Here is a 57,671-nt window from a genome sequence, read left to right on the forward strand (position 1 = left end):
ATTATCGGATTAGATACACCGCCACCTGCTACCTTTTTTGTCAAAGAAGCCAAGCAACAGGAAGGGATCGACTTTTATCATAAAGCTACATGGTTACGTGTGAAAAGTAACGATTCGATCGCGGTTCAAGTGGAAATCGACCGTATTCTAGCACAGATGGATCGCTTTGCTCCATCCCGGCAATCTGTCAGTGAGAAATGGGTGTTTACGACAGTCGAAGAGTGGATACTGGTAAGCAGTTATGATCTGCCTTCTCCTGAAGATTACCAGGGGGCGCAACAATTGGAACAACTATTACAATTATTAAGCAGTAGATTTGGCGAAGTTCATTATTTTGCTCATTATCAGACCGTTCATTATTACGCATGGGCCAAAGCAATCAACGGGCATTTAATTCGTGCATACGCATACATAAGTACAAAAGAAGATCCTCTCTGGGAAGAAGGTAGATTAACTCCTGAAGAAATACAGTTAGATTTGGATTTTCGAGATACAGGACGAATGGTGGAGTGGGAAGATAATATAGAGGAAGAACAATACCATACACCTGATGAACATTCGGTAAAATTGATCGCTGCTGCATGGCGAGCTACAAGTGAAAAGTCTGCTTTTGAGCCGAAAGGTTGATAGTTATAGATTAAAAAGCACAACTGCGCTACATATGGCAGTTGTGCTTTTTGAATAAGACATTACTTTTTATATCCGTACACAAAATGAATAGCACCGGAGTAATCTACATATACATCGTGTACATTCGACTTTTGCAGAAAATACGTATTAAAATAATAAAGAGGGATAGCAACCATCTGATCGGTAAGCATTTTTTCAGCGGCACGATATTCTTTCATACGAGCTTTGGCATCGGTTAAGCTGTATGCTTTTGTAATATGAGCATCATACGTAGAATTTTTCCAACCAGATGTATTTTCACTGTTCCAGGAAGTAAATAATTCTAGAAACGCAGCAGGATCGTTATAATCGGCTGACCATCCACTGCGTGCAATCTGATAGTTTTTCTTTTGCTTATCTTGTAATAATGTATAGAAATTTTCAACTTTTACTTTGATCGTCACACCCAGATTTCTTTTCCACATATCTGTAATCTGATTAGCGACATATTGATTGCCTTCACCATTAGTAATTAACGTGATCGATGGCAGAGAAGTAATATGTTCTTCTTTCATCCCTTTTTTCAATAATTGACGGGCGATTTTAGCGCTAGTCTCAAAGTTCGTTACTGGATATTCTTTACGGAATGTAGAAGTAGCTCCTTTGATTACAGGTGGTACAAATCCATAAGCAGATTTGGGACTAATTAATGAAGAACGTTTGATCGACATCGCAAACGCTTTACGGATATTGATATTGTTAAACGGCTTTTTATTCACATTAAAAGTATAATAGTAGAGCGATGCTGTGTTTGGATAAACCGTTTCTTTTCTCATGGTGTTAGTCATTTTATAGGTTGGAATATTGCTTTCTGTGATGCCTGACCAATCAATGGCTCCTGATCGGTACATATTATTTTCTTTATCAGGATCATTGATAAAACGGATAAATACTTGATCAAAATGAACTTTTTCCGCTTGAGCATATTGAGGATTACGAGCTAATGTGATGGAGCGTCCTTTGGTCCAATTGTTAACGACAAAAGGGCCGTTACTTACAATAGATGATGCTTGGCTCCCCCAATGGGTAGAGGCTGTCATACTTGTAGCATGTACAGGGAAAAAGGCAGGAGACGATAATGTTTCGAGAAAGTAAGGCAACGGTTGTTGCAGAACGATTTGCAATGTATGATCGTCTAACGCTTGAAATCCTAATTGGCTAGCATCGGTAAGTGTACCTTTATAATAGTCTTGAGCATGAGCAATCGGAAATAACATAGAAGCTAATGGAGAACGGGTAGCAGGTGACAGTACTCGTTGCCATGCGTCGATAAATTCAGAAGCAACAAGTGGCTCACCGTTACTCCAGCGAGCATCGGCACGTAATGTAAATATGTATGTTTTACCATCCGGTGAAATGGTCCACGATTCCGCAACCCCTGGTTCTATTGCTCCATTTGGTTGGGTACGTACAAGCCCTTCGAAAATAGCTTCTACAATTGTACTGGTTGTGCTATCGCTGGACAATGCAGGATCAAGAGTAACCGGTTCCAAATACAGATTAAAACGAAACGTTTTGGCTGTAGTAGTAGCCGCTTGAGTGATGCTGGATGTACTTGTACCAAATAACAATACACAGGTAAATAAAATCAAAAAACGGGTTATGTAGGTACTTCTCATAAATAAATATATCCTCCTTAACAATAAGTACGTTCCTTCTAGTTATAGCATACTATTGTGTCAGATAGCGTATCAATTCTATAATGTCCAACGATACGTTTACGCATATTTATCTATAAATATTCAAAAAAATTATAATTCATGAACTATTGAAGTCGGGTAATATAATAATGTAAAGAAGTAAGAGTAAGGAGAGGCTAATAGTTATGAATAAGGTAGAAGTCATACAATCTGCACAGAGTGAATGGACATGGTATCGAATGAAAGATGTGAAGCGTCTTATGGAGCATCCAGATTTTGATGAACATTTGCAGAAATGGGCGCAGGAAAGCCTGATGTGTACGCACAATCGAATAGCTTCTATTTATTATAAAGAAAAAGACCAAAATTATATCAGTGGAACATTAGCGATTAATATGAATCCAGATCACTGGGAAGATATCAATATATTGCATTACTATATTGATGCGAATCGAATGATCACTATCGGCGATAATACATGGTTGTTACATGATATGAGTAATGAAGAGTGGGATCAATATATTTTGGGCTGTGATTATCCAGTCGATGGATTTATGTTTGTCGTGAATGCGATTATTCGTGCATTTTTCGGGCGAATGGATGAGATTGAGATGCAATTGAAAGAGATCGAATTTAAAATGAAAGAAAATAACGGCGGGAAATTATTGCGGGAAATTGTAGATTTGCGTAATCAGATGACACGCTGGAACGTGCAGACAGTAGCGCTGAAAGAAATCCGTTTTGCGATCGAAGAAGTATTCCCTGATCTTGTCAAAGACGCACAGACATTCCATACGTTAAAAGTAAGATTATCCCGTATTCAAATGCTTCAAACAGCCTACGAACATGAAATAGATACATTACTCAAAATCGATGATAACGTAGCAAATTACCGTTCTAATAATATTATGAAAACATTAACAGTCTTTACGGTATTACTAACACCGATGACCGCATTAGGTGCGATCTGGGGAATGAACTTTAAAAACATGCCGGAATTAGAATGGAAATGGGGTTATTTAGCTTCATTGATTTTGATCTTCGGACTTACTGGCTTAACGTACTGGTGGCTCAAACGTAAAGGGCTGACCGGAGATATTTTGGATATGAATTTAGAACATCAATCCAAAAGTAAGCGTAAAAAGAATATTCCTCACAGCAAATAGATCACAAGATAACATCTCTTATATAGAAGGGAAGGTTGCTTATGTATCCAAAAATATTGTTGGCGGTAGATGGCTCAGAACACTCATTACGAGCAACAACAGAAGCGATCAAGTTGGTATCATTACAACAGTCAGGTGAGATTGAAGTGGTATTTGTAGCGGATTTCGGCAAAAGTCGTGATGAAGTACTACGCTATGGAGATATTGATGAATTAGAACTGTCCAGACGACAAAAATTATTTCCAATCGAAGAACTTCTGCAACAGCAACAAGCCGCATATGCGATAAAAATATTGCATGGAGAACCCGGACAAAGCCTAATCAGGCACGCTAACGATCATTCTTTTGATCTAGTCGTAATGGGAAGCAGAGGGCTGGGCTCTTTGAAAGAAATGGTACTCGGGAGCGTCAGCCACAAAGTAGCCCGTGGTGTCAAATGTCCTGTACTGATCGTGAAATAAAATACAAAAACACGTATACAAAATACTCCCATTTTGTATACGTGTTTTTGTGTTGTTTCTCAAGTTATATGAAGTGCTTTGCATCTTATCATCCTACATATATCTCTGAATTGTCATTTCTATCGTATGACACTACCTATTATTACTTAGGAACAGACACAGGAACATATTTAGCAACATCTACAGCAACCTGTTCCAGCTTCGCTTTACCCAATAAATGATAAGGTGAAGAAATCGTTACATAACGATCATCTAGTTTGAATGTTAACATATCTACTTTATCCGGTTTGTACCATTTGGCTTTGACTTGATTAGAATTAGGAAGAATTACTGTAGTACCTTTGTAATCATAAGAATAATCACGTGGGGATACTGAAACGGTCATATATTTGAACAAAAAAGTTACTCCATCACCCACACCACTGACTTTGCGAAAAGCATCGCCTTTGATCATACGAGTAGGTACATAAGGAGTCTCAAATCCATCAAAACCGGCAAAAGCTTGAGTGATTTTTTTCAATTGAGCGGTAGAGTAATCCACATTTGTGACAGGATATTGCTTGTTAGTCGTCGTAGAGTTAGCAGTAGTTGCTTTGGCTTCAACGTTATCTGAATGAGTTGTAGCAGCGTGCGTGGTAGTTGCTCCTGTCAGAAGTACTCCTGCGATAACCGAAGTTGCGATCCATTTGTGAATATTCATTATTGTACATCTCCTCGATAGTGTAATTGTCTTGCCTTTTATATTACACATCAAATGTATCTAACTTAAATACCAATTGTATCCAACTTGTAAATAATCACAGCTACTGAAGCAATCATTAAAAAACTGTTGCTAATTTATGACGAATCTTTGGTTGTTACTTTGAGGTAACGATGTTAACTTACATATAGTCGATAGATGGGCGCCTGAGAATCAATCGATCATCAGCAAAAGATTCCAAATAAATAAACAAGTATGGAAACTTTTCAGCTATGGTGTTCGTCTAATAGACAGGGAATAAAGGACAAGCTTGGCAGATAGCGTTTGGCACTATTTCGGGGGAACGAGGATGAATACAAATGAAAAAGAAGATTTGTTCAGCAGTATTAGTAACAGCATTGACGGTAAGCGGAGGTCTACATACACCATCCGTCAGCGCAGCAACACCGATTAAAATTACGATCGATGGAGTTCAGCTAACAACAGACCAGGCACCTGTAATGTCAGCTAACCGTACGATGGTTCCATTAAGAGGTGTTTTTGAAGCGCTAGACGCAAAAGTACTCTGGAAACAAAGCACCAAAACAGTAACAGCTACCAAAGATGGTACAACGATTGTGTTACCACTTGGTTCTAGAACAGCAACAATCAATGGCAAATCTGTTGTATTAGACGTACCTGCAAAGTCGATTAAAGGACGAACAGTTGTCCCTTTACGCTTTGTCAGCGAAGCTTTAGGTGAAAAAGTAGGTTGGAACTCATCGACCAAGACAGTTAGCATTACAACCACTAGCTCCAAACCAACAACGCCTACCACACCAACGACTCCATCGACTTCGATCTCACCGGTACCTTATGTGAATACCAAAGTAGTCGGGCAACAAGGAAATGGTAATGATCTAGAAATAAGCTTTCCAGCTTCTGCAAGCACAAAAGGAATCAGTCAGTACCGTATTCTAGTAGTCAAAGCCAATAGTAATACATTTAATATCAATACCGCACAAAATGTACCGGCAGCGAATTATACAGCTATTCCGCAAGGCAGTAGCAATTATACAATCACATTAATGCCTCAAGCTCGTGATACAGACGGACAATTGATCCAGAAAAATGTGAATTACCGTGTCTATGTACTGGCAGTAGGGGCGACTGGATATAACAATGCTTTATCTGTAAGTTCACCGATTGTTTCTCTAGGTGTAGTCGCTACAGCTTCTGCTATAGCAACCGATGTCAAAGCAAGTGATGTCTCTGACAATGGCGATGGACGAGACTTCTCAGTGACATTTACCAAAGCAAGCGATGAAAGTAAATTAAGCAATTACCGTGTGTTCGTTGTAAAAACGACAAGTGCAGGTAGCTTTAGTTCAACAGAAGCAGCAAAAGTTAGCAGTTCTAACTATACAACGATTAACAAAACAGGTTCCAATCCAACAACACGCTTAACGAATACCACGCGTGATACATCGGGTGAATTGATTACAACAGGAACAGCATATACCGTATTTGTAGTGTCAATCACAAGCAGTGGCGACAATATTGGTATATCTGCTGGTTCTAATTCATTAACATTAGGACGTACAGTTGAAGCTCCTTCGATCACTAAAGTAGAAGATGTGAGTAACTACGCAGATGGACGGGATATTCAAGTGACGTTTACCAAGTCTTCTGAAGAATCCAAAATTAGCGGGTATCGTGTATTCGTAGTGCGTAGCAAAGCATCAGGTGACTTTGATATTGCAACAGCTAACGGATTAGCATCAAGCCGTTATATCGATGTATCCAAAACAGGTAGCGATCGCACAGTTACGCTATCGACATCACTGAAAGACAGTGGCGGAGAAGCGATTGCCAATGATGTGCCTTATCGTATCTATGTGATGGCACTTGGTTCAGGTTCGTATGCAAATAGCTTGTCTTCTGCTTCTTCTACACTTACACTTCAGACAGGTACACAATCGACAGGAAATGTGAGTGGAATAGCTGTTAGTGATATTAGCGACTACGGCGATGGACGCGATCTCCAAGTGACATTTAACAAAGCGAGTGATGAAGGATTAGTGAATAACTATCGTGTTATGGTTGTCAAATCAATCAATGCGAGCAAATTCAACCTTTCTACAGCTAACAGTGTATCCAGTTCGAATTATTTACAAATTAGCAAAAATGGTTCCAATCGTACAGTAACGTTCAGTGCAGGTTCCAAAGATGTAAATGGTGATCTGATCAAAAATGGTACTAATTATCAAGTATTTGTTTTGACGACAGGTACAGGAAATGCTTCGGGCAACAATTCATTATCAGGCGCTTCGTCTGTTATTACATTAGCTGCCAATGGTGCGACATCAGCTGTTAATACCGTAGCAACAACGAATAGCAATTCAACAAGTACAGCATCGGATATTACGTTTAGTTTTGTACCAGCTAACGATACCGGTATTTCTGAATATCGTGTCTATGTGGTACGTGCTGATCAAGCAGGTTCATTTAACGTCAATACAGCAAATAATGTAGCTGCGGCAAATTATACACGCATTGCCAAAACAGCAACCAAAGTAACGCAAGCTTTAACAACGAGCACCAAAGATTATAACGGTAATGCGATTGTCAAAGATGTAGCTTATCGTGTGTATGTGTTAAGTGTAGCGGATGGTTCGGTTCGCTCGGTAAATACATTATCTGGAGCATCAAATGACTTTACGATCAAGACATCAACGGTAGCGCCGGTTACTAACCTGAATGCGACGGCAACCAATGGGGGAATCAAAGTAACTTTCTCCAAACCATCCGGTGAAACAGGTATTGCAAGCTATGCTGTGATGCTGGTACCGTCTGCAAGCTCAAACAATTTCTCATTGGCAGATGCGAATCGTGTGAGTGAACGCAATTATGAGACAGTCACCAAAGGCGTATATAGCGAGTGGACATTTACAACAACAGATGTTGATATTAATGGCGCTGCTATCCGCTCAGGTGTTGCCTATAAAGCATTTGTATTATCTATTGCTGATGGACGTGTAGCGACTGTTAATGCTCTCTCTGTAGCTTCGAGAGAAGCTCAAATCATCGCTCAGTAATACTAAGCGTTATCTATAAGTTCTTTTCTCAAGCAAGCTCTTATCGGTCTTTACCGGTAGAGCTTGCTTTTTGATTGCTCCATATGTACTGGTGATTCGGGCAAGAACATTTAGATTATTGACTCATTATGTCTATTTTTGGTTATGATAAGGAAGGAAGTATTGATTTTTTTTATGAATCATATCTACTTGCCTCCGGGCGGAAAAGAGGGACATTAATGCAATATGTAAAATTAGGTCGTACCGGTCTCGATGTATCGCGAATTTGTTTGGGATGTATGAGTTATGGAATACCTGATCGTGGAGCACATCCATGGACATTAGATGAGCAGAGCAGTCGTCCTTTTATTAAGCAAGCTTTGGAAGCAGGTATTAACTTTTTTGATACAGCCAATGTCTATTCAGATGGAACCAGTGAAGAGATTGTAGGAAAAGCGCTCAAAGAGTATGCGAATCGTGATGAGATCGTTATCGCTACCAAAGTACATGGCAAAATGCATCAAGGTGCAAATGGTGGTGGGCTTTCACGCAAAGCGATTATGGCAGAGATCGATCATAGCCTACAGCGTCTAGGAACTGATTATGTAGATTTGTACCAGATTCATCGCTGGGACCCGCATACACCGATAGAAGAAACATTAGAAGCTCTTCATGATGTAGTGAAAGCAGGTAAAGCTAGATATATCGGTGCTTCTTCGATGGCATCTTGGCAATTTATGAAAGCTTTAGATATCAGTAAGCAAAATGGATGGACACGCTTTGTATCTATGCAGAACTATGTCAATTTACTTTATCGGGAAGAAGAACGTGAGATGCTTCCTCTTTGTAAAGAAGAAGGAATTGGCGTAATTCCATGGAGCCCATTAGCACGCGGTCGATTAACTCGTGACTGGGAAGAAGAAACGTCACGTTCTGAAAGTGATAGCTTTGGTCAAAGTCTATATGCAGCTAGCGCTGAAGCAGATCGTAAAGTGGTAGAACGGGTAGCAGAGATTGCCTCTGAGCGTAATATTCCACGTGCACAGGTGGCACTGGCATGGGTATTGCAAAAAGAACCGGTCACAGCACCAATCGTAGGAGCAACCAAGCTACATCATTTGCAAGATGCAGTTGCGGCTGTAGATCTTGTTCTAACTGAAAATGAAATCAAGCGTCTAGAAGAGCCATATATTCCGCATCCTGTAACAGGATTCTAAATACGATATAAGCAAAACTCCAATCCTTAATATGTATAGGATTGGAGTTTTTGTTATTGTACTATACGTTATCGTAATAGAATTATCCTACATTACAAGCAGTCACCGTTTTGTTTTTACCTGTGCGTTTGGCTTGATAAAGATAATGATCGACCTGTTCAAATAACTGCTCTTTGGTCTGTTCAGAGCCATAGCTTTGCAGACCGATACTGACTGTAACAGACTTGCCATTCATTTCAGGATGTTGTAATTCAGCAACGCCATTACGTATACTTTCTACCAGAGCATAAGCTTCTTCAAATGTCTGATCAAATAAAAGCAACGCGAACTCTTCTCCACCATAACGGGCGGCAATATCGCTAGAAGACATATGTTGTTGAATCACTTGAGACACTTTCCCGAGAATAGTATCTCCTGCTTGATGACCATACGTATCATTAATAGCTTTGAAATCATCAATATCCAATAAAGCCAGATGAAGCTCAGCACCCTTACTGGCATAATCAAAAGCAGTATCATAATAATCGTGAAAAGAAATTTGATTATATAGATTCGTCAGACCATCTGTTTTGGACAGTTTACTCATGATAGCATTTTTGACAATTAGATCTTGCTTCGCTAACATCGTGACCTGTAAATCGGTTAAAATTTCTATACCGCAAGCAACAATAATATGAGCAATACAGGTACTTACAATAATAAAAGCAATCACGGCAATCACATCAAAGGAAGATAGATAATTGCGGAAGTGTGAATCTGTCAGATACAATGAAGTAAATGCGATAAGTTGTAAGACTGAAGGAAGCCATAATAAACGACGTTTGAAAAATACGACAGCTGAAAGAATCGGCAACAAACATAGTGCGGTAATAATACGAATATCATAATTTAGATAAATAATCGTCCATGTGATCAGTGTACTTGCACTAAATAACACGTAAAAAGATAAATGATTCCAACGGACATACATCCATTTTGTGATCAAAGTAACGATGCTCATCCAAAGAGTAGGTAGAATTAGAATATAAATATAGAAATGAGAAGCACTATCGTCATAATCCAAAAATACAAAAGAACCCCACTGAGCAAAAAAGTGGACACTAATGACAATCCAGTATACTCTGAAAAATTGATGTATCCATTTGGACTGCTTATTCATAACATCACCATACAGCCTCAAGATTTAAAATGCGTAATCTTACACATTCATGTAAAGACAAGTATAAATCATTATAGGATCATAAGAAAAGACAAGCTTTACCAAAACAAAAAATATACGTATAGCAGGAGGTAGAATACGATGATCGATCCAAGCTGGTACACACAATTAACATTAGAAGATGATGCTTATGATGTGACTGAAGAAGTAACATTCGAAGGAGACTATATATTTCAACTGATGGGGCAACAGGTTGTGATGCAAGTAGAATTTATTCAGGCGATTGACAATGAAGAAGAGATTGAACATCTGACGGCTCCTTCTATAGAACAACAACAGATCTGGGAGCATTATATCGAGCATAGCGAATATATTCAGCAGCATGTGCTACAGATCGTTTTTGAACATTATCAAAAGATTGAAGAGCGTTATCGTCAAGCATGGCAAATTGATCCGCAAGATCCTGCTACGATTCAAGAACGAGATCAATCAATTCCGTATATTACACAGCCGGAGCAATTAAAAGCGTATATAACGTTACAAGGATTTCTGATCAAAGAAACTTCGGCGGAAGCGACGTACTATCTTAATTTTCACTGTACATGGGATACAGAACATGGATTAGGAGTCAAAGTAGTTGATCACCAACCTGTTCATGTGAGTACTTTTTATACAGCATACGATATCGATTAAACGGTAATTAACTAATAAAGTATACGCTTACATTTATTGTTTGAAAGCGATTCAGTTCTGTATGCTCTGGTATAAGTATAAAGTGAGCCTTATGACCTTAGCGATTGCTGACGAAAAATGTCACCACCTAAGATGAAAGATGCGGTTTAGCGAAATTACAAAAATTACCTGATAAAGACATTGTATTTATTCGTGTAATCGGTTATAATAAGAGTAACGAAAACGTGACTGGTACTCACATATTGTAGAGGGTTGTTATGTTAGAAGGCGAAGAGCCTTGTACAATATGTGATTATTCTATTTTATCGGATGTTAATCTTCTGAATAAAGAAGGTCATGTAAATTTAATTTCTTTGGAGGTACTACAATGCAAACAGGTACAGTAAAATGGTTTAACGCAGAAAAAGGATTTGGTTTTATCGAAGTTGAAGGCGGAAGCGACGTATTCGTTCACTTTTCTGCTATCACTGGCGACGGTTTCAAAACTTTGGACGAAGGTCAACGCGTAGAATTCAACGTTGTTGAAGGAAACCGTGGTCCACAAGCTGAGAACGTTGTAAAACTGTAATTCAGTTTATAAGACGCCCTTAACGTTAGTTAAGGGTGTTTTTTTATTCAAATATTTGTAACTTGTGCAAGAAACAAATAGATATTACTACTGGGAGGGGACTACACATGTACTATTCACGGAAAAATCCATCGCAAGAGATTCCAATGGCAATGACTGATATATGGGAATGTACAAATCCAGATTGCAAAGGATGGATGCGAGATAACTTTGCACTTGCAGATGTACCGGTTTGTTCACAATGCAAGTCGCCCATGACCCGCGCTCAAAAAGAATTACCGGTGTTGGATAATACGAGCTATAGTAGACCCAACAAAAAGCGTTAATTCGGATGAAGAGTTTATCAACAATATTAAAAAGCATTAGTTTACTGATGGATGATTGTGATCCACAGATAGACTGATGCTTTTTTTAATTTAATATCATTTGAGATTAACTGAATATAACAGTCATTTACATAAACAATAGAAAATGATAACTATAATCCAAATATTTGGTGTATACCTCTTTGCATAAATGATATAACATAGTATACTAAATGATAATAGTAAATCTAAATTGAAGGTGATTGTATGGCAGATAGTTCAATATCGCTTAAACCGAGATACGAGCAAATGTATTTAACGTTACGTAATCGTTTTCATTCAGGCGAATATACAATAGGGGATAAGATTCCATCTGAGAAAGAATTGATGGAACAATTCGAAGTAAGCCGGATCACTTCGAAGAAAGCGTTAGATATGTTAGTGCAAGATGGATATATTGTACGGCAACCCGGTAGAGGTTCTTTTGTTATCTATAATGGGGATCAACTCGAAGTCATAGAAACAGAAGATGGAGACAAATATGATGCTCCAAGCAGACCACGTACCGATCGTAATCAGATTGTACTTGGGCTGATTATGGAAGATTTTAGCGATAGTTATGGTAAAGAAATGCTGGTCGAAATGGAAAGAACTGCGCAAAAAATGGGTGTATATTTGATGTTACGGCTTTCTTTTTCACAGACCGATATCGAAGAAAATGCGATACGAATGTTGAGAGATTATGGAGTTGATGGATTGATTATTTATCCGACACGCGGGCAAATATTTAATTCAGAGATCTTAAAATTGGTAATAGATCGCTTTCCGCATGTACTGGTCGATCGCTATGTCAAAGGGATTGATTCGACGTCGATTAGCACGGATAATGTAGCCGCAGCAAGCCTGGGTACACATTACTTGTTGGATCAAGGACATCGTCATATCGCGTTATTAACGTCCAAAGTAACCGATAATGTAGCGATTGAAGAACGAATCGAAGGATTTGTACAAGCCCATGCGGAACGTGGTGTGGTACTGGATCGCTCATCGTGGTTAACCGATATGTATTGGAATAGTAATCAAGAAGAAGATGAGCAAGTGCTTGTTCAACATAATGTAGATATGATCCAGCAGATGATCGAAGCACATCCGCAGATCACAGCATTATTTGCGATGCAGTATGAACTAGCATTATTCGCCAAAGAAGCGATCGAACATATGGGACTGCATATCCCACAGGACATTTCAATTATTTGTTTTGATAGTCCGCAGGCAAGTGCAGCGTTATATCCATTTACACATATGCAACAAGATCAACAATCATTGGGCAGATTAGCGATAGAAAATGTACTTGCGCTGATCGAAGGTGCATCATTGCCTAGCAAAATTTCGTTACAAGCAAACTTGATTCATGGACATTCTGTTGCGGAAGCGTCTGTTCATTCATAAGTAATCTTAGCCAAAGATGTATCTTGCTTATTAAGAAGATACATCTTTTTTGCATAGATATACATTGGGTATACTTAATATTTTTCTTTAATAACATAATATAATGTATTGACATGTTAATAAGGTGTGATTTATTATATAGCTATAAATGTAAGCGCTTAATAAGAGGGGGATTGCAATGAATGATATCGGAAATGGTGTGTTACCATTCTCTGTTCAACAATTGATAGCAGATGTACAAGCTCATCTTACAGAACGTCCCAAGCTCGCACGTATGTTCAATAACTGTATCAGTAATACACTAACGACTACGCTCAAGCCTTTAGAAGATGGAACTGTATTTGTAATCACTGGAGATATTCCTGCAATGTGGTTACGGGATTCAGCCGCGCAAGTTAGACCTTATCTTATCCTTGCTAATGAAGATGGAGAATTAAGTGATCTAGTAGCCAATGTAGTCAGACGACAAGTACATTATATTCAGCTTGACCCTTACGCAAATGCTTTTAATGAAGCAGAGAATGGCAATGGACATCAAGACGATAAGACTGATATGAGCAAATGGATCTGGGAACGCAAATATGAGATCGATTCGCTATGTTATCCGATTCAGTTAGCTTATCTATTATGGCGGACTACAGGAAGAACTGATCATTTGGATGAACATTTCCGCAAAGCCTGTCATATTATTATGACATTATGGCGTACTGAGCAGAAGCATAATGAACATTCACCGTATACGTTTGAACGAACCGATTGTCCGGTATCCGATACGCTCCCTTATGAAGGCAAAGGAACTCCGGTTGGCTTTACAGGGATGACATGGTCAGGATTTCGACCGAGTGATGATGCTTGTGAGTACGGATATTTGATTCCTTCGAATATGTTTGCTGTAGTGGTATTAGGTTATATGGAGCAGATCGCAAGAGAAGTGTATCAAGATGAAGAATGGATTTCTCAAGCTTCTCTATTAAAAGCACAAATTCAAGCAGGTATTGAGGAATATGGTATTGTAGATCATCCTGAATTTGGACGGATATATGCTTACGAGACCGATGGATTAGGCAATTATAATCTGATGGATGATGCTAATGTACCCAGTCTACTTTCGCTTCCTTATCTAGGTTATTGCACGCTAGATGATCCATTGTATCAAAATACTAGAAAGTTTATACTCAGTCAGCACAATCCTTATTATTATAGCGGTACAGCAGCTCAAGGGATTGGTAGTCCTCACACCCCTCCTCAATATATATGGCATATTTCGTTAGCTATGCAAGCTTTGACATCCCAACATCAGTCAGAAATTCTATCTTTGTTACACACTTTGGAAAATACCGATGCAGATACTGATTTTCTTCATGAAGGCTTTCATATGGATCGACCGGAAGAATATACGCGTGAATGGTTTTCATGGGCTAATTCGTTATTCAGTGAACTGATTTTGACATACTGTGGTTATACAGTTCCCAGCGGTAAAATTCAATCGTCATAAGCTTGTGCAGTAATAGCTATTACGTCATACCGAGTAAATAACACCTTAGATGTCACATGATGTTGTACCCAGAATTAACGATAAGGGAGCGATAACGATGGCAAAAGGCAAACGTAAATGGATAGCAGGGTTATTGGTTAGTTTGACTGTATTAACAGCAGCATGTTCGAATAACAGCGCAGGAACGAGTGCTTCTGGAGGAGATTCATCGAACAAAATCGTCAAAGTAGCTTATGGAAAATGGAATGAAACAGATAACTGGGGAAAATGGTTAACCAGTGTCAAAACAGAATTTGAGAAAGCGCATCCAGGTGTCACTGTTGAATTACAACCGATCCAAGGAGCACAATATGCGACCAAAATTCCATTATTGATGTCTGATCCAAGTACAGCTCCTGAAGTACTGGCTGAAGATTCTTTTATGATCAATGCAGATAGTGAAGCAGGATATTTGGAACCGCTTAAAGTAGATAGCTGGTCAGATTGGAGTAATTTTAACGAAGCTATCAAAGCCGCGGCAAAAGGAAAAGATGACAAAACGTATGGCATCCCTTTCTCTACAGATGTACGTGGATTGTATTACAACAAAGAACTATTTAAAAAAGCAGGCTTACCAGTTCCATGGCAACCTAAAAACTGGCAAGATATTTTAACTGCTTCCCAGACGATTCATGAGAAATTACCAGATATTATTCCATTCTGGATGAATTCCGGTAAAGCAGGTCAAGAAGCGACAACGATGCAGACGTTTGAAATGTTATTATACGGCACAGAAAATCCGCTATATGAAAATGGCAAATGGATTACACAAAGTCCGGGAATCCTGAGCTCGCTTAACTTTATCAACAATATTTATTCTAATGGCTTCGGGCCACCATTATCTCAAGTGTTGACTGCACAAGCAGGTCAAGTATTAGAAACAGACTTGATGCCGAATCAAAAAGTTGCGATTGCGCTTAATGGTAACTGGTTGACAGGGACATGGGCATCTTCAGGTAGCAAACCATGGCCAGAAGCGTTAGACGTCTATGATTTTGTCAAAATGCCAACAGAAAATGGACAAGCACCTGGATTCACTTCTATGTCTGGTGGCTGGACACTTGCTGTAGGTGCTAAATCTGTAGAAAAAGAATTAGGTTGGGAATTTATTCAACTGGCTGTCAATGAAAAACACAATAAAGAATTTGCGATGTTAGATGGGGCATTAACACCTCGCCTTGACGTAGCGAAAGACAAAGAATATAGCGAACAACCGGGTACATTGTATGCCAAAGCGGCTGATTTTATAACTTATACTCATGTTCGTCCAAGTACAGCCGATTATCCTGTCGTCTCTACGGCTATTCAAGAAATGGTGGAAAAAGTAGTCACTAAAGGGGCGAGCCCTCAAGACGCAATGACCCAATATGCGCAAAGTGTACAGCGTAGTGTGGGTGCAGATAAAACAGAGACCAAGTAAAGGAAGAGCATCGTTCAATCTATGATTGGTAGATAAGGTTGAGTAGAGGCGGGATCTAGCGTCGATCAGCCTTATCTGCTCGTCAGGATTGTCCGGTAAAGGAGGGTTCCAGATGGAAGTGTCACATCCGCGTGTGTCCAAACCCAAACGCCATGGAAGTGGTGAGCAATGGCGGGCAGCTTTATTTTTATCCCCTAGCTGGTTGCTATTGTTACTGTTCTTTTTTGTTCCAACGATTTTGACATTTTATTTTGCTTTTACCAATATGGCACTTACCGGTGCAACAGCAGCCAAAACAGAATTTATTGGGTTTGAGAACTTTAAATATATGTTTCAGGATGCTAACTTTCGTACGTCCGTATGGAATACATTAATTTTCTTAATCTTTTCAGCAGTGATCGGGCAACAAGTGATGGGCTTTATTATCGCTGTAATGATGAACGGTCGCAAACAATGGTTCCGCAGTGTCATTGGTTCGATCGTGATTGCAGGTTGGGTAGCTCCAGAAGTGGTATGTGCGTTTGTATGGTTTGCCTTTTTAAACGATACAGGAACCGTCAATACTGTTATTGAATCGCTTGGCATGAAGCCGATAGCCTGGTTGTATACTTTTCCAATGGTGTCTGTCATTATCGCTAATATCTGGCATGGTACAGCCTTTTCGATGATGGTGTTTCAGGCGGCACTAGGAGATGTACCAAAAGAAGTTGAAGAATCGGCCATGATTGATGGTGCTTCAGCATGGCAACGGATGATTCGAATTACGTTACCGATGATTATGGGCTCAGTCACTACGAATATGGTATTGGTGACACTACAGACGCTCGGTTCATTTACATTAATCTATGCGTTAACCGGTGGTGGACCTGGGATGGCGACTGAGACATTGCCTATCTATATGTATCATCAAGCTTTTGTAAATTATCAATTAGGTTATGGTACAGCGATCTCACTAATGTTGTTAGTGATCGGTATTGTCGCCAGTCTGTTGTATATGCGCATGTTGAAAGTGAAGTTATAAAGGAGGAGAGACCATGAGCAGTCTAAATCTCGGTAAACGGCGTCGGATGAATCGCTTTGTCGTTGCACGTACGTTGCCTTATATTATTCTCTCTCTAATCGGTATGTTATTTTTATTACCTTTATTATGGTTGTTATTTGCATCACTCGATCAAAATGCGACACTAGCTCTCAAGCTTCCAAGTGCATTTACATTGGATAATTACGTCTCTACTGTTACCAATACCGATAACCAGAAATCGTTTGGGAATGGATTGATATTGGCTGTCGGTCAGGCACTGCTTGTAGTAGTCGTAGCAGGGCTTGCTTCTTATCCATTGTCTCGCTATCAACTCAAGTATAAACGTTCATTTATGTATATCATTTTATTTGCTACAGGCTTGCCAATTACAGCCGTTATGGTGCCTGTTTACCAATTTTTTATCTATTTCCGTATGCAGGATTCGCTCTTTTTTACCGTACTGTTTTTGACCGCTTCGGCACTTCCTTATTCGATCTGGATGATGAAGAACTTTATGGATTCGGTTCCGCTTGAATTGGAAGAAGCGGCATGGGTAGATGGTGCTTCGATCTGGACGACATTGCGATTGGTTATTGTACCGTTAATGTTACCAGGTATTTTTACTGTAGGCATCTTTGCTTTTGCAGGCAGTTGGGGCAACTTTTTGGTACCGTTTATTTTGTTACAAAGTCCGGATAAATTACCTGCCGCAGTAACGATTTATCAATATTTTGGGCAAAATGGTCTGGTGCAATACGGTACACTTGCTTCGTTTTCAATTATTTATACGATTCCAGCAGTGGCATTATATATTATCGGACAGCGTTATATGTCGCAAGGATTTAGCTTTGGCGGTGCGAATAAAGGTTGATCTCCATATGCTCTAATGTATTCAATTCATGTGTTAAAAAGAGTGATGATAGTTTGTAGATCATTGCTCTTTTTTTTGATTTGTTGCTCTATATCGAAAATTGTTGTCAGTTTACATAAAATTTACTGAAATCACTTGGTACAATAGAAGGAGTATTGTATGATATAGGTTGTGAAATCATCCTAATACTTATGAATGGACAAGGTGAATAAATATAATGAAACCAATAGATTTGCAATATAAGATGCCTGCGGAATGGGAACAACATGAACGTACATTATTATCTTGGCCGATTATGGATTCGATGGTCTATCCTGATGATTATGCTACTGTATGTGATGGATATGAAGAATTAGTGAGTGCGATTGCTGAATTTGAGCCAGTTACACTGGTTGTGAATCCAGATGATGTAGACAATGTCAGCAAACGTTTTGTAGGTCAAGCGGTAGACTTTTTGCCACTTGCACATAATGATGCTTGGTTACGTGACAATGGCCCGACGATCGTTGTTAATGACAAAGGTGAACGTGCAGGGATCAACTGGCACTTCAATGCTTGGGGTGGTAAATACGAGCCTTGGGATCTGGACGATGCAGTAGCTCCGGCGATTCTCAAACACTTGAATATTCGTCAATTCGATGCACCACTTGTGCTTGAAGGCGGTTCGATTCATGTAGATGGTGAAGGCACTATGCTGACAACTGAAGAATGTCTGCTTAACACGAACCGTAACCCTGATCTATCTCGCGCAGAGATTGAACAGCATGTCAAAGATTTTACTAATGTAGAACAAATAATCTGGCTCAATCGTGGACTAGCTGGCGATGAAACAGATGGTCATGTTGATAATGTCGCTTGTTTTGCAGCTCCTGGTAAAGTGATTATTCAAGTGTGTCACGATCCTGCCGATGATAATTATGAGATTACGCAAGAAAATCTACGTATCTTAAATGATGCTGTCGATGCCAAAGGACGCAAATTAGAAATTATCGAGATTCAGCAACCACCTATGGTGATGCATGGTGAGCAACGTTTGACACTAAGCTATTTGAATTTCTATTTCGTCAATGGTGGTATTATTTTACCGGTATTCGGCGGTACAGCAGAAGAAGCAGATCAACATGCGATGAATGTATTGCAAGACACTTTCCCTGATCGCAAAATTCATGCCATCAATGGTATGGCTGTGATTCGCGAAGGTGGTAACGTCCACTGCACAACGCAACAAATTCCTGCTCAAGCTTAATATAGACCTACATGACCTTACTATAGAAAGGATGATAACAACATCATGAGAAATGTAAAAGTAGCGGCTACTCAAATGAGCTGTACGTGGGATATCGACGACAACATCCGCAAAGCAGACAAATTGGTTCGTGAAGCGGCGGCGCAAGGAGCGCAAATTATTTTGCTACAAGAATTATTCGAGACTCCATATTTCTGTCAGAAAGAAAAAGCAGAATATTATCAATATGCAACTGAATTGGAGCAAAACAAAGCGATCAATCATTTCCGTCTAGTGGCGAAAGAATTAGATGTGGTGTTGCCAATTAGCTTTTATGAAAAGAAAAATTATGCGCGTTATAATTCACTAGCTGTGATCGATGCAGACGGTGAGATTCTTGGTAAATACCGCAAAAGTCATATACCAGACGGCCCGGGGTATGAAGAGAAATTTTACTTTAATCCAGGAGATACAGGGTTCAAAGTATGGGATACCAAATATGCCAAAATCGGCGTCGGGATCTGCTGGGATCAATGGTACCCTGAAGCGGCACGCTGTATGGCATTGATGGGTGCAGAATTGTTATTTTACCCGACAGCTATCGGTTCTGAGCCACAAGATACATCGATCGATTCCAAAGATCACTGGCAAGCATGTATGCTCGGTCATGCTGGAGCGAACTTGATTCCTGTGATCGCTTCAAACCGAATTGGCAAAGAAGAAGACGAAGATTCTTCGATCAACTTCTATGGTTCTTCATTTATTGCAGGCGCTCAAGGTAACAAAATTCAAGAAGCTGATCGGAACAGTGAAGGGGTATTAGTCGCTGAATTTGATCTGGATCAATTGGAAACGCAACGTCTAGAATGGGGCATTTTCCGTGATCGTCGTCCTGAATTGTACGGTATCATCGGTACGTATGATGGTGAGAAAAAAGTTTGATTCACCTATAGATCTAGTGATATACAGCATAATCGAAAAGCAACTCAAGCTTTTAACTCAAAAAACACTTTGTTATCTTTCGAGATAATAAGGTGTTTTTTTAGGTTCTATCTTTGCTGAGGTTACATACGTTTTTGGAGAGATAGCATACATTATCGTTATTCTGTTCAGTCTATGTGCTAAGTCATGTGATATGTATGAATTGTTCTTAATGGTTCAATAACGGTTAATACTACATTAAAGTATTAACAGACTGCTAAGGAGGATGACAGATGACTACTAAACGCCACATTACACTCAAAGACGGAACAGTTTTACCTGCAATCGGACAAGGAACATGGAATATGGGCGACGATTCTTCTCGTAGACAAGAGGAGATCGATGCGTTGAAATATGGAGTAGAATTAGGCATGACGGTGATCGATACCGCAGAAATGTATGGAGAAGGACGTTCAGAATTGCTTGTAGGTGAAGCGATTCAAGGGATGAGAGATCAAGTGTTTCTGGTCTCCAAAGTCTATCCTCATAATGCAGGTGGAGATTCCTTGATCCGTAGCTGTGAAAATAGTCTGAATCGATTGGGAACCGACGTGTTAGACTTGTATTTACTTCATTGGCGTGGACGTATTCCTTTGGAAGAAACGATCAAAGGGATGGAAAAATTGGTACAAGAAGGTAAGATTCGTCGCTGGGGTGTATCGAATTTGGATACAAAAGATATGCAGGAAATGATGAAATTACCTAATAGCGACCATTGTGCAACCAATCAAGTATTATATCATCTGGGATCACGCGGTATAGAAGTGGATTTGTTACCATGGCAAAAAGAACAAGGGATGCCGATTATGGCGTACTCTCCACTAGCACAAGCAGGATCGTTACGAAGCGAACTCACCACAGATGCGACCGTACAACAGATTGCCGAGCAACATGGCGTGCATCCTTTCCAAGTGTTGCTGGCATGGTGTATTCGTGATGGCAATGTACTAGCGATTCCCAAAGCATCCAGCCGTAGTCATGTAGAAAGTAACGCTCAAGCCGCCGAACTGGTATTAAGTGAAGCAGAAATCGCTCAATTGGATCAAGCTTTCCCTGCTCCAGATCACAAAGTACCATTGGATATTATTTGATATGTACCACTATCGGTTCACCAGTAGCTGGAAGATGGAGACGACTAGAGAGCAATTGTGGGAACTTGTGGATCATTTTGAAGATATCGATTTCTGGCAAGGGGTAAGCTTTGCGAAAGTGAAGCAAACTGGAGATACCAATGGAGTTGGCGATGAGTACGAATGTACTTTTCGAACGAAAATGTTATTCAAACTCAAAATTCTGCTAAAAGTAGCTGATAAAAGCAAACCCAATCAGTTTAAATTAATGGTAGAAGGCCCGCTAGCTGGCGAAGGAACTTGTTATTTGGAAGAATTAGATCATGGACAGGCGACACTGATTCGTTGTGTCTGGGAAGTCCGTTTAGATCACTCTATGTTGCGAATGAGCAATCCAGTTATGCGCCCTGTCTATGTATGGAGTCATAATAAAGTGATGGATGAAGGGGTAGCAGGAGTAGGTCGACATTTGCAAGCCCGCGTATCTGAAGCTTCTCATATTACCAAAATATATCGTTAATACATCGCTGATGATCAGGCAACAATTTTTACACAGGGGGCATCATTATGGGGAAATATGAGTTCACCGAAAGCTGGTTACTGGAAGCAAGCACGCATGAAGTGTGGGATTTGATTAAAGATTTTGAAAAATTGCATTGCTGGCAAGGCGTGTCATTTCAGCGGTTGCAAGAAGGTGCCAGTAAAAATGGAATAGGCGATAAATATAGAATGAATATGAGAACCAAGCTCTGGTATACAATTTCGCTTGATTTTGTAGTCACTGAAAAGCAAGAACAGACGCTGATATGTCTGGAAGCTTATGGTGATCTTAGTGGTCAAGGGATATTTCGGTTACAAGAAAGTGGAGCGTATACTCGCTTGGATTACGATTGGCAAGTACACACCAACAAACCATGGATGCAGCGCTGGGAACCGTTGTTGCGTCCTCTTTTTATCTGGAATCATAATCGTGTGATGGGGGAAGCGGTGCGAGGTATATCTAATCAATTGGGCGCGCGTCTGGTATAAATGAGAATCTGTGAATCATGATTTTGGATTTGCAGACAATACATATAAGTAAAAAAGAATAATTATGTCACTTGTTGAATAACGTTTTTAAGATAATTTTTATTTTAACCATTTATTCATGAATTGCTTATCATATAAGGTTTAACTTAGAAATAAGCGGGTAAGTTGTAGATAAGCAATACACACAGGAATCAAATGAAATGAACGTATATATTGAATAGGATGAAGGAGGAAATGAAAATGACTGGAAGAAAAGCGTTATGGAGTGCTATTGGAATGGGTGCAGCGTACCTTATGCGTAACAAAAGTGCACGTGATAAAGTGATTTCTCAAGTTCGTCGTGTAGCAACGTCGATGCGTGATAAGAAAAATGGTAATTCATCCAACACAACGAACAATAACTATTAATAGATTAGATCATAAAAAGACAGCTCAAACGTCTACAACGTATGCTTTATACGAGGTGGGCGTTTTTTTATTGACAAATACCAAGTTATCAGATAGGATTTAAAAATAAACCGACTGACGAGTCAATCAAGGGGTTGATCGTATCGATCATACAACGTTAAGTTCTCGTGAACAGGATGCGATAGAGAAGCGTGAAAAGTTAATGCAGATTGCCCTCAAGCAATTTGTTGATGCTGGTTATCATGCAACTAAAGTGTCTGATATTGTTGCAGAAGCAGGGGTAGCGCAAGGAACGTTTTACTGGTATTTCAAAAGCAAAGAAAGTATAGCACTTCAAATTATAGAGCAAGGTAGACAGCAGTTATTGGAAGTGATTGGTGTAGGTTACCGTACCCATTCAGGTACTGCGGATGATATGGTGCAAGCTTCGGAGAAATTGTTATATCGATTATTTCAATTTGCCGAGCAACACACTCATTTGATGCGCATGTTGCTTGATGGCACAGGATTTAGCGAAGCAGTACGGGAACAGATTATGCTTACCCGTTCACAGATGGAGCAAGGATTTGTGCAAAATATTCAGCGGGCGATAGAGTTAGAGATGTTACCTGTACATACGGAAGCATCTGTACGGGCAGCTTTTCTAATGAGTCTGATCGAAGGGGTAATTGTACGCTGGTTGTTCAGTTCAGGTACAAGTGCATCTTCTTCAGGGCTGGTGAATCATACTGCTGAACAATTGGCAAAAGAAACAGCACGTTTTGAATTTTATGGTCTGCTGGGCAGAACCGATTAAAGGAGAATGTAATAATGAAATCATTACGTCGTACGTCTACACCGATCGTTTTGGCAATGTTACTTATGGTGGTAGTGGTATTGAGTGCTTGCGGTAATGCTGCTCCACGTTCTACAGCTACTGATCCAGCGAGCAATACCAGTGCAGAGACTACAGCTACCGCTACTTCAGGTAATACACTGGAAGCGATCAAATCTGCTGGTGTACTGAAAGTCGGATTAATGGGCACATATGCACCTTATAATTTTTTGAATGCAAATAAAGAAGTAGACGGATTCGATGCAGATATCGCCAAAGAAGTAGCCAAGCGTCTAGGCGTCAAAGCTGAATTTACAACACAAGCTTTTTCAGGATTGATTCCAAGTCTACAAGCAGGCAAGTTCGATGCGATTATCAGTCAGGTCACAATTACAGACGAACGTAAACAACAATTGGATTTCTCTGATCCGTATATTACTAATCAGGTCAAAATTATCGTGAATGCCAACAATACAGATATTACAAAGCTAGCTGATTTTAAAGATAAAAATATTGGCGTAGGTCTGGGAACAAATGATGAGACCTACCTACGTACAGAAGTATTGCCACAAGTCGGTAACTTTAATATCAAAACGTATAACGATGTAATTACTTCTTTACAAGATTTGAATGTAGGTCGTATTGATGCCACGATCAACAATATCTATGCTCTCAAACCTATCGTTGAAGAAAATGGATTCAAAATCAAAGCTGTCGGTGATGCAATCAAATCCGACCAAGCTGGTATTGCGATTCGTAAAGATAATCCTGACCTTTTAAAAGCACTGAACAAAGCGTTAACAGATATGAAAGCAGACGGTACGTACGAGACTATTTTTGTAAAATGGTTCGGTGAAAAGCCTGCTGCTGAATAATAACAATTATCAAAGCTTGATCAGGACTGCGTTCACTACGGTGCGCAGTCTTCTGTTTTACCATGATCAAGAGAGGAGACTATAGATATGCAATTAGTATGGGATAACCTCCCTTTTCTTTTAAAAGGTGCAGGTTATACATTGTTGATTACGATCATATCCATGTTTTTCGGATTGATTATCGGGGTAATCGTAGCGATTGCACGTATGCAAGGCAACCGTCCGATTCGCTGGATTGCCCGGTTTTATGTATCTATTATTCGAGGGACGCCGGTGCTTGTACAGCTAGTGATCGTGTATTACGGGCTGACTGATTATGGAATTACACTGGATGCGATTCCTGCCGCTTGTATTGCTTTGAGTATCAATATTGGTGCGTATTTATCAGAGACTTTTCGCGGAGCGATTCTTTCAATTCCAAAAGGGCAGACCGAAGCGGCTTATGCAACAGGGATGACATCAGCACAGACGATGTGGCGTATTATTTTACCACAAGCGGCACGTACAGCGATTCCACCGATGGGAAATACATTTATCGGTATGCTTAAAGAAACATCATTGGTATCGGTTATTACGGTCACCGATCTATTACGATCTGCTGATTTGTTGATTGCTCAATATTATGTATATATGCCTTTTTATATTGGAATTGCGATCATGTACTGGATTATGAGTACGATATTCTCGACGATTTTGGAACGTATTGAACGACGATTGGCTAAAGCATACTAAAACGAATGTGAGGGAAGTATTATGATCCAAACTCGTGGATTGTCCAAAACATTTGGTACACATCAAGTATTACATGAGATAGATCTGGATGTACAAGCAGGCGAAATTGTTGTACTGCTAGGCCCCAGCGGTTCAGGAAAAAGTACATTACTGCGTTGTCTAAACGGATTAGAAGATCTAAGCGCAGGTTCGATAGAAGTGAACAGTATTCAAGTAACTAGCACGATGAAGCTGAAAGAACGTCAGCACAAAATGCTCCAAATTCGTAGACAGACAGGTATGGTATTTCAACAATTTAATTTGTATCCTCACAAAACAGCACTTGGAAATGTAACTGAATCTCTCCGAATGGTCAAAAAGCTAGAAGCGACTCATGCTCGGCATGTCGGCGAACGAGTATTGGATCGAGTAGGTTTATTGGAAAAGAAAGATCAATATCCTTCAAGGCTTTCAGGAGGGCAACAACAACGTGTCGGTATTGCTCGTGCATTAGCGATGGAGCCAGACATTATTTTATTTGATGAACCAACATCGGCACTTGATCCAGAATTGGTAGGAGAAGTGTTGGATGTTATGAAATCTCTAGCGCAAGAAGGAATGACGATGATTGTTGTTACCCATGAGATGAAATTTGCCCGTCAGGTGGCGAATAAAGTGATTTTTATGGATGAGGGACGCATTATCGAGCAGTCTGATCCTGAATCTTTTTTTGAACGACCTGTAACAGAAAGAGCGCAACGTTTCCTTAGTAAAGTGATGGATTATTAATATAATATACGAAAGCAGGTAGAGATCATGAACGTAACTACAGTATGGAATGGTAAAAGAGCATTTGAAGCAGTAGGTCCTTCCGGTTATCCAATCGGTATGGATGCTACAGCAGCGTATGGTGGCGATGGTAAAGGCGCAACACCGATGGAATTATTGCTTGCGGGTCTAGCAGGATGTATCGGTATTGATATTACAATGATTTTAGATGCGTTTTTGCATAATATTAATAAAATTGAGATCGAAACGGAAGGTACGCGCAAAGAAGCTATGCCTAAAGGATTTACTGCGATCGATCTTATTTTCAAAGTAGATGGAGATATTCCAGATTATCGTGTGTGGAAAGCGATTCAAATGGGCAAAGAAAAGTATTGTGCTGTCTCTGATTCACTAAGTGCAGATATTCATTATCGTCTGATTTTGAATGGTGAAGAAGTAGTACAACCTGCTTAATAGTAAAGAGATATCTTGTTGCTTATACAAGATATCTCTTTTTTTATATCATAAGCGTGATCTTGAATCGGAATAAGTGAAAAATTATACATAATAAAGATAGTCAACGACTATTCGTTAAACGCATTAAAGGGTAGTTTATACATATGAAAGCTTTCCGAGTCTCAATTGCGAAAGTGCGTACGGCAACATGGAGGGGAATACAGTGATTAACCATTCAGAACAAAATCAATTGATTTATGAACATATATATCGTATGTCTCCTTTTGGGATTGCTGTTATTTCACCTAAAGATGGAGCTTGGTTACAGGTGAACCCTGCTTTTTGTAAAATGCTTGGTTACTCTGAAAAAGAAATGTGCCGGATGCGTGAAGAAAATATTACTTGTTTGGAAGATCAATTCCAAATCGGATATCAAAGTATATATGCACAAATGAAAGAAAACCAATCCGAACAATATCATACAGAACATCGGTATTTGCACAAAAAAGGTCATTTAATCTGGACTTCTATCGATATTTCGATTATTTATGATATGCAGCATCAACCTTTATATTATATTGCTCAATTTCAGGATATTACTTCGCAAAAAGAACATGAGATGATTATTGCGGAGAATGAAGATTTATATACTTTAATTACTGAGAATGCGCGCGATTTGATTTCATATAGTACGCCGGATGGGATATTGCGTTATGTATCAGATTCATTTTATGCTGTGCTAGGCTATCATCCTGAAGAAATGATCGGGCAAGATCGAATGCAATATTATCATCCTGATGATGCATTACAAATGAAAAATAGTGGGAATACGTATCTAGAATGGGGTACGATGACCCGTCGTCTTAAACATAAAAAAGGTCATTATTTGTGGTTTGAGATTTTATTTCAAGTAGTACGCAATGATCAAGGAGAGATCGAGAAAGTTCTAGGTGTTGGACGTGATGTGAATGAACGCAAAAAGAATGAAGATCGATTGGTTGAAGCTCAGCGCATCGCGCATATTGGAGCATGGGACTGGGATATTTCGAATGGCTCCTTTAGTTTTGCAGAAGAAACAAGACGTTTGTTTGGATATGCGTTTAGAGCGGAAGAGCCTTATAGCGAAGATATTTTGAAAATGATCCATCCTGAAGATCTACCGGATTTCCGTAAAGCGATTCGTTACACGATGCTTACTGGTGAAGGTGGCGAACATATTTACCGGATTATTTTAGCCGATGGTACGATGAAATATTTGCAGTCTCACTGGAGTGCAGCACTTGATGATCGAGGTCAACCGATTCATATTATTGGGATGACTCAGGATATTACAGAGCGCACACGTATGGAAGAACGTCTCAAAGATAGTGAACGTAATTATCGCTTGATCTCAGAGCAATCGCTAGATTTTATATCACGTAATTCTGTAGAAGATACTACGTATCTGTATTGTTCTCCAGCTTGTTATTCTATTCTGGGTTATCAGCCGGATGAGTTAGAAGGAACACCGGCGATAGAGTATATTCATCCTGATGATGTAAGTGATATCAAACAGTATATGACCCTGAATCTGCAAGGAGAACAGCCTCAACCGATTACGTATCGTCAGCGCCACAAATCAGGTAGCTACGTATGGATGGAGTTGTCCGGTCGCTATGTATACGATGAACATGGCAATATTCAAGAGATGGTGTCGATCGCGCGTGATATTAATGAGCGCAGACAGGCGGCTTTGTTAATTGAAGAAAGCGAACAACGGTACAAATCGTTATTTGAATATAATCCAGCAGGGGTATTTTCATTTGATGTGAATGGACGTTATACCACTGTTAATTCTAATATGGAAAAATTACTAGAACGTACAGAAGCCGAACTGATCGGTATGCCTTTTGAACCGCTGGTCGCTCCTGAAAATATTTATGATACAGCGGAACATTTTGAACTGGCTTTAAAAGGAAAACCGCAGACATATGAATCTCAGATTATTTTGAAAAATGGAGATCGGCGCGCTATCAGTCTGGTGAATGTGCCGATTGTGGTAGATAAGCAAATTGTAGGTGTCTACGGTATAGCGACAGATATTACTGAAATGAGAAGGTATATTGAACAGATCGAGAAATTGAGCAATGAGTATACACTGATTCTAAATTCAGTCTCTGAAGGTATCTTCGGTCTGGACAATGAAGGCGTTGCTACCTTTATTAATCCGGCGGCAACGCGGATGTTAGGCTTCCATGCACGTGAGTTGATTGGTAAACATCTGCTGGATATGTTCCAGCTAGCTCATCCAGATGGAGGGCCGTATGTAGCAAAAGAAAATCCGATCTATGTTGCTCTATTAGAAGGTTGTTTTCATGAAGAACAGGAAGCGATTTTCTGGCGTAAAGATGGTTCCAGCTTTCTCGTATCGTACCGTATTACACCGATCTGGGATCGAGGTAAGCGCAAAGGTGCTGTTATTGTATTTAATGATATTACGAATGAAAAGCAGATTATTCGTGCCAAAGAATTAGCGGAACGTGCCGATCGTGCGAAGTCTGAATTTTTGGCTATTATGAGTCATGAGATTCGGACACCGATGAATGGGATTATAGGGATGACAGGCTTGCTAGCAGATACACCACTGGATGAAGAACAATTGAGCTATACCGAAATTATTAAAGACAGCAGTGATGCATTACTGCATATTCTGAATGAGATTTTAGATTTCAGTAAAATAGAAGCCGGTAAAATGGTGCTGGATCATGAACCGATTGATCTAGTGATGTTAGTCGATAGTGTACTGGATCTATTCACTTCTCGCGCTGCTGAAAAAGATATTCAGTTAACTTATCATGTCGATAACCGCGTACCTGCTTCAGTCGTCGGCGATGCGTCTCGCTTGCGACAAGTGTTGGTTAACTTGGTTAGTAATGCGATTAAATTTACCGATCAAGGAAGTGTACGATTGTCGATTTCGCTATTAGATATGCGCTCGACAGGAGAATGTATTTTGGAGTTTGAGATCAAAGATACCGGAATCGGTATATCTTCTGACAAACAGGATAAACTGTTCCAATCGTTTTCTCAGCTTCATCCTGCCATCAACCGTAAGTATGGAGGAACAGGTCTAGGTCTAGCTATTTGTAAAAAGCTGATCGAGCTGATGGGTGGTTCGATCGATGTAGATAGTGAAGAAGGGCAAGGAGCAACATTCCGTTTTGTAGTTCCTTTCAAACCATTTGAAGAACCGAAAGCTATTGAAGCTATAGGGACAAATAGCGAACAGCAGAACCGTTATATGATGCCTGAATTTAAGTATGGCCCTTTACGGATTCTACTGGCAGAAGATCATCCCGTTAATCAGAAATTAATGGTAGAGATTCTGAAAAAGATTGGTTATCAAGCAGATGTAGCGAATAATGGACGTGAAGCATTATCGGCGGCTATCGCTCATCCTTACGATATTATATTTATGGATATACAAATGCCTGAGATGGATGGTATTGAAGCTACACGTAATATCCGGGAGCGTCTAACCGAACAAGAGCAACCGGTGATTATTGCGGTGACTGCTTTTGCACGAATGGAAGATCGTCAAATGTGTTTGGACGCAGGTATGCAAGACTTTATTAGTAAACCATTACGCTTTCCCGATATTGATCGTGCATTACAACAATATGCTAAATATATTCAGCAATCCGAATAAAGGAGGAGTCACATGAAGCGCAAACTATTAATAACAGGCGCAAGTGGTGTGATTGGGAAGAGTCTTTATCAAGGGTTACAACAAGAATATGATGTACTGGCAACAGATATTGAAGGCGATACAGCACAAGGGATACAACCATTAGATATTACTGATGCAGAGCAAATCAAACAAAAAACGGTAGGGATTGATACGATATTGCATATAGCCTGGCAAAAAGATGAAGATGACTTTTTGGGCGTGGCTTTACCTGTCAATGTAACCGGTGCTTATCATTTGTTTGAAGCCGCCAAACAAAATGGCGTTAAACGGATTATTTTCGCAAGTTCGAATCATTCTACAGGCTTCTATCAAGTAGGAGAAACGATAGATGTAAATGATCCGTATCGCCCTGATAGTATTTATGGGTTGAGTAAATGTTATATTGAATTGTTAGGGCGTTTGTATAGCGATCAAAATCATCTTTCTTCTTTCAATATTCGTATTGGGAATTTTCCTGGTGATGATCGACCTCATTCAGAACGTGCTACCCATATCTGGATCTCTGAACGTGATCTACTTCAGTTGGTGAAATGTTGTATAGAAGCACCAGCAGAGCGCAAATATATGAATCTGTACGGTACATCAGCGAATACAGATAATTATTATAATATTGATTATTTAGCAGAAGAGATTGGTTATCGTCCTCAAGATGATGCTACCGAAGTATTGGCTGCTGAGAATCAAAAGAAAGAACAACTTCCGCAAGATGAGACATTATTTCAAGGTGGTCAAGAAGGATAATCATCATAAAGAACAACAACAAAAGCCAGTTGTCTTCGTATCTGATATGTATTCAGACTTGAAGATGACTGGCTTTTGTATAGTATTGCGGATATTAATGATTGATTATACTTTGAACACAGAAGCAGCAGTATTAAGCTCTTCGGCTAATTGGGCTAACGAGTGAGAAGTAGCGGCTGTTTCTTCAGAAGCGGCAGCAGATTCTTGACTGGCTGCGGCAATTGATTCTACAGCAAACATAACTTCATTAGCTTGAGCAGCTTCTTCTTCGCAAGCCGCCGCAATTTCATTGACTTTAATAGCAGAGTCGTTTACTACATTCACAATTTTTTGGAATGCTTCTTCAGTATGAGCAGATTGAGTTACACTGTGAGTCACTGCTTTGACACTGGACTGCGTATTTTTTTGCATCACTTTGATAATCGTAGCAATTTGCTTGGTAGCATCAATACTACGTTCAGCTAATTTACGCACTTCGTCGGCAACAACAGCGAATCCTTTCCCTTGATCACCTGCACGAGCAGCTTCAATAGCGGCATTTAGTGCAAGTAGATTCGTCTGATTCGCAATATCGTCGATAACACTAATGATTTCACCGATACGCTGAGAATCATCTTCTAATTTATTCATAGAATTACTGACTTCATTCATCGACACTTTAGACTCGCTGACAATTTGTTTGCCTTGTTCAGCCATATCTACTGTAAGGTTAGATAATTCAGCCGCACCGCTTGCACTTACAGCCACAGAATCAATAGCCGCAGAGAGCTCTTTAAACAATTCGGTAATCATTGAAGCAGATTCAGCTTGCGTATTGCTGGTGTTCGCAATCTGCTCTGTACTTGCTGATATTTCTTGTGAAGAAGCCGCTACATTTTCTGAAGATAAAGTAATCCGTTCGATCAATTGGCGTAGATTGGTAGCCATCGTGTGAACCGATGTAGATAACTGTCCAACTTCATCTTTATTTTTATTTTCCAAACTTTCACTAAGATCGCCTTTAGCATACTTGGAGATTAAATCCGTAAGCTTACGTAGTGGAGAAGAAATACTGCGCGAGATTATAGAACCTAGCAAAATACTAAATAACGTAACCAGAATCAGAGAAATAATAGTGATTTTGACACAAGCAACATAGCTGTCTTCAATCTCTTGACTGGCTTGTTGAGCAAGATTCGAATTGTTATCGATCATTACGGCGATGGCATCAGCCACCTGATCGCCTACAGGTTTTAGTGTGTTGTCTTTGTAGTTGTTAAAAACAGTTAGATTATTAGCCTGTGCTAATCGTGTAGCTTCTTCGTATAAGACTAAGTAATCTTTGTATGTTTGATTAAATTTATCCAGATTCGCTTTTTCTTTTTCAGTAGTGATTGAATTGCCATATGTTTGAGCCAAACTTTCCATATTCGTCTGGAAATCTTTCATTTTGGTCAGTAAGGCTAATTTTTTCTCGGTTGTCTGTGCTGTACTCACATCCCGCACAGCTACACGCAATCGCTGATAATAGACTTCGATTTGCGATAAATCTTTTACTGCTACGAGATTATGGCTATACATATTCTTAGCTTTGTTGTTCAGATCTTTTAAATTTTGCAAACTGTATAATCCGAAACTAACAAAGATTAAGGTAATAATTAAAAAAGCAGAGATAATTTTTGTTGCCGTCCTCAAATTCCGAAACCACTGCATACCCAAACCTCCCAAATGCATAATGTAAACATGATATATATTTCGACACTATATGATAATTCTTAATAGGAAATTAAAACTTTTGTACCAAAAATTAAAAAAAATAAATATTTTTAATACATTTTCTTCATATTTCCACATTATGTCGTTGATAGCAGACTTGTTTCTGGATCAGGAATAAAGGGGATAAAACTATAAGAAGTATTCATTTAAAATATATTTGCAGGTTCATGCAAAAAAGGAGATTATACGAATGGAAAAAGTAATCGAGACAGAACAAGGGTTAGCATTGCAAATAGATGGTGAGACGAAAGCTGAAATAGGATTTAGTGATTATGATGAGCAATCGATAAGTATCGATCATACTTTTGTGTCTGAAGAATTACGCGGGCAAAAAGTAGGTCAAGACCTGGTGAAAAGAGCAGTCGATATCGCTCGCAAGCAAGGAAAAACAGTTGTCCCTGCTTGTTCTTATGCATTAGCATTATTCAAACGCAATAAAGATTATCACGATATCTGGCGTAAAGACGTATAAAATCCAAACAACCTCAAAATGTTCAAACTGTTGTCACCAAAGGGCTTACCCTCAACTCCAATATAAAACTATAATGAGAGTATGAACTTGAAAGATGGGGAGCGTCTGCATGGATAAAAATACACAGCCTAATGTGGCAACACCAAAAACGAATAAAAACTTTGCCGGAATTATTATTACTGTATCCGTTATTGCTAACGTTATTATTTTGTTGTTATTTTTCTCACCAGCAATAGGTTACAAAGGTACAGTTGATTTTGATATTACGTTATTGCCACGAATGAATGCGATCTTTAACAGCTTTACCTTTATTTTTCTAGTAGCAGCTTTAATAGCGATTTTGAGAAAAAATATTAAAGTCCATCGCGGCTTTATTTTAGCGGCTTTTTCATCGACATTGTTATTTCTAGTCACTTATCTAACGTTTCATTATCTATCACCAGAAACCGCTAAATTTGGTGGCGTAGGTATTGTGCGTCCTATTTATTTCTTTATCCTGATTACACATAGTTTCTTAGCTGCGATTATTGTACCGCTTGCTTTGTTTGCTCTGGTATGGGGATGGACGATGCAGATTGCAAAACACAAAAAAATTGTACGTTGGACAATGCCAATCTGGTTATATGTAAGTTCTACAGGTGTTATCGTATATCTCATGATGGCACCGTATTATTGATCACTTTGGATAACTGAACACAACAAAAAGAACCGCAGCGATCCGGGCTGCGGTTCTTTTTGTATAGAAAAATAATGATAAATTTATTGTAAAAGCTGTATCTTATACAATACCGTCTTTGTAATTGTTCTGCCAGTGTTTGTCGCCTTTGTGTGTGAAGTCTTCTACTGTTCTTTCCAATGTTTCTACCAATTGTGCTTTGATCTCAGCGATTGTATCACGATATACGCGTTCTTCGTTACCGTTGATTTTGTCACCGTAGATTGCTAGAGAAGCTGTATATTGGCGGTGTTTTTCAACCAATTCATCAATAGATTCTAATGCGTGCTCTACATACCGAGTGATAGATTGTTGGTCTTTTGGAAGCATATCACGAAGTTGTTGTACTTTACTTGTGTTTGTCATTTTCGGTCACCTCTTATTATTAATTGTAAATTTACATTAACACTTTTTCACATTAATTACCTTAAATTCGGATTAAATTTTGACAAATTTATGAACGAACTATAACGACAGTCCAATAAAGTGTTGATACATAAGGGAAAAAATATATATATGATCAAGACCTTTGAATTAGGTTAAAGGTCATTGTTTACTGAAAAATGATGTGTCCAATATGTGTCTGTTAATGTCTATACTATCATTTCGGTAGAATTATTTTCAAATGTTATAGCAAATACTACTTTAGTCACAATTTGTCGATAAATAGGAACTATGTCCTACTTAATTTCCTATAGCTGTAAATTTACTATTTTTTCTAGTACTATTCTAGTATAAATCTTTATACACAGTATAAATTTACATATAAATCTATGATATACATTATAACCTCTTTTCCAAATAATTAACCTGTGATACAGTAACGGTCAGATTGTCTATAACTAAAAACACATCGCAAAAGGGGACGTCTTGTAGCAAAAAGACCTATTCAACATCAGAACAATGGTGTAAAGAAGATTATAATGTCTATGATCAACAGCACATCGAACAAATTCTAATAACGAGGACGGTGAATTATGGAAGTACAATCACTACGACAGGTCGAAAAGTTAGCACTTGAAAAAAATCGGATCTACAAACAAAGCAAGCTTCGTTATTTATCGCGTTCGATGCTTGCCAGTATGTTTATCGGATTTGGCGTTATTGTCGCATTCAAAACAGGGAACTTCTTTTATGCAGTTGAATCTCCTATGGCGTACCCGATGGCTGCGTTAACGTTCGGAGCGGCGATCATATTGATCTCTTATGGCGGTGGAGACTTATTTACAGGAGATACCTTCTACTACTCCTACGCGGCGATACGGCGTAAGCTGAAGTGGTTAGATGTGATCAGGATGTGGATCACAAGTTATTTTGGGAATATACTCGGGGCATGTGCATTTGCGTTGCTGATTTTTTTAACAGGATTATATGCAGATCATTCGGTCAATGCTTTTCTGTTAAATGTTGTTCAGCACAAAATGGAAGCGCCTACGATGCAATTGTTTTTCCGCGCTATTTTGTGTAACTGGCTTGTCTGTCTGGCTTTCTTTATTCCGATGGGCTTGAAAGGCGATGGCGCCAAACTATTTGCTATGATGTTATTCGTATTTTGTTTCTTTATTTCGGGATATGAGCACAGTATCGCGAATATGTGTACATTTGCGATTGCTCTAGTAGTCGATCATCCATCTACTATTAATTTTGCAGGGGTTATTCATAATCTTATTCCGGTAACACTCGGGAATTTGATCGGCGGAGCGATCTTTATGTCGACGATGTACTATTATGTTAATAAGCCATTTATGGATGAAGAACACGAGGCATAAATCAATCAAATACTGATAAAAGACCAGCCATGATCATCATGTGGCTGGTCTTTTATCAGTATAGTCTTAAAGAACTAAAAATATTTTTAAATTTTAATGAATGTGTGTTTATTCGACAAAATATTGGTTATAATTATATAGTAGTGAGACTTATTACACGTGTCCAACACAAAGGGAGAGCCAACATGAGTGTTTATCAATTTTCTGCAAGAGCTATGAATGGTAAAGAAGTATCATTAGAAGAATATAAAGATCAAGTTATCTTAGTCGTAAATACAGCAAGTCAATGTGGTTTTACATTCCAATATGAAGATTTACAAAAGTTGTATGATCGTTATAAAGAAAAAGGTTTAGTGATTTTAGGCTTTCCTTGTAACCAATTTGCAGATCAAGAGCCTGATGGTAATGATAAAGTAGAAGCATTTTGTATGTTGAATTACGGTGTATCGTTCCCAATGTTCCAAAAAGTAGATGTGCGTGATCAAAATGCTCATCCATTGTTCAAGTATTTGGTAGAACAGAAGTCATTTGAAGGATTTAATATGAATCATTCGGTATCTAAATTGATGGTACAATTGCTGAACGAGAAGCATCCAGAATATTTGCCAGGCGATTCAATCAAATGGAACTTTACTAAATTCCTAATCGATCGTAACGGTGAAGTGGTTAAACGTTTTGAATCGACAACTGATCCTTTGGATATGGAAGAAGATATCGAAGCACTGTTATAAAATTGTAATCCACTATAATGTAAGCTATAAATATAAACGACATGATCAATGAATTGAATATATAGTAAAAGCCTGGCAGGATTTTGTCCTAGCAGGCTTTTTTTGTGCATAAAAAAACCGACATCTTCACATATGAAGTATCGGTTTGAGGAACAGATTGTGGTGATAGATTCAACCATTCCAATCTTCCTTATATATAGTATAACAAGATCATTCATATGATCTTTATTCTCAGTAAAAAGGATACTTTTTGATTCTTAACAAACTATGCGCGTGTTCTAGAAGGAGTCTGGCTATGTTTCATATATTCTAATTTACGAATAATTTCTTTTTGCCATTTAAGATCGCCAATACGTACGGCAAGGTTGAGAAGATCCAGATAATCATCTACTTGTAGTGAAGTCTTCTGTGTCATTACGTTCATCGAGATTCCGGCTCCTTTGAAGTTAAAATAGGTTACTGTGCTCCATCAACATCTATATTATCATTTCATTATCAGTTGACTAGGAATGATAATCATTATCATAAATTTATTGTAAACATTAATACAGTCAATTGCAAATGAATTATTCAATTTTTATTAAAAATAAGTATATATTTCGATATGTTCACATGATGTCCATACGTGAGATATGTCATAATCCTTTGCAAACACGTACAATAGTGATCGCAAAGATCAATTTTTACGTAAGTAAAGGAGAGTTATATGTCGTATACCAAAATTAAATGGATCATTTTATTTTTACCTACAGTAACGATTGGCTTATGGGAATATATTCGTCATCAATTTCTAATGCCGTATCTCTCGATGGAAGTGGGTAATTGGTTATCACCGGTTATTATTTATGTGGTCAGTGTTACTTTGCTACGGCAATTATTTGATATGTTAGAAAATACGCGTGCAGCGCTCGATCAAGAGCGGATCGTCAAAGGAAAATTGGAAGAACGTCAGTTGCTTGCTGGAGAACTGCATGATGGAGTAGCTCAATCTTTGTTTTTACTCGGCGTAAAGTTAGATCGAGCGAAACGGATGTATGATGATCCACATGTACAAGAAACGCTTAACGATATCAGTCGCACAGTAAGTGAAGCCAATCACGATGTACGACAAGCGATTGCTGATCTGAAGCATGTTCCTCGTAGTGGAGCAACAGAAGAAGTGTCACTTGCTTATCGTGTCTGGGAAATGATTCCGTTAGCTGGTGTAAAAACAGAATTAGATTGGAAGTTAGACGATCAATATATCCAACCTGAAGAACAAGCAGAACTATTAGCTTGTATAAGAGAAGGGTTATTGAATATTCACAAACATGCGCATGCTCAGCAGGTCTGGATACATAGTGAAGGCAACGAGAATGGCTGGCAGATTGTGATTGAAGATGATGGAGAAGGATTTCATGAACAGTCTTTGCAATTGCCCGGTCGATTTGGCTTGAAAATTACGGCTGAACGTGCACAGTGGAGAGGATGGGCATTTGCTTTGCAACGTCAACAAGAGCGAACTTTATTTATCATCAAAGGAGGTAATCGTGATGAATAGTGTACGTGTCTTAATCGTCGATGATCATGCTCATGCACGCGAAGCAACGCGTGTAATTTTGTCTGAAGATCCAATGTTCAATATTGTAGGTACAGCGACAAGCGGTCAGGAAGCATTGGAGTTCACCGAGCAATGGATGCCTGATCTGATTTTGATGGATATTTCAATGAAAGGGATGGATGGGTTAGAAACGACTCGTCTGATTAAACTTAGATTTCCTTATATCAAAATTATTATGATGACTGTATCCGATGATGCCGCCCATCTATTCGAAGCGATTAAGCAAGGCGCACAAGGATATATTCTCAAAAGCTTACCACCTTCAATGTGGTTGGAATATTTGCGTAGTGTTGTGCTGGATGAAGCAGGGCTTAGTCAAGAGATTGCACTGCGTATTCTGCAACAGTTCCCATCGACCAAAGCGCAAAATGATCCGGTAGCGAACACTTTAACACCACGTGAAAGAGAAATTTTGCACTGGGTATCGTCAGGGCTGACCAATCGAGATATTGCGGCAGAGCTTAATATTTCAGAGCAAACGGTCAAAAATCATCTCAAAAATTTACTACACAAATTGCAATTAGAAAATCGAGTACAATTGACAAGATATGCGATTGAGCATGGATTAGCGTCAGATCAGCTCTATCGTCCATAATCTTTTCAAATTTAAGCCATATTTGTAACAGATATAGCCCTATATAGTCATGTTCAGAATGTACTCACTTCGATACTATAGAGATTGTGATTGCACAAAACGGACTTCATAGAAGGCATCTCACATAAAGTAGGTGAATCATATTTATCATACATCATTTTATTTTTCGATAACCAAGCGGAGATTGTTGTTACCTGTATTGCTAGTCCTTTTGAGTATTTGTAGTGGATTATCCTTTCCACAAAGTACTTCGGCTCATTCGTATGTGCAACAATCTTTCCCTGCTCAAAATGAAGTGCTAGACAAAGCACCTGACAAAATCACATTATTATTCAATGAATCGATACAGCCTGCGTATTATCAGATTGTATTGATGGATTCGTCCGGTCAAAAAATAGACGGAGTCAAAGCTGTTATTGATAGTAAAAATGCAGCTCTATTAGAAGCAAACATTCCGGTAAAGCTTGCTGATGATATTTACAATATTTCATGGAAAGCGGTCTCAGGAGATGGACATCCTGTAGAAGGCGGAATTGTTTTTCAAGTCGGAGACGGTGCTGGCAAAAAAATGTCAGATGCACCAACTACACTACCAGATAGTAAATCGGTCAATCCATTATTGATTGTAATGCGGTGGTTACAATATACCGGTCAATCATTAGTATTAGGATTGATTGCCTTATCACTATTTTTATTACCGGCTCGCTTACGTACATCTGAAGCAACAACATGGATGCGTCAGCGTCGATATGCGTTATTTTTATGGATAGGGATGGCACTAACAGTGATTGCGTTATTGGTTCAATTGCCACTACGCATCGCCTGGAATGCAGATATTCCGGTTATGCAGACTACAACAGAATTAGGAAATACATTCCGTGAAACGACTTTCGGTCAGGTATGGTTGATCCAAATGATCACCGCTGTACTGATCGTCATTCTGATAGCTTTGTATGTGCATAGCAAGCTTGCAACTGCTGCGAAGCGTACTATCGGAATGATTGCAATTGCTTTGATGATTGTACAATTACTCGCCAAATCACTGGATGGACATGCTTATGCAGAACCGTATGCAGGCATTGCGATTGCGGCTGATTTTATCCATTTGGTCTCGGCTCTAGTATGGAATGGTGCACTGGTAGCGATGGCGGTATTTGTACCGCGTATTGTAGCTCCTTTTACAGGAGAAGAACGCAAAACAGTATATTGGAGTATTGTGCGCCGCTTCTCATGGTGGGCGATTATATCGGTAGCGGCTTTATTGGTTACTGGTATTTATGGAAGTATTATTTATCTGCCTAATCTGATGGCGCTGTTCAATACCGCTTATGGGTTGACACTACTTGCAAAAATGTTGTTATTCCTTGTAATGGCGGCATTCGGTGCCATGAATTATGTCAAAGGAAGACAGCAAAAAGAAGAACTTGGCAAAGACTTGATGTGGGAAGTGTTAACTGGCTTTGTGATCTTGATGCTAGCGGCGGCGCTGGTGCATCTTTCTCCTCAAGCCGCTCCGATCAGTAATGGAGCGACACCGAAGCAGACCGTACAGACACAAGAAGTCGATGGATATGAGATTAAATTAGAGGTTCCTCAAGCGCAGATGGGTAGCAATAATTTTATCGTATCTGTTAAAAACAAAAATGAAGCCAAACCTGTAGATGTCGAACAAATTACATTAACGATGAATCATATGGACATGGCGATGGCTCCTACTGAAATTCTACTTACAGCCAGTGACGGCAAAGATGGAGTCTATCAGAAAACAGGTATGGTGAGTATGAATGGTAACTGGCATGTCAAAGTTCATATTTTGACCAAGTCGTTAGATACGATTGATACTGAATTTACACTACGGATTGGCCAATAAGCTGTGGTACAACAGGCAGATTATATTATGCCTGTATGATATATAAAAAAGGGAGTATGACGAATGAAAAAAAACTCGGTATTTACCAAAATGATCACAATCGGTTCAGCAGTTATGGTCGCAGGATTACTAACATTTAGCAGTATTGCAAGTGCGCATGTTACTGTCAAACCTGCTCAATCGATGCCTTCCGCCTGGGAAACGTATACGATCAAAGTACCTTCTGAAAAAGATTTGCCAACGACTAAAGTAACATTAAAAGTACCGGAAAACTTATCTTTCAAACAATATCAGCCTGTACCAGGTTGGAAAACAACAACTGAAAAAAATGATGCTGGTGAAATTACATCGATCACTTGGGAAGCAGAAAGTGGCGGGATTGAAGCAGGTCAATTTCAACAGTTCGTATTTGTAGGTGAAAATCCAGCTAAAGATGGCGAATTAGCATGGGATGCGTACCAATACTATAGCGATGGTAGCGTAGTTGAATGGACAGGCAAAGAAGGTAGCGAACTTCCGCATTCGATTACTACGATTACAGAAAATGCAGCTACAACAACACCTGCCGCTCCAACAACTGACGGACACGATACAGCAACAACCGAAGATACTGCGACAGCTACAGATGAAGCGGCTGGAACAGATACTACAACGGAAAGCACACCAGCGACAGGCACAACAACAGATACTGCGGCTTCAAATGATATGAACACGATGCCGATGGAACAACCGGCTAGCAGTAATGGTCTACAAGTAACGACATTGATTATTTCGATTATTGCCTTAATATTAGGCGGAGTTGCTGTAATGAATTCACGCAAACGTAAATAAAAACGTACCATAAAAAGACATTTTATCATCTAAAGCCAAAAAGATTGAGAACTTAGCTGTCATTGTTCTTGATCTTTTTGGCTTTTTTTATGCAGAAAAACTCATTTTTATAAAAAAAATTAATATTTTTGTTAAAAAACCTTACATATCTATTGTATCCTGTGCATATTTTTTTTATACTGCATTAAACGAAAATGTCGTATTATGATCTTAAAATGGAGGGAATGCTAGTGAGTCAAACACCAGTACAATCGCCGTCAAGTCCAGGAAAAATATTTACATGGGTCGAGAAGATCGGTAATAAAATTCCTAATCCATTTTTACTGTTTGTGTATTTGATCATTATTTTGATGTTAGCGACAGCTATTTTGTCGTGGTTGCATGTGTCGGTAAAAGATCCGACGAATGGAGAATCGGTTGTTGTCAAAAACTTGCTTAGTGCAGAAGGCATTCAGTGGATTCTACCTAATATCATCAAAAATTTTAGCGGATTTACGCCTTTAGGTTCGATTCTGGCGCTGGTATTAGGAGCAGGATTAGCAGAAAAAGTAGGGCTGTTACAAGCGTTAATGTTGAAAATGGCGTCTCGCGTCAGTGCCAAGTATGCCAGTTATATGGTGTTGTTTATCGCCTTTTTCAGTCACATTTCTTCAGATGCAGCGTTAGTGATTATGCCTCCACTGGGAGCGCTGATGTTCCTAGCAGTAGGTCGTCATCCGATTGCAGGCTTGATGGCGGCTATAGCAGGCGTAGGTTCTGGATTTACAGCGAATTTACTGGTGGTGACGACAGATGTATTGCTATCTGGAATCAGTACAGAAGCGGCCAAAGCAGTGAACAGCACGATTAGTGTCAGTGTATTGGACAACTGGTTTTTTATGGCGACATCGGTTATTGTGCTGACGATTACAGGAGCAATCGTTACCGATAAATTTGTAGAACCTCGATTGCCTAAATATCAAGGAACCGATCAAGACAAGATGGAAGCTTTGACACCTATTCAAAATAAAGGTCTACTTGCAAGTGGTATAGCGGCAATTGTATTTATTGGTGTGATGTTATTATTGATTTTGCCTAGCAACGGTATTCTTCGAAATCCAGAAACAGGTTCGATTGTGCCTTCGCCATTTATGTCTGGTATTGTGCCAATTATTATTATTTTCTTTTTTGTGGTTGCTGTTACTTATGGTGTTGTAACCAAGCAGATTCGTAATCAAGGCGATATTCCACTGTTGTTGATTGATCCGATGAAAGGCATGGCTGGCTTTATTGTGATGGTCTTTCCACTATCTCAATTCGTGGCTCTCTTCAACTGGAGTAATATGGGGAAATTTATTGCCTTAGGATTAACTGATATATTAGAAAAAACAAATATGACAGGCATGCCTGCTTTTCTAGGATTGATGTTCTTGTCTGCTCTACTATGTATGTTTATCGCCAGTGGATCAGCGATCTGGTCGATTCTGGCACCTGTATTTGTACCGATGTTTATGTTGCTCGGTTATCATCCAGCATTTGCGCAAATGATCTTCCGTATCGCTGATTCGTCAGTAATTCCTTTCGCTCCAATGTCACCATTCCTTCCATTGTTTTTAGGCTTTTTACAGCGATATCAGAAAAATGCACGTTTAGGCACATATTATTCACTTATTTTACCGTATCCGATTGTTTTCCTGATCGTCTGGTCGTTGATGTTGATTGTCTGGTATATGTTAGGGCTTCCGATTGGCCCGGGTGTTTATCCGCGATTAGCTGATTCATAAACAAACGATTAGATCGATTAGTATATGCTTCAAATATAAGATGTACATTTAACAAGGAGATGAACTTGCATGTTAAACATCATTGAATTACGCCGAGATTTGCATCAACATCCTGAATTAGGATTTACCGAATATCGTACAGCTTCGATTGTTGTACAGACTTTAAAATCGTTAGGTTATGACGTGATCTACGGGCAAGATGCGATTGATGGAGACAGTCGGCGCGGATTACCTAGCGACAAAGTACTGGAAGAATCGTATCAACGTGCACTAGAACATGGCGTTGATCCCGATATTGTAGATAATATGCGTGGTGGATATACGGCGGTCGTCGGTACTTTAACAGGAAAGCGTTCAGGGCCGACACTGGCTTTTCGTTTTGATATGGATGCACTGCCTATTGTAGAAAGTAAAGACGATGATCATTTTCCACAACAACATACATTTGTCTCGCATTTTCCAGGGAATATGCACGCTTGCGCGCATGATGGTCATACAACGATCGGACTGGGTGTTGCAGAAGCGTTAAGCCAGCAAGAGTTCGCGGGAACGATCAAGTTGATTTTTCAGCCAGCCGAAGAAGGAGTACGCGGTGCTTATGCTATGGTCGAAAAAGGGATATTGGACGATGTGGATTATCTATTTTGCGCTCATCTGGGTTGTGAAGTGCCTACCGGTCAATTGCATGGAGGAACAACAGGGTATCTAGCAACGACCAAATTAGCAGCCCATTTTCAAGGAGTAGCTTCGCATGCAGGAGCAACACCGGAAAAAGGACGGAATGCACTGCTTGGAGCGGCAACTGCTTTGCTTAATATTCATAGTATTCCACGATACAGCACAGGAGATACACGAATCAATGTAGGGGTACTGGAAGGCGGTACAGCAGCCAATATTATTCCTGAACATGCGCGTATGATTATCGAGACTCGCTCTGAATCCGAAGAGGTGAATAGTGAGCTTGAACAACGTGTGCGTACGATTATTGAACATAGCGCAGGCATGCATGGATTGGAGTATGACGTTGAAGTAGTAGGTGGAGCTATACCGATTACTTGCGATGAAGATATGATACAAATTGCCCGAGAAGAAGCGGTCGGTATCGAAGGTGTGCATACAATTCCTGAAGAAAGTGCTTATTCTACTGGTAGTGAAGATGCCAGTTATATGTTACGACGTGTGCAAGAGAATGGCGGTAAAGCGACTTATATGATTATAGGCGGCAGTAATCCTGCTCCGCATCATCATCCGAAGTTTGATGTTGAAGAAGCGGCATTACCGATCGGAATCGAATGGTTCCGCCGAATCGCGATGCGTATTCTGCGTTAAAATCGTCCAAGCTTCTTTTGCCCATAGAACTTGATATAATAAGAAGTAACGTATATTCAAGTGTGAGGACAAAGGAGAAGATGATGACGTATCGATTCGGTATCGTGGGGCCACTCCCATCTGTAGAACGTATTTTAAATCTGACCCGGGATCTAGCGGACGATGTAGAATTTGTGGCGATGGTCTATAATCATCCACGAGAAATTCCACAAATCTTAGAACAGTATCGTTCCACAGTCAAAGGCTGGTTATTTTCTGGGCCTATTCCGTTATCAGTTGCAAGCCCTTTTTTGAAAGAACATGAATTAACAGCCTATTGTAAGCCTGCTGGTTCAGGATTATACAAAGCTTTATTACAAATGAATATGGATTATCATATTCGGGATCACCGCTATTCGGTCGATATTATTCGTTCAGAAGACTTGGATATGCACGAGTCTTTTGCTGAAGCAGGATTGCCGATCGACCAAGTGTATCTCAATATATTTGAAGGCTCGGATGAACCGGAGACATTAATTCAATTTCATATGGATAAATGGAAAAGCGGGCAAAGTGTAGCGGCATTAACCTGTATGCATTTTGTCTATGCTGCTCTGCAAGAACAAGAAGTTCCGGTGTATCGTTTGACGACAAGTTCGCAAGATATTCGGCAAGCCGCCAAGCTACTGATTCAGCAAGCGAGAAGTTCTTATTTTAAAGATACTCAGATTGGGATTCATATGATCGAAGCCGATCTACTTAATCATCGCTCGCTAACCGAATCCACTTCGTATGGATTGCAGTATGCTGAATTACGGATTAAAACCGTACTTTTGCAATTATGTGAACATATGGATGGTGTGCTGGTGGACAAAGGAAATGGACGCTACCAGATATTTAGCACACGCGGAGCGATTGAACGTGAATTATCGAGACTGCATCATAGTATCCAGCAGATTGCTTTGGAGATTGAAGTGGAAGTGTCTGTAGGAATAGGATATGGAGACACAGCGTTAGCCGCGGAGAATCATGCGCTACGTGCTCTTCAGCAAAGTAAACAACAAGAATCGTCTTCACACATTATTATTGTGCAAGATAACGGTGTGATTCGTGAAGCGGTAGGGCAGATCGAAGAATGGAGTTATAGTTCTCGTTCTCTAGATCGAGCATTATTGTCTCAATTGAACGAAGCTAATATCAGTGTCAAAACGTACAAAAAAATCGAAGCACTGACACAGCGGATGAACTGGGATGGCTTCACAACCGCTCAACTTGCTCAACATTTGTCTATGACTGTGCGTAATGCCCAACGGATTATGAGTAGCCTTTGTCACATTCATCTTGCCGAGGTAGAAGGCGAGGAGCTACAAGCGCTACGAGGGAGACCACGCAAAATTTACCGTTTAACTCAAGTGCACGGTTCTGCTGAAACATCACTTGAACAAACAAACCACAGTCTAGATTAAAGGGGGAGTCATGTTGGATAAGAAGCTTATTTCATTTAGTAACGGGATCAAATTATATTACATTATCGTAGCGGCTGTCTGGGTTTTTCTGATGATTCGCAAATCAAATCTGATGACACAGGGTGCGAGTACTGCTCAGCAACAATCGTTGTATGTAGCAGTAATAACAGTGGGGATTTTGGCTATCGTGCCTGCTCTGATTCTGGCATGGAGAGGATTGTATCGCTGGATAAGCAAAGCACCTGATGTGACTGTGCCTATGCGTCGGTTTCTTTTAATTATCAGTATTCCGATGTTACTCGTGATCGGTTATATGGTGGAATTGATTCTTATTATGATTTTTGTAGGCTTAGGAGGATAATATTATGATCAATACCGATACGATTCATCGCTCTATTGATGATCGTCAACACAAATGGACAGCGATTAGTGATCAGATCTGGGAATATGCAGAGACTCGTTTTGAAGAAAAGCAATCTGCTGAATTGTTATGCCTTGCTCTAGAGAACGAAGGATTCCATGTGGAGCGTGGAAGTGGCGGTATTGAGACTGCATTTATAGCCAGTTATGGAAGTGGTCAACCTGTGATCGCTTTGTTAGGGGAATACGATGCATTATCCGGACTTAGTCAGCAATCAGCTAGTGCAACTGAACAAGCGATCGTGGCAGGTGGCAATGGTCATGGATGTGGTCATAATCTGCTTGGAACAGGTGCATTAGCGGCGGCGGTTGCTGTTAAAGATTATATGGAGCAACATGGATTAGCCGGGACGGTTCGTTATTACGGTTGTCCTGCGGAAGAAGGCGGCTCTGGCAAAACATTTATGGCGCGCGAAGGGTTATTTGACGATGTGGACAGTGCAGTCACATGGCATCCTATGGATTATCATAGTGTGATGTCGGTTCATACGCTGGCGAACTTTCAGATTTATTATAAATTTAAAGGCAAAAGCGCTCATGCCGCTGCAAGTCCGCATCTAGGAAGAAGTGCGCTTGATGCGGTAGAACTGATGAATATTGGTGTGAATTACTTGCGAGAACATATTATTCAAGAAGCTCGTATTCATTATGCAGTGACTCATACCGGTGGTTTATCACCTAATGTGGTACAAGCGAATGCAGAAGTGCTGTATCTGATTCGTGCGCCTCATGTACGAGAAGCCGCTGATATTATGGAAAGGGTTCATGATATCGCTAAAGGCGCGGCGTTGATGACAGGTACAGAAGTAGAGATTGTATTTGATAAAGCATGTTCAAATATTATTCCGAATACCACGCTAGAACAGGTTGTGTATGACCAATTTGCTCAATTTCCGATTCCGGAACATACGTCAGAAGAATTAGCATTGGCTACTGCGGTGCAAAATACATTAACAGCGCAAGAAAAAAAGGGCAGTCCACATCTGCCTGCCACTCTTCAAGGTAAAGTGTTAGCAGATCATGTGAATCCATATCTGCATGGACTCATGTTATACGGATCAACCGATGTATCAGATGTAAGCTGGATTACGCCTACAGTGCAGTGTACAACCGCTTGCTTTGCGATTGGTACGATGCCTCATAGTTGGCAATGGGTTACGTTAGGAGCAACTTCTATTGCTCATAAAGGTATGTTATATGCCAGTAAAATTATGGCGGCTACTGCTATTGAAATTATGCAAAATCCTCAGTTACGTCAAACTGCACAAGCAGAACTGAAAGAGCGATTGCAAGGCGAGACGTATATATGTCCGATTCCAGCAGATGTTGTTCCTTCTGCGACCAAATAAAATCAGCAAGATCAAAAGCAAAAAGCTATTTATTTAGAGTATACATATACTCGTGATAGATAGCTTTTTGATTTGTTTTCAACTATTGAATACTGTGCCTCTAGTTAAAACCTTATTGCAGAGATTCGACTTCAAATACAGGGATCGTGATATTGGATTCTAGATTGGCAGGAGCATCAGGAGCGTCTACTCCATAGTCTGGTTCTTGTAATAGCCCTGTTTCGTCGGTTGATTCTGTTGTTCCATTTTCTTCGGTAGGTGTATTATTTTCACCTGTAGAATTGGAATCGCCAGATCCTAATGTGTTAGTAAATGGTTCAAATTCACCTCGGAATACACCGGAGACAACGAAGGAACCTGTACTCCAGTTCAATTCTCCTCGAAGACGAATATATTGCTCTCCGACTAATGCAATCGCTCCTCGATCATCCGCATCAGTAGATATGATATTGACTTCAAATGACACAGGCTCATTAAGATAGCTTGTTAATGTACTTCCATCAATTGAAGTATATTCATTCTGTGTCTCGGTACGTGTGTACTCTCCATCTTCATTACGTGCATAGATAGCAGTCTGTCCTTTTTCTAAATCAGATGGATTTTGTACTTGTATCGTTTGATTGTCACCGATTGTATATCCATCAGCTTCGACAGAAAGCAACGCACGGAATCCACTAGGTTCAACCGCATAAAAAGAAAAAGTAGCTGTACGATCTGTAGTAGGTTCGGATTGAATTTCGATCACAGGTTGATCAGGTGTCCCTAATTGATTCACGATCGCTAGACTACGGATCTGAGAAGCTTGTTGTGCAATTTCTCCAGACAGAATACTGGTATCACCATTAGCTGTCATTCTGCCAATATAGAGATGATTTTCAGCATCGGTTGCTAATGCATAGACATCTGCATTAAGTCCGTTAGTGCCTCCAACTACATGTTGATACGCAACTGAAGGATTAGAGCTTTGCAACACATACAGCGGATCACTGGAAGCCCATGCGACTTTTGTCTGTGCTATCAGATTGGTAGTATCTTGGACAGGTTGTAACGCTTGGTAAATATCGAGAGCTTGTTGATACTGACCTGCTGTCACCATATTATTGGCTTCACGAAGTAATGAATTAATCTCATTATTGATCGTGGTTGTCACAGGAGAAGAACTTAGATTGACTGTAGTGACCCACTGATTAAAGCTTTGAGCATGAGTGACAAAGTTATTAATCTGCTGATTTGCAATATCGGTGGCAAGAATCTTGGCTGCATTATTTTGCGCCGCTGTCAGTACCCAGGTTGCACTCCAATCATGTTGTTGATAACCATCCCATGTACTGCGTGCTTGTTCTAGAAAAGCAGTAAAATCACCGGCGGCTGCCAGACGTGTTAGTTTGGTCTGATCATACGTTTTGAACAATGTATTGAGATAAGCTTGGCGTGTGCTTTTAACAGCTAGATACTTTTCCGGAATCTGCAATAGATTCCATTTATCCGATTCATCGGTGTAATTGCGCTTTTGTAGATTATTTTGTAGCCCTGCTTCGAACAATTCACGAAAAGCTTGAAAATCGGTCTTTAATTGATCATTGATCTTCGATTCATTCGTAATTTGCTTGTATTGAACTGTATACCTTTTGTCGGCTTGTTGTTGCTGACTGAGACGTTGTTGCCATAATTTATAAGCGGTGAGATAAGCTTCAAATTGTTGGGTACTGGCGGCAGATTGAAGCTGTTGCTGACTGGAACTTACTGTCTGCTTCCAATCTGTAATCGGCAATAATTGCAATAAACGATTAGCAATATGTTCATTCTGGTACTGAATCGATGTGTTGGTATTCGCTTTTTGATAAAAGGTTTCGGCTTCTACCCATTGCTTCTGATCATAATAGCGATCTGCTTCTTGCACAGCATGAATTTTTTGCGAAATTTGAACCCCTTTATAGACTGCTAGTACGGCTGCAATAGCGCAAGCTACGATTAACAGATTACGTAATGCAAATAAACGAATAATACTCATGAGATCCCAATTCCAGGAATAGCAGGCTCAAAATCAGAATCGCCTTTGTACAATTCTTGACGAATAGTTTCCAAGTCTATTGCCATTGCACTGTCTTTTTGCGCAGGATCGCTGGTGATCATCCGGTACAATCGTAAAAAACGGTCTTTCGGTAAAAAGCGTGCGTAACGACGAACAAATCCCGGATACATCGTGACATAACGCTTCATTCGTACCGCTGCCGAAGTTACACTGACCAGAATATTCATTCCATTTTCTAATTTCAAAATCTGAGGTTCGTTCGCTATTACATAACGAATAGCTCGATCTTTCACCATTTCGCGTTTGATCTTGGCAATTTCACCGATATATTCGGCTAATAAAGGATCAAAATCTTGCACAATCAATGAATCTAGATCCAGATCCATATCACTACGCAACCGGAAATTTTGCAATAAAGACAATTGAGCCAGTCGTAGACGATCATTATGCACGAAAACGGCTGCTTGACGTAACATATGATATCCTTCGACATCTTCACCACTACGTACAGCCGTTACAGCTGTTGATTGATCACGTACAGTGCCTTCATAGATCGTTTTACTATCTGTTTTGAATAAGCGTGCTAACTGCCGTAATGTTTCTTTAGATATCATACGGCGTTGAACCAAAACAAGAACCGCTATACATACTGCACCTGTGATCACAGAAATAACGATTTCAGTGACCTCTTTCGATACGACAACCGCTATAATAGTAAGAAGAAGAGCAAATAGAATCTCATTCATCATTTTGCGCTTAGCACGTAGACGGGCATGTTGTGTCACAGGAACAAGTGCTTGCTTGCCACAATCCGGACAAGCATCACCAGGTAAAACGGTGTAATTCTGACATTTCCGGCATATTCGTAAGTTATCGTATACACGCCGGGTGCGATGAAGCACCGGTAATTGAATCGATTTTTTGGTTGTTGTCATAGATTAAGATCACTCACTATACATCGTATTTATAAATAACTTCAGGAGTCTGCTAACAAGGAATTGGGTAAATCTGCGAATCTGTTAGCTTCTTTGGTTAATAGTAGATAGTAACTGCTTTTCTAATTCATCTTCTGTTGGGACACGTTTGCGTTTAAATGCGTACATAGACAATCTTAGGATAACAAAAAGAAACAAAACAGCGAGACATACGTATGCAAACATATGACATTCCTTTCTTAATCAGATTTATCGAGTCTAACTTTAATCTAAGGGAGGATCGGGATTACTTGTTGAATTATAAAGTGTTCAACAACCTCACTATACCTATATTTTAGCGCATAATCTATTACAGAATAGCGAAAATTAGGAGTGATATTCAACTTTTAGCCTATAGTCTAGTGGATTCCCCCGTCTTAAGGTGGGGAAGATATTTGTGAATATGCGTTATAATGGTATCCGGCTTGTTATGATAAATAGCGCATATGTGTTTGTGATTTATGATCTAAAATGGAGTAAAATGGATATACCGATAAGAATAGTATCAAATTTTTCACTTTATGATTTTTAAGGCATGTTAAGGTGAATTTAACCGGCGCTTAATGAAAATGTCGTAAGATGGTGTACGATAGCGCCATCTATCTATCCAGTGAAGGAGTAGACTTATGTCCCGAAGAAATACAAACTTTATGTATATCCTGCTAGCTTTGGTTCTGTGCCTGACACAGTTGCCTAGCACGATGTTCGCTGCTTCAGCGACAAATAGTACTAATAATTCGACTACACCGATTGATGCGGTCTTGGTACTGGATGCTAGTAATTCTATGAAATCCAGTGACCCGCAACAACTAGGTAGTGAAGCGATGAAATTATTTATAGATATGCTACCATCGCAAGGCGATCGAGTAGGAGTTGTATCGTATACAGACCGTATTGAACGTGAAAAGGCATTGACTGCTATTCAGTCTGCTGATGATAAAACACAGCTGAAGTCTTTTATCGATGGTCTAACACGAGGAGCATATACGGATATCTCGGTAGGAATGAAAGAAGCCGTTAACATTTTGCAAGACAATGCACAGCAAGGACATGAACCGATGATTGTATTGTTCGCTGATGGTAACAATCAGTTGAACAGTAATTCCGGACGCAGTAACAGTGATGCAGATAATGATCTGAATACAGCTGTAGCACAAGCGAAAAAAGACGGGTATCCTGTCTATACAATCGGGCTGAATGCAGACGGTAAGCTGAATCAAGAAGCATTGAAAAAGATTGCTGATGATACAGGTGGTAAATCTTTTGTAACAACTTCGGCGCAAGACTTGCCAGAGATTCTAAGTGAGATTTTTGCAGATCATCAAGAAGTGAATGTGGTACCTGTCGATTCGATAACAGGTAACGGACAATTTCAAGATGTGAAGATTCATATTCCGAATGCCAATGTAAAAGAAGCAAATATTTCTATTATGTCGTCAGAAGCGGTTGAAGTGAAATTAGTCGATCCATCAGGCAATGCTGTAGCTGTACCATCAGACAAAGTCAGCATGTCTACTTCCAAAAGCTATTCGCTAGTTAAATTGTTATCTCCAGAGCAAGGAGATTGGACATTACAGGTTAAAGGTGTCGATCAAGACAAGATTGATATTAATCTGGTGTTTAACTATAACCTGGAATTAGCACTAGATCCTATTTCGACCAAAGCGTACAGTAAAGGCGATAAAATCGATATCGTTTCTTATTTAACAAGCGGCGGTCAGAAATTAACAGATAATTCGCAAGCAAGCAGTATGAAAGCTGTACTGAATGTGAAAGATATGGATACAGGAACAACCAGTCAAGTTCCGTTGACTACAGATGGTAGTGAATTTAAAGGTACATTTGAAGTGCCTGATAATCATGTCTATCAACTGGTTGCTCGTGCAGAAGAACAAAGCTTTTATCGTGAGACTGCTCCAGTAACGATTGATGCCAAAGGCGGTGTATCCGGTAGTGGCGAAAAAGCGGGATTAGGTCTGGTTACATGGATCATTATTGCAGTCGTTGCGCTACTGATACTTGCAGGATTGTGGTTCTTACTCGGCTTTTTGAAAAAAAGAAACCGCGGCTTTGTTGGACAAATGGTTATCGAGATTCGCGATGAAAATACCGGCGAACGCTCTTATCCACAATACAAAAAACTAACTACATTCCGTGGCAAATTTAACCTGCATCAACTGGTTCAACTTGCACCAGAACTGAAAGAAACTGAAAATATTATTTTCACACCAAGCAGTAACGACCGTATTATGATTCGTAACAACGCAGATAACGTAATCGAAAAATCCGCCCGCGCGATCGATGCTTCTAAAGGCTTTGAACTTAAAAGCGGCGACCGCATCACAATCAGCTTACGACAGGTCGACAAAACAATTATGCTTGAATACCTAACATAATTCCTATACACAAACTATTCATATTACATCTGTATACTGAAACAGAGTGTGTATCATGCTGAATTAGGTTGTGTATGCTAAAACACAAAGATATTCTTTTAAAAAAATAGTCTATTTCTTTTCAAAATCTCATAATCATTGATTACAATATATTATTGAAACCAAAACGTATCTTTTAAAGTATGTATCTCATGACATATATCTTAAGATAATGAAATTCACATTCTATTCTTTAAATTGTATAAATGTTTAACTACAACCCAGCACCGGATTGCAAATCCAAGCGCATTCAATCTCTCGTCTTCCTACCCAAGCGCTCCAAAGTGGAAGGATGCACAAGCGAAGGGGATGGAATCGTTCTGAAAGTCGCCTTTAAGACTCGGATATCGACCACTCCGTGGTCAAATCAAGATATCCGATCTTACCAGCGACGCCAAGAACGATTCCACCCCGTAGCGCTTGTCCTCACATCCACCCATCACCAAATAAAGAAATTTAATTCGCCCAAGGGGGATCATTTATGAAACCAATCGTTAGAGAACACATTCAACAACTGGACGTATCACTTGGCGGTGGTATTGTCAGTGATAAAATACGCGTCGATACGATCGACAACCCTATTTTGATTATCGGACTTGGGGGTACAGGTATTGATGCACTATTGCGTCTGAAATACCAGATCAACCGTCGCTTCAAACTTCCAGAAGATCCAATGACTAAGAAAAAACAAGACAAACCAGATAATGTTGAATTTCTTGCTTTTGAAACGAACGAACAAGATCGCAACAAAAAATATAAAGGCATCGGACTTGATCCAATAAACGAATTTGTATTGCTGTCCAATGCAGAGATCGGTGGATTGCTACAAAACCGTAGCCTGCTAGAACCTTATATCACCGAATGGTTATCTCCAGAACTAGGGATCACTGATGGTATGAATGGTGCGGCTGGTGTACGCCAAGCAGGACGATTGCTGTTATTTACTAAAATTAATCAGGTCGTACAAAGTATAGATAAAAAGATCAAAACGCTGTCTGTTGGTACCAATAAAAAATTAATGGTCTTTCTACTAACAGGGCTATCGGGTGGTACAGGTAGTGGTTGTTTCTTAGATATTTCGTATATTGTACGTGGTATTGTAGAACGCGATTATGGCGCGGCAGGGGTAGACCGTCTTAATATGCTCGGTTACCTGTTTACACCAGACGTCAACTTATCCAATAAAAGCCTAAGTGAGCATACACGCGAATATATTCGCAAAAATGGTTATGCGGCTCTGAAAGAACTGGATTACTGGATGAATGTCGATAGTCGTGGTGAACGCTTCAAACAGCAATACGGCAGTATACTCAATGTAAATTCACCACTTGCACCATTTAATCTATGTCATTTGATCTCAGCAACCAATACCGAAGGTAAATTGCTTGAAAATGCATATGATTACTGTATGAATGTAACGGCTGAGAATATTACCAACTTTATGGCAAGTGAAGAAAAAGCGTCTGGTGAAGAATTTGCGATCCATGACTATATCAGTAATATTCGTACCAATATTGCACAGATGAATCGTGCGTATCCTGCGAACTATGAATACAATATTATCGGTGCTTCTTCTGCGGTATTGCCGATCGAAGAAATGACCACATATCTAGCATATCGTCTATTCCAAAAGATGGACAAAATGTTCGATCAAGCGCCAGACCAAGAAGCTGTTGAGAACTTTGCCCGCAAATTAGGGGTAGATGTCGAGACCATGACCAAAACATTCGAATCTCGTGTACCTGAACCATTGCCTGGATTTGAAAATAGTGAACGTCTAAGCTTCAATAATGTAGTTAAAATGCAAGCTGTTAATATGGATACCGAACTTGAGCAGACCTTCCTGATTCGTGCTCGTGAAGAATACATCAAAGCGAAGCAACAATTGCCGGGCGAGATTGTCGGACAATTTTCAGATCAGATTCGCCGTATGTTCTTACATCCAGAACAAGGCCCATTCTATGTATCACGTCTGTTGTACTCGGAAAAAGGATTCTCACTACTGAAAATGCTTCTTTCGTATATCGAGACATTGCGTGAAAGTCAGACACGTATTCCACGCGATATCGAATCAGCAGCTGATTATGCGAATGAACGTCTGGGCGATGCGAAAAGTGCATTCGTTTCTAAAGACAAAAAGAAAAATGTATATATCGAAGCTAAAATCGACGAATACTGGTTGCGTGCAGATGTAGAACGTACACAACAAATGATCGAATTTTATGAAGATTTATATGAAATGTTGAATCGTGAAAACAACCGCATCTATGGTGTATTTACTGAAGTGCTAAATGCACTAAGCTCTATCTTCGAGAAAAATGGTGAATTGTTGACCAATGCGAATGAGCAAGAAGATCATCGTGGGAACAAAACGTATTATTGGAATCTAGTGAGCGTACCGGATATTTCCAAAGCGGTGAGCGATATTATGGATAGCAAAGATGGCGATGATCTGATTCGTGATTTCTCTGCACAATTGCTAGAACATTCCGATCAATGGGTGAAAGAGCAAGAAGTCGATATTGTACGCTCGATCTCTGATTTCTTGAGCGACAAATTCGGTGATCTGATCACACGTTCAATGGAAGATTTCTTGGTGATGAAATACGGTCAAGACGAGCCGATTGAGAAATTCGTAGAGCGCACGATTGCTAGTAAATTGGATGATGAAGCTGTACCGGTGTTCCATTTGAGCAATAGTGCAGGTAATCTGCATTTCCCTTCATGGGGATTTGTATCTGTTCCTGTTCAAGCGCCTAGCATTTTGCGTGGTATTCGTAACTTCCAGAACAATGCACTGGGTAAATCACACTTTACGATTAAAGAAAGTAAAGTTAAAAACCGTATTTTCTGGTTGAATACTCGTAATGGTGTGCCATTATTCGTCTATACACCGCTGAAAGTATATGAAGAGAACTATGAGCGTACGATCCTGGATCGTGAAGGTATTGGTCGCCATTTGGTACAGACCGAGAAAGAAAACTGGACATACTTGCCTTCACCTATTCCTGAGCAATCATGGGGTGAAACGTACACCAATGCTCGTGTGCAAAGCTACAATGCTCGTGTGCGTGCAGACTATGCGCGTGCAAAACAACTAGGCATTATTGTTGAAAAAGATGCAGACCAAAATACAAGCAGTCGTTTTGCTGTTCATTTCACACAGCCATTCGATCTGGTTCCTACGCTTGCTAGCTATGATATGCGTCTGGATGCACCTCGTCCGAATCTAGGTGAAGTGAAACGTGCACTAGCAGAACTTAGACGTCTTATGGCAGAAGGCTTGCCACATGAATCGACGAAAGATATCTTCGGTAGCTTTAACGAAGATCTAGCACGTGAGAACTTGATTCGTTCACCAAAAATGATCGAACGTGTACGTGCAGAACTAGCGAAATATGAAAGTATTCAAGCCAAAATTGTAGAACTAGAAGGTATGTTAAGTCGTTATGAAGGCGAAGAAAAACTAACCGATCAGTTCTTACAAGCATTATATACTGATACGATTACTAAAAAAGGTGCATTGTACGTCTATGATCGTGATCCTGAAGAAGAAGCTTGGGATGCTTTTGCAAATCTGATGAAGAGCCGTAATTTTGTGGAATTTGAAGTATTTGAACATTTCCGCAATCTAGATCAGAAAAATCGTGCAACATTGATGCGCAAAGCAGATCGTCGTGACAATGAAATTACTTCGTCTGAAGATATTGCACCACTTCTGAATAAATTAGATGAATTGTACGAAGCGTATCTGGAAGCAAGAGATCGTCTAGAATACGAACGTGTCGAATTGGCTAATGGAGATGAAGCTTACCAGTTCTACAAACAAATGGTTACTAAATTAAGCGATATTCGCCGGAAGTTGAAATAAGATGGACGTTCGGCTGAAACAATTCGCAGATGCATATGCTGCTGACGAGGAGAAAACAGCCGGGCAGGGAGATGGGCGGAGCAGTATTCACTACCCCGCCGTTTTCCTGTTTATCGGAGATCTGATTCAAGATGCTGTCCGTCCTGTTATGCAGATTAATGCTCAGAAGTGGGATAATAGTGCTGGCGTGATGTATGTGGAGATTGCTCCTGAACCTACAGGAGAAGAACAGCAAGCAAGACGGGCTAATGAAGCTCGGTATGAACAAGAACAGAACGTGAATTCTATGCGTACAGGTCAAAGTATAGGTTCATTAGAAGCGCAAAAAATCACTACCTTTTTATCTCGCCCTACAGTTAACGATCATAGTAAAAAAACGCAACGTCCTGATTGGCATCACCATTTTCAAAAAGATGGCAAGCATCTGCTGGAACTGAATCGTACGTTCCGGCAGGCGGCTCGCCGTTTAGCTGAGTTCGGACGGATGTATTCTTCGTTTGATCGATTGCATGTATCGGTGATAACGCGTGTTGATGATCCGATGAATATTTTGGTTCCAGAAATATCGCTATTAGCACGTTCAATTCTAGGTCAGTCTTTCAAATCAGTGCAGATGGATATGTATGCGCTCATCTATGAAGGCGATCAAGAAGAACAATTTGGATATGCCAGTTCAGCAGGAGTAGCATTTCTAAAAGAATTGGAACATATTCAACGTGCAGATTATACATTGACTGCACCATTACAACGTACTGAAGATGGATTAGCTGTGATGGTACAACATTCACCATCGCCGTTATTTGAATTAGCCTATGTGTTATCTGATCGTAATGAACGCGGAATTTCGGTTAATGGTGGGATGGAAAGCAGTTACGATATTATTTGCAGGATTAGCTTGCTCAAAAATCGTCAACGTCTGGAAATAGGTGGAGAATCTTCTTTTTACGGATCTGATTATAACAATAATGCTTTCAAAAA

Annotated in this window: 50 protein-coding genes (2 of these 50 only partly in view); 42 read left to right on the forward strand and 8 right to left on the reverse strand. The window is 39.7% G+C overall.

The genetic code is table 11. From position 1 onward, the window contains the following. Window positions 1–627, forward strand: partial view of a hypothetical protein gene (locus QCD85_RS13725; protein ID WP_301262967.1) — the 3' portion only. It extends 96 nt beyond the left edge of the window; only the last 627 of its 723 coding nucleotides appear in the window; its start codon lies beyond the left edge, outside the window; the stop codon is at window positions 625–627. A gap of 62 nt (window positions 628–689) precedes the next feature. On the opposite strand, the gene QCD85_RS13730 is transcribed toward QCD85_RS13725, so the two are convergent. Next, window positions 690–2,288 carry a peptide ABC transporter substrate-binding protein gene (locus QCD85_RS13730; RefSeq protein ID WP_301262968.1) on the reverse strand — a complete coding sequence of 533 codons (1,599 nt, stop codon included), beginning with the start codon at window positions 2,286–2,288 and terminating at the stop codon, window positions 690–692. Window positions 2,289–2,494: 206 nt separating this feature from the next. Between QCD85_RS13730 and QCD85_RS13735 the strand changes: the two genes are divergently transcribed. After that, the gene (locus QCD85_RS13735) at window positions 2,495–3,475 is read left to right on the forward strand and encodes a magnesium transporter CorA family protein (protein ID WP_274171210.1); all 981 of its coding nucleotides are present in this window, start codon (window positions 2,495–2,497) and stop codon (window positions 3,473–3,475) included. Between the two features lie 41 nt (window positions 3,476–3,516). Next, entirely contained in the window at window positions 3,517–3,936 is a 420-nt protein-coding gene (locus QCD85_RS13740) for a universal stress protein (RefSeq protein WP_273614532.1), read from the forward strand. A 142-nt stretch (window positions 3,937–4,078) separates the two neighbouring features. Here QCD85_RS13740 and QCD85_RS13745 read toward each other — a convergent pair whose 3' ends face one another. Continuing rightward, window positions 4,079–4,636 (reverse strand): hypothetical protein, encoded by a 558-nt coding sequence (locus QCD85_RS13745; protein ID WP_301262969.1) that lies wholly within the window; start codon window positions 4,634–4,636, stop codon window positions 4,079–4,081. Window positions 4,637–4,995: 359 nt separating this feature from the next. Here QCD85_RS13745 and QCD85_RS13750 point away from each other — a divergent pair, with 359 nt between their 5' ends. Together QCD85_RS13750 and QCD85_RS13755 are read left to right on the forward strand one after the other, a co-directional pair. Then, on the forward strand, window positions 4,996–7,713 hold the full coding sequence (locus QCD85_RS13750; RefSeq protein WP_301262970.1) for a copper amine oxidase N-terminal domain-containing protein: 2,718 nt from the start codon (window positions 4,996–4,998) through the stop codon (window positions 7,711–7,713). Window positions 7,714–7,931: 218 nt separating this feature from the next. Then, entirely contained in the window at window positions 7,932–8,909 is a 978-nt protein-coding gene (locus QCD85_RS13755; protein ID WP_273614535.1) for an aldo/keto reductase, read from the forward strand. Between the two features lie 82 nt (window positions 8,910–8,991). Here the strand turns inward: QCD85_RS13755 and QCD85_RS13760 are convergent, their stop codons facing one another. Beyond that, a complete protein-coding gene (locus QCD85_RS13760) occupies window positions 8,992–10,068 on the reverse strand; it encodes a GGDEF domain-containing protein (protein ID WP_273614536.1) in 1,077 nt (358 codons plus the stop codon). A 141-nt stretch (window positions 10,069–10,209) separates the two neighbouring features. Between QCD85_RS13760 and QCD85_RS13765 the strand changes: the two genes are divergently transcribed. The 21 genes from QCD85_RS13765 to QCD85_RS13865 all read left to right on the forward strand — a co-directional run bounded on the left by QCD85_RS13765 (window position 10,210) and on the right by QCD85_RS13865 (window position 30,737). Then, on the forward strand, window positions 10,210–10,761 hold the full coding sequence (locus QCD85_RS13765; protein WP_301262971.1) for a DUF6985 domain-containing protein: 552 nt from the start codon (window positions 10,210–10,212) through the stop codon (window positions 10,759–10,761). A gap of 367 nt (window positions 10,762–11,128) precedes the next feature. Next, window positions 11,129–11,329 (forward strand): cold-shock protein, encoded by a 201-nt coding sequence (locus tag QCD85_RS13770; RefSeq protein WP_069329657.1) that lies wholly within the window; start codon window positions 11,129–11,131, stop codon window positions 11,327–11,329. Between the two features lie 107 nt (window positions 11,330–11,436). Then, the gene (locus tag QCD85_RS13775; protein WP_204826365.1) at window positions 11,437–11,655 is read left to right on the forward strand and encodes a cold-shock protein; all 219 of its coding nucleotides are present in this window, start codon (window positions 11,437–11,439) and stop codon (window positions 11,653–11,655) included. Window positions 11,656–11,901: 246 nt separating this feature from the next. Further along, the gene (locus tag QCD85_RS13780) at window positions 11,902–13,083 is read left to right on the forward strand and encodes a GntR family transcriptional regulator (protein WP_274171206.1); all 1,182 of its coding nucleotides are present in this window, start codon (window positions 11,902–11,904) and stop codon (window positions 13,081–13,083) included. A 178-nt stretch (window positions 13,084–13,261) separates the two neighbouring features. Further along, window positions 13,262–14,578, forward strand: coding sequence for a glycoside hydrolase family 125 protein (locus tag QCD85_RS13785; protein WP_301262972.1), 1,317 nt, complete (start codon window positions 13,262–13,264; stop codon window positions 14,576–14,578). Window positions 14,579–14,675: 97 nt separating this feature from the next. Then, complete coding sequence (locus QCD85_RS13790) at window positions 14,676–16,037, forward strand: extracellular solute-binding protein (RefSeq protein ID WP_301262973.1); 1,362 nt, start codon at window positions 14,676–14,678, stop codon at window positions 16,035–16,037. A 112-nt stretch (window positions 16,038–16,149) separates the two neighbouring features. Next, window positions 16,150–17,058, forward strand: coding sequence for a carbohydrate ABC transporter permease (locus QCD85_RS13795; RefSeq protein ID WP_273614540.1), 909 nt, complete (start codon window positions 16,150–16,152; stop codon window positions 17,056–17,058). A gap of 13 nt (window positions 17,059–17,071) precedes the next feature. Beyond that, window positions 17,072–17,929, forward strand: coding sequence for a carbohydrate ABC transporter permease (locus QCD85_RS13800; protein WP_373462021.1), 858 nt, complete (start codon window positions 17,072–17,074; stop codon window positions 17,927–17,929). 217 nt (window positions 17,930–18,146) lie between these two features. Next, complete coding sequence (locus QCD85_RS13805; protein WP_301262974.1) at window positions 18,147–19,175, forward strand: agmatine deiminase family protein; 1,029 nt, start codon at window positions 18,147–18,149, stop codon at window positions 19,173–19,175. Window positions 19,176–19,220: 45 nt separating this feature from the next. Beyond that, entirely contained in the window at window positions 19,221–20,096 is an 876-nt protein-coding gene (gene aguB, locus QCD85_RS13810) for an N-carbamoylputrescine amidase (protein ID WP_273614542.1), read from the forward strand. 272 nt (window positions 20,097–20,368) lie between these two features. Next, on the forward strand, window positions 20,369–21,226 hold the full coding sequence (locus QCD85_RS13815; RefSeq protein WP_273614543.1) for an aldo/keto reductase: 858 nt from the start codon (window positions 20,369–20,371) through the stop codon (window positions 21,224–21,226). Between the two features lie 34 nt (window positions 21,227–21,260). Beyond that, window positions 21,261–21,725, forward strand: a complete 465-nt coding sequence (locus QCD85_RS13820; protein WP_301262975.1) for a hypothetical protein — start codon at window positions 21,261–21,263, stop codon at window positions 21,723–21,725. A 47-nt stretch (window positions 21,726–21,772) separates the two neighbouring features. Further along, on the forward strand, window positions 21,773–22,234 hold the full coding sequence (locus tag QCD85_RS13825; RefSeq protein WP_273614545.1) for a hypothetical protein: 462 nt from the start codon (window positions 21,773–21,775) through the stop codon (window positions 22,232–22,234). 240 nt (window positions 22,235–22,474) lie between these two features. Further along, window positions 22,475–22,642, forward strand: coding sequence for a hypothetical protein (locus tag QCD85_RS13830; RefSeq protein WP_273614547.1), 168 nt, complete (start codon window positions 22,475–22,477; stop codon window positions 22,640–22,642). A gap of 202 nt (window positions 22,643–22,844) precedes the next feature. Further along, the gene (locus QCD85_RS13835) at window positions 22,845–23,438 is read left to right on the forward strand and encodes a TetR/AcrR family transcriptional regulator (RefSeq protein WP_273614548.1); all 594 of its coding nucleotides are present in this window, start codon (window positions 22,845–22,847) and stop codon (window positions 23,436–23,438) included. 14 nt (window positions 23,439–23,452) lie between these two features. Next, window positions 23,453–24,331, forward strand: a complete 879-nt coding sequence (locus tag QCD85_RS13840; protein ID WP_274171196.1) for a substrate-binding periplasmic protein — start codon at window positions 23,453–23,455, stop codon at window positions 24,329–24,331. A gap of 87 nt (window positions 24,332–24,418) precedes the next feature. Next, window positions 24,419–25,063 carry an amino acid ABC transporter permease gene (locus tag QCD85_RS13845; protein WP_273614550.1) on the forward strand — a complete coding sequence of 215 codons (645 nt, stop codon included), beginning with the start codon at window positions 24,419–24,421 and terminating at the stop codon, window positions 25,061–25,063. A gap of 21 nt (window positions 25,064–25,084) precedes the next feature. Then, complete coding sequence (locus tag QCD85_RS13850) at window positions 25,085–25,831, forward strand: amino acid ABC transporter ATP-binding protein (RefSeq protein ID WP_273614551.1); 747 nt, start codon at window positions 25,085–25,087, stop codon at window positions 25,829–25,831. A 27-nt stretch (window positions 25,832–25,858) separates the two neighbouring features. Next, on the forward strand, window positions 25,859–26,284 hold the full coding sequence (locus tag QCD85_RS13855; protein WP_274171195.1) for an OsmC family protein: 426 nt from the start codon (window positions 25,859–25,861) through the stop codon (window positions 26,282–26,284). A 205-nt stretch (window positions 26,285–26,489) separates the two neighbouring features. After that, on the forward strand, window positions 26,490–29,954 hold the full coding sequence (locus QCD85_RS13860; protein ID WP_301262976.1) for a PAS domain S-box protein: 3,465 nt from the start codon (window positions 26,490–26,492) through the stop codon (window positions 29,952–29,954). A 12-nt stretch (window positions 29,955–29,966) separates the two neighbouring features. Then, entirely contained in the window at window positions 29,967–30,737 is a 771-nt protein-coding gene (locus QCD85_RS13865) for an NAD-dependent epimerase/dehydratase family protein (protein WP_273614553.1), read from the forward strand. A 105-nt stretch (window positions 30,738–30,842) separates the two neighbouring features. Here the strand turns inward: QCD85_RS13865 and QCD85_RS13870 are convergent, their stop codons facing one another. Further along, a complete protein-coding gene (locus QCD85_RS13870) occupies window positions 30,843–32,450 on the reverse strand; it encodes a methyl-accepting chemotaxis protein (protein WP_367317650.1) in 1,608 nt (535 codons plus the stop codon). A gap of 232 nt (window positions 32,451–32,682) precedes the next feature. On the opposite strand from QCD85_RS13870, the gene QCD85_RS13875 reads away from it, so the two are divergent. After that, window positions 32,683–32,964 carry a GNAT family N-acetyltransferase gene (locus QCD85_RS13875; protein ID WP_273614555.1) on the forward strand — a complete coding sequence of 94 codons (282 nt, stop codon included), beginning with the start codon at window positions 32,683–32,685 and terminating at the stop codon, window positions 32,962–32,964. Window positions 32,965–33,073: 109 nt separating this feature from the next. Continuing rightward, window positions 33,074–33,640, forward strand: coding sequence for a DUF420 domain-containing protein (locus tag QCD85_RS13880; RefSeq protein ID WP_273614556.1), 567 nt, complete (start codon window positions 33,074–33,076; stop codon window positions 33,638–33,640). A gap of 102 nt (window positions 33,641–33,742) precedes the next feature. Here the strand turns inward: QCD85_RS13880 and QCD85_RS13885 are convergent, their stop codons facing one another. Then, on the reverse strand, window positions 33,743–34,045 hold the full coding sequence (locus QCD85_RS13885) for a hypothetical protein (RefSeq protein ID WP_273614557.1): 303 nt from the start codon (window positions 34,043–34,045) through the stop codon (window positions 33,743–33,745). Window positions 34,046–34,656: 611 nt separating this feature from the next. Here QCD85_RS13885 and QCD85_RS13890 point away from each other — a divergent pair. Beyond that, entirely contained in the window at window positions 34,657–35,448 is a 792-nt protein-coding gene (locus tag QCD85_RS13890; protein ID WP_273614558.1) for a formate/nitrite transporter family protein, read from the forward strand. Between the two features lie 185 nt (window positions 35,449–35,633). Beyond that, the gene (locus QCD85_RS13895) at window positions 35,634–36,179 is read left to right on the forward strand and encodes a glutathione peroxidase (RefSeq protein WP_273614559.1); all 546 of its coding nucleotides are present in this window, start codon (window positions 35,634–35,636) and stop codon (window positions 36,177–36,179) included. A gap of 265 nt (window positions 36,180–36,444) precedes the next feature. Here the strand turns inward: QCD85_RS13895 and QCD85_RS13900 are convergent, their stop codons facing one another. Continuing rightward, window positions 36,445–36,603 carry a hypothetical protein gene (locus QCD85_RS13900; protein WP_204826389.1) on the reverse strand — a complete coding sequence of 53 codons (159 nt, stop codon included), beginning with the start codon at window positions 36,601–36,603 and terminating at the stop codon, window positions 36,445–36,447. Window positions 36,604–36,885: 282 nt separating this feature from the next. On the opposite strand from QCD85_RS13900, the gene QCD85_RS13905 reads away from it, so the two are divergent. From QCD85_RS13905 to QCD85_RS13945, 9 genes are all read left to right on the forward strand, one after another. Next, window positions 36,886–37,719 (forward strand): sensor histidine kinase, encoded by an 834-nt coding sequence (locus QCD85_RS13905; protein WP_273614560.1) that lies wholly within the window; start codon window positions 36,886–36,888, stop codon window positions 37,717–37,719. After that, complete coding sequence (locus QCD85_RS13910; RefSeq protein WP_204826391.1) at window positions 37,712–38,374, forward strand: response regulator; 663 nt, start codon at window positions 37,712–37,714, stop codon at window positions 38,372–38,374. Before QCD85_RS13905 ends, QCD85_RS13910 begins: the two co-directional genes overlap by 8 nt. Window positions 38,375–38,561: 187 nt before the next feature. Continuing rightward, on the forward strand, window positions 38,562–40,244 hold the full coding sequence (locus QCD85_RS13915) for a copper resistance CopC/CopD family protein (protein WP_301262978.1): 1,683 nt from the start codon (window positions 38,562–38,564) through the stop codon (window positions 40,242–40,244). Between the two features lie 63 nt (window positions 40,245–40,307). Next, complete coding sequence (locus QCD85_RS13920) at window positions 40,308–41,075, forward strand: YcnI family copper-binding membrane protein (RefSeq protein ID WP_301262979.1); 768 nt, start codon at window positions 40,308–40,310, stop codon at window positions 41,073–41,075. 230 nt (window positions 41,076–41,305) lie between these two features. Next, complete coding sequence (gene abgT, locus QCD85_RS13925) at window positions 41,306–42,838, forward strand: p-aminobenzoyl-glutamate transporter (protein ID WP_301262980.1); 1,533 nt, start codon at window positions 41,306–41,308, stop codon at window positions 42,836–42,838. Between the two features lie 69 nt (window positions 42,839–42,907). Next, a complete protein-coding gene (locus QCD85_RS13930; protein WP_301262981.1) occupies window positions 42,908–44,167 on the forward strand; it encodes an amidohydrolase in 1,260 nt (419 codons plus the stop codon). Window positions 44,168–44,250: 83 nt separating this feature from the next. Further along, window positions 44,251–45,612, forward strand: coding sequence for a hypothetical protein (locus QCD85_RS13935; RefSeq protein WP_301262982.1), 1,362 nt, complete (start codon window positions 44,251–44,253; stop codon window positions 45,610–45,612). A 13-nt stretch (window positions 45,613–45,625) separates the two neighbouring features. Continuing rightward, a complete protein-coding gene (locus QCD85_RS13940; protein ID WP_273614567.1) occupies window positions 45,626–45,973 on the forward strand; it encodes a hypothetical protein in 348 nt (115 codons plus the stop codon). Between the two features lie 4 nt (window positions 45,974–45,977). Next, window positions 45,978–47,381, forward strand: a complete 1,404-nt coding sequence (locus tag QCD85_RS13945; protein ID WP_301262983.1) for a M20 family metallopeptidase — start codon at window positions 45,978–45,980, stop codon at window positions 47,379–47,381. Window positions 47,382–47,493: 112 nt separating this feature from the next. Here QCD85_RS13945 and QCD85_RS13950 read toward each other — a convergent pair whose 3' ends face one another. Both QCD85_RS13950 and QCD85_RS13955 read right to left on the reverse strand, forming a co-directional pair. Further along, a complete protein-coding gene (locus tag QCD85_RS13950) occupies window positions 47,494–49,392 on the reverse strand; it encodes a hypothetical protein (protein WP_301262984.1) in 1,899 nt (632 codons plus the stop codon). Further along, window positions 49,389–50,348: a hypothetical protein gene (locus QCD85_RS13955; protein WP_301262985.1), complete on the reverse strand. Its 960-nt coding sequence runs from the start codon at window positions 50,346–50,348 to the stop codon at window positions 49,389–49,391. The genes QCD85_RS13950 and QCD85_RS13955 overlap by 4 nt, the downstream gene beginning before the upstream one ends. 665 nt (window positions 50,349–51,013) lie before the next feature. Here QCD85_RS13955 and QCD85_RS13960 point away from each other — a divergent pair. The 3 genes from QCD85_RS13960 to QCD85_RS13970 form a co-directional block, all read left to right on the forward strand. Beyond that, the gene (locus tag QCD85_RS13960; RefSeq protein WP_301262986.1) at window positions 51,014–52,783 is read left to right on the forward strand and encodes a vWA domain-containing protein; all 1,770 of its coding nucleotides are present in this window, start codon (window positions 51,014–51,016) and stop codon (window positions 52,781–52,783) included. Window positions 52,784–53,303: 520 nt separating this feature from the next. Beyond that, window positions 53,304–56,693 carry a tubulin-like doman-containing protein gene (locus QCD85_RS13965; protein WP_273614572.1) on the forward strand — a complete coding sequence of 1,130 codons (3,390 nt, stop codon included), beginning with the start codon at window positions 53,304–53,306 and terminating at the stop codon, window positions 56,691–56,693. A 1-nt stretch (window position 56,694) separates the two neighbouring features. Beyond that, window positions 56,695–57,671, forward strand: the 5' end (the start) of a protein-coding gene (locus QCD85_RS13970) for a transcription initiation factor TFIID (RefSeq protein ID WP_301262987.1). 1,450 nt of this gene lie beyond the right edge of the window; the window shows 977 of its 2,427 coding nt (coding positions 1–977); the start codon lies at window positions 56,695–56,697; the stop codon falls past the right edge of the window.

The sequence above is a fragment of the Paenibacillus sp. PsM32 genome, assembly GCF_030433815.1.
GTDB lineage: Bacteria > Bacillota > Bacilli > Paenibacillales > Paenibacillaceae > Saccharibacillus > Saccharibacillus kyungheensis.

Excerpts from the sequence above, each read along its gene's own strand:
- QCD85_RS13730 (WP_301262968.1), bottom strand. The coding sequence starts at position 2,288 with ATGAGAAGTACCTACATAACCCGTTTTTTGATTTTATTTACCTGTGTA.
- QCD85_RS13735 (WP_274171210.1), top strand. The coding sequence starts at position 2,495 with ATGAATAAGGTAGAAGTCATACAATCTGCACAGAGTGAATGGACATGG.
- QCD85_RS13740 (WP_273614532.1), top strand. The coding sequence starts at position 3,517 with ATGTATCCAAAAATATTGTTGGCGGTAGATGGCTCAGAACACTCATTA.
- QCD85_RS13745 (WP_301262969.1), bottom strand. The coding sequence starts at position 4,636 with ATGAATATTCACAAATGGATCGCAACTTCGGTTATCGCAGGAGTACTT.
- QCD85_RS13750 (WP_301262970.1), top strand. The coding sequence starts at position 4,996 with ATGAAAAAGAAGATTTGTTCAGCAGTATTAGTAACAGCATTGACGGTA.
- QCD85_RS13755 (WP_273614535.1), top strand. The coding sequence starts at position 7,932 with ATGCAATATGTAAAATTAGGTCGTACCGGTCTCGATGTATCGCGAATT.
- QCD85_RS13760 (WP_273614536.1), bottom strand. The coding sequence starts at position 10,068 with ATGAATAAGCAGTCCAAATGGATACATCAATTTTTCAGAGTATACTGG.
- QCD85_RS13765 (WP_301262971.1), top strand. The coding sequence starts at position 10,210 with ATGATCGATCCAAGCTGGTACACACAATTAACATTAGAAGATGATGCT.
- QCD85_RS13770 (WP_069329657.1), top strand. The coding sequence starts at position 11,129 with ATGCAAACAGGTACAGTAAAATGGTTTAACGCAGAAAAAGGATTTGGT.
- QCD85_RS13775 (WP_204826365.1), top strand. The coding sequence starts at position 11,437 with ATGTACTATTCACGGAAAAATCCATCGCAAGAGATTCCAATGGCAATG.
- QCD85_RS13780 (WP_274171206.1), top strand. The coding sequence starts at position 11,902 with ATGGCAGATAGTTCAATATCGCTTAAACCGAGATACGAGCAAATGTAT.
- QCD85_RS13785 (WP_301262972.1), top strand. The coding sequence starts at position 13,262 with ATGAATGATATCGGAAATGGTGTGTTACCATTCTCTGTTCAACAATTG.
- QCD85_RS13790 (WP_301262973.1), top strand. The coding sequence starts at position 14,676 with ATGGCAAAAGGCAAACGTAAATGGATAGCAGGGTTATTGGTTAGTTTG.
- QCD85_RS13795 (WP_273614540.1), top strand. The coding sequence starts at position 16,150 with ATGGAAGTGTCACATCCGCGTGTGTCCAAACCCAAACGCCATGGAAGT.
- QCD85_RS13800 (WP_373462021.1), top strand. The coding sequence starts at position 17,072 with ATGAGCAGTCTAAATCTCGGTAAACGGCGTCGGATGAATCGCTTTGTC.
- QCD85_RS13805 (WP_301262974.1), top strand. The coding sequence starts at position 18,147 with ATGAAACCAATAGATTTGCAATATAAGATGCCTGCGGAATGGGAACAA.
- aguB (WP_273614542.1), top strand. The coding sequence starts at position 19,221 with ATGAGAAATGTAAAAGTAGCGGCTACTCAAATGAGCTGTACGTGGGAT.
- QCD85_RS13815 (WP_273614543.1), top strand. The coding sequence starts at position 20,369 with ATGACTACTAAACGCCACATTACACTCAAAGACGGAACAGTTTTACCT.
- QCD85_RS13820 (WP_301262975.1), top strand. The coding sequence starts at position 21,261 with ATGGAGACGACTAGAGAGCAATTGTGGGAACTTGTGGATCATTTTGAA.
- QCD85_RS13825 (WP_273614545.1), top strand. The coding sequence starts at position 21,773 with ATGGGGAAATATGAGTTCACCGAAAGCTGGTTACTGGAAGCAAGCACG.
- QCD85_RS13830 (WP_273614547.1), top strand. The coding sequence starts at position 22,475 with ATGACTGGAAGAAAAGCGTTATGGAGTGCTATTGGAATGGGTGCAGCG.
- QCD85_RS13835 (WP_273614548.1), top strand. The coding sequence starts at position 22,845 with ATGCAGATTGCCCTCAAGCAATTTGTTGATGCTGGTTATCATGCAACT.
- QCD85_RS13840 (WP_274171196.1), top strand. The coding sequence starts at position 23,453 with ATGAAATCATTACGTCGTACGTCTACACCGATCGTTTTGGCAATGTTA.
- QCD85_RS13845 (WP_273614550.1), top strand. The coding sequence starts at position 24,419 with ATGCAATTAGTATGGGATAACCTCCCTTTTCTTTTAAAAGGTGCAGGT.
- QCD85_RS13850 (WP_273614551.1), top strand. The coding sequence starts at position 25,085 with ATGATCCAAACTCGTGGATTGTCCAAAACATTTGGTACACATCAAGTA.
- QCD85_RS13855 (WP_274171195.1), top strand. The coding sequence starts at position 25,859 with ATGAACGTAACTACAGTATGGAATGGTAAAAGAGCATTTGAAGCAGTA.
- QCD85_RS13865 (WP_273614553.1), top strand. The coding sequence starts at position 29,967 with ATGAAGCGCAAACTATTAATAACAGGCGCAAGTGGTGTGATTGGGAAG.
- QCD85_RS13870 (WP_367317650.1), bottom strand. The coding sequence starts at position 32,450 with ATGCATTTGGGAGGTTTGGGTATGCAGTGGTTTCGGAATTTGAGGACG.
- QCD85_RS13875 (WP_273614555.1), top strand. The coding sequence starts at position 32,683 with ATGGAAAAAGTAATCGAGACAGAACAAGGGTTAGCATTGCAAATAGAT.
- QCD85_RS13880 (WP_273614556.1), top strand. The coding sequence starts at position 33,074 with ATGGATAAAAATACACAGCCTAATGTGGCAACACCAAAAACGAATAAA.
- QCD85_RS13885 (WP_273614557.1), bottom strand. The coding sequence starts at position 34,045 with ATGACAAACACAAGTAAAGTACAACAACTTCGTGATATGCTTCCAAAA.
- QCD85_RS13890 (WP_273614558.1), top strand. The coding sequence starts at position 34,657 with ATGGAAGTACAATCACTACGACAGGTCGAAAAGTTAGCACTTGAAAAA.
- QCD85_RS13895 (WP_273614559.1), top strand. The coding sequence starts at position 35,634 with ATGAGTGTTTATCAATTTTCTGCAAGAGCTATGAATGGTAAAGAAGTA.
- QCD85_RS13900 (WP_204826389.1), bottom strand. The coding sequence starts at position 36,603 with ATGAACGTAATGACACAGAAGACTTCACTACAAGTAGATGATTATCTG.
- QCD85_RS13905 (WP_273614560.1), top strand. The coding sequence starts at position 36,886 with ATGTCGTATACCAAAATTAAATGGATCATTTTATTTTTACCTACAGTA.
- QCD85_RS13910 (WP_204826391.1), top strand. The coding sequence starts at position 37,712 with ATGAATAGTGTACGTGTCTTAATCGTCGATGATCATGCTCATGCACGC.
- QCD85_RS13920 (WP_301262979.1), top strand. The coding sequence starts at position 40,308 with ATGAAAAAAAACTCGGTATTTACCAAAATGATCACAATCGGTTCAGCA.
- QCD85_RS13930 (WP_301262981.1), top strand. The coding sequence starts at position 42,908 with ATGTTAAACATCATTGAATTACGCCGAGATTTGCATCAACATCCTGAA.
- QCD85_RS13935 (WP_301262982.1), top strand. The coding sequence starts at position 44,251 with ATGACGTATCGATTCGGTATCGTGGGGCCACTCCCATCTGTAGAACGT.
- QCD85_RS13945 (WP_301262983.1), top strand. The coding sequence starts at position 45,978 with ATGATCAATACCGATACGATTCATCGCTCTATTGATGATCGTCAACAC.
- QCD85_RS13950 (WP_301262984.1), bottom strand. The coding sequence starts at position 49,392 with ATGAGTATTATTCGTTTATTTGCATTACGTAATCTGTTAATCGTAGCT.
- QCD85_RS13955 (WP_301262985.1), bottom strand. The coding sequence starts at position 50,348 with ATGACAACAACCAAAAAATCGATTCAATTACCGGTGCTTCATCGCACC.
- QCD85_RS13960 (WP_301262986.1), top strand. The coding sequence starts at position 51,014 with ATGTCCCGAAGAAATACAAACTTTATGTATATCCTGCTAGCTTTGGTT.
- QCD85_RS13965 (WP_273614572.1), top strand. The coding sequence starts at position 53,304 with ATGAAACCAATCGTTAGAGAACACATTCAACAACTGGACGTATCACTT.